Raw genomic sequence first — 56952 nt, 5'->3', positions numbered from 1 at the left:
TGCCTGGTGTTAGGCGACAACATCTTCTTCGGCCAGAGCTTCAGCCCCAAGCTGCGCAACGTGGCTGCCCGCACGGAAGGGGCGACGATTTTTGGCTATCAGGTGATGGATCCTGAACGCTTTGGCGTGGTGGAGTTTGATGACAACTTCCGCGCGCTGTCGCTGGAAGAGAAGCCGAAGCAGCCGAAGTCGAACTGGGCGGTCACCGGTCTCTATTTCTACGATGGCAAGGTGGCGGAGTACGCCAAACGGGTCAAGCCATCCGAGCGCGGCGAACTGGAAATCACCTCCATCAACCAGATGTACCTTGAAGATGGCGCATTAACCGTCGAACTGCTTGGACGCGGCTTTGCGTGGCTGGATACCGGCACCCACGATAGCTTGATCGAGGCCAGCATGTTTGTGCAGACCGTCGAGAAGCGTCAGGGCTTTAAAATCGCCTGTCTGGAAGAGATCGGCTGGCGCAACGGCTGGCTGGACGACGACGGCGTCAAACGCGCGGCGAAGCGGCTGGAAAAAACCGGCTACGGCCAATATCTGCTGGATCTGCTCCGTGCCCGTCCGCGCCAGTATTGATCCCCTGGAGTGGGAGAACCGCTTCTTTGCCGTTAACAGCGCCGTCGTTCACTTTGACGAGCGTGCGCCGCTGCTGACGCCTGAGGCGCTGGCGGGGTGGTCGCGGGTGCAGGCGAAGGTAGCCGCCAGCGACACCGTCCGGCTCGACGCGCTGCAGCAGCTGGGTTTTCAGCTGGTGGAAGGCGAGGTCGATCTGGCGCTACCGGTGGGCAACCCTGCGGATGCGGGCGCCGACGTCGCCGTGGAGGCGGATATTGCGCCACTGCGCGAGCTGGCGGCGCAGGCCTTTGCCCTGAGCCGCTTTCGTGCGCCCTGGTACGCTGCCGATGCCAGCGGCCGCTTCTATGCCCAGTGGATTGAAAATGCGGTGCGCGGCACCTTCGACCATCAGTGCCTGATTTACCGCCATCCTGAGGGCGATATTCGCGCCTTTGTCTCCCTGCGCCAGCTCAATGCCACCGAGGCGCGTATCGGCCTGCTGGCCGGACGCGGCGCCGGGGCGCAGCTGATGCAGGCGGCGCGGTACTGGGCCGCTTCGCGCGGACTTTCTACACTGCGGGTGGCGACCCAGATGGGCAACACCGCCGCGCTTAAACGTTATATTCTCAGCGGTGCTAATGTGGAAAGCACCGCCTACTGGCTATACAGGTGACCTCATGATCCCATTTAACGCGCCGCCGGTGGTTGGAACCGAGCTTGATTACATGCAGTCTGCGATGAACAGCGGCAAGCTGTGCGGCGACGGCGGCTTTACGCGCCGCTGCCAGCAGTGGATGGAGCAGCGTTTTGGCACGGCAAAAGCCCTGCTAACCCCTTCCTGCACGGCTTCGCTGGAGATGGCCGCGCTGCTGCTGGATATCCAGCCGGGCGACGAAGTGATTATGCCCAGCTATACCTTTGTCTCCACCGCCAATGCTTTTGTGCTGCGCGGGGCGAAAATCGTCTTCGTCGATATCCGTCGCGATACGATGAATATCGATGAAACGTTAATCGAAGCCGCTATCACCGATAAAACCCGGGCGATCGTCCCGGTGCATTATGCCGGCGTAGCTTGCGAGATGGATATCATCATGGCCATCGCCGACAAGTACAACCTGTTCGTGGTGGAAGATGCCGCGCAGGGGGTGATGTCCACCTACAAGGGGCGTGCGCTGGGCACCATCGGCCATATCGGCTGCTTCAGCTTCCATGAAACCAAAAACTACACCGCTGGCGGTGAGGGCGGGGCGACGCTCATCAACGATCGCACGCTGGTGGAGCGCGCGGAGATCATTCGCGAAAAAGGCACCAACCGCAGCCAGTTCTTTCGTGGCCTGGTGGATAAATATACCTGGCGGGACATTGGCTCCAGCTATCTGATGTCCGACCTGCAGGCCGCCTACCTGTGGGCGCAGCTGGAAGCGGCAGAACGCATCAACCAACAGCGCCTGGCGCTGTGGCAGAACTACTATGACGCCCTGCTGCCGCTGGCACGCGCGGGACGTATCGAACTGCCGACGATCCCGGCCGACTGCGGGCAAAACGCGCACATGTTCTACATTAAGCTGCGCGATATCGAGGATCGCAGCAGGCTGATCGCCTGGCTGAAAGAGGCGGAGATCCTCGCGGTATTCCATTACATTCCTCTGCACAGCTGTCCGGCAGGCGAACACTTCGGCGAATTCCACGGTGAAGACCGCTATACCACCCAGGAGAGCGAGCGCTTGGTACGCCTGCCGCTGTTTTACAATCTGTCTGTGGTGAACCAGCGGACGGTGATTAACTCGCTGCTGAGCTACTTCTCCTGATATGTCGTTAGCAAAAGCTTCATTGTGGACGGCGGCATCGACGCTGGTCAAAATCGGCGCCGGGCTGTTGGTCGTCAAGCTGCTGGCCGTCTCGTTTGGGCCCGCGGGCGTTGGCCAGGCCGGTAACTTCCGGCAACTGGTCACCGTACTCGGCGTGCTGGCCGGGGCCGGGATATTTAATGGCGTCACGAAGCTGGTGGCGCAGCATCACGACGATCCCCCGCGCCTGAAGCAGGTGGTGGGCACCTCGTCGGCGATGGTGCTTGGCTTTTCCACACTGCTGGCGCTGGTGTTTTTACTGGCCGCGGTGCCGATAAGCCAGGGGCTGTTCGGCCATACTCATTATCAGAATCTGGTACGGCTGGTGGCGCTGGTACAGATGGGGATCGCCTGGGCGAACTTCCTGCTGGCGCTGATGAAAGGCTTTCGCGATGCGGCGGGTAACGCCTTCTCGCTGATTGCCGGGAGCCTGATCGGCGTGGCGGCTTACTATGCTTGCTACGTGTTGGGAGGCTATCAGGGCGCGCTGCTGGGGCTGGCGTTAGTTCCGGCGCTGGTGGTGGTTCCGGCGGGTATTATGCTCTGGCGGCGGGGTAATATCCCGCTGAGCGCCCTGCGTCCGCGCTGGGATAACGGTCTGGCGGGACAGCTATCGAAATTTACCCTGATGGCGCTGATAACCTCAGTGACCCTGCCGGTGGCTTATGTGATGATGCGTAATCTGCTGGCGGCGCATTATGGCTGGGAGGCGGTCGGTATCTGGCAGGGGGTGAGCAGCATCTCTGATGCCTATCTGCAGTTTATTACCGCCTCGTTCAGCGTCTATCTCCTGCCGACGCTGTCGCGGCTGAGCGCCAAAACGGATATCACCCGCGAGATAGTCAAGTCGCTGAAATTCGTCCTGCCGGCAGTGGCGGCGGCGAGCCTGACGGTCTGGCTGCTGCGCGATTTTGCCATCTGGCTGCTGTTTTCCGATCGCTTTACCGCGATGCGTGACCTGTTCGCCTGGCAGCTGGTGGGCGACGTTTTAAAAGTAGGCGCCTACGTCTATGGCTATCTGGTGATCGCCAAAGCGTCGCTGCGTTTTTATATTCTGACGGAAATCAGTCAGTTCACACTGCTGACCGCATTCTCACACTGGCTTATACCGGCGCACGGCGCGGTTGGCGCGGCGCAGGCGTATATGGCCACTTATATTGTTTATTTCGCCCTTTGTAGTGGCGTGTTTTTACTCTGGCGTAAACGGGCATGACAGCACTGATACATGTACTGGGATCAGATATCCCGCATCATAACCAGACCGTACTGCGGTTCTTTAACGACGAACTGGCCGCCGATCCGCAGGCCAGGAGATTTATGATCGTCGGTGATGAGGCCAGCGTGCGTGATGGGTATCCGGCGCTGGACATCACCTGCTATCCGGGGAAGAAGTCGCTGGCGCAGGCGGTGATTGCGCAAGCCAAAGCCAACCGCCAGCAGCGCTTTTTCTTCCACGGCCAGTTCAATACCGGCCTGTGGCTGGCGCTGTTGGGCGGTGGTATCCGCCCGTCGCAGTTTAACTGGCATATCTGGGGGGCGGATCTGTACGAAAACGCCACCAGCCTGAAGTTCCGCCTGTTCTATCCGCTGCGCCGCCTGGCGCAGGGGCGGGTAGGGCGCGTTTTCGCCACCCGCGGCGATCTGAGCTGGTTCGCAAACCGTCATCCGCGCGTCCCGGGCGAACTGCTCTATTTCCCGACCCGTATGGATCCGGCGCTGAATACCCTGGCCGAAAACGCGCCGCGCGGCGACACGCTGACCATTCTGGTGGGTAACTCAGGGGATCGCAGCAATGAACATATTGCCGCGCTGAAGGCTATTTATCAGCAGTTTGGCGATACGGTAAACGTCATCGTGCCGATGGGCTATCCGGCGAATAACGAGGCCTATATCAATGAGGTTCGTGAGGCGGGGGCGGCGCTGTTTAGCGGTGAGCATCTGCAGATCCTCAGCGAGAAACTGGAGTTTCATGATTATCTGGCGCTGCTGCGCCGCTGCGATCTGGGCTATTTCCTGTTCGCGCGTCAGCAGGGGATCGGCACCCTGTGCCTGCTGATTCAGGCGGGCATTCCCTGCGTGCTCAACCGCGAAAACCCGTTCTGGCAGGATATGACCGAGCAGCATGTGCCGGTGCTGTTCACCAGCGATGCGCTGGACGTCAGCGTGGTGCGCGAAGCGCAGCGCCAACTGGCGAGCGTGGATAAGTCGGGTATCGCTTTCTTCCGGCCGAACTATCTGACGGGCTGGCAGCGGGCGCTACGGTTAGCGGCGGAGGGGCAGGCATGACGTTAATGCAATTTAGCGGGCTGCTGGTAGTCTGGCTGCTGTCGACGCTGTTTATCGCTACCGCCACCTGGTTTGAGTTCCGCCGGGTACGCTTCAACTTCAACGTCTTTTTCTCGTTGCTGTTTCTGCTGACTTTCTTCTTCGGTTTCCCGCTGACCAGTATTCTGGTGTTCCGCTTTGACGTCAGCGTGGCGCCGCCGGAGATTTTGCTGCAGACGCTGCTGATCGCGGTGTGCTTCTACGCGATTTACTACGTGACCTATAAAACGCGGCTGCGTCCGGCATCGCGTGAGGTTGCGCATCGGCCGCTGTTCACCATGAACCGGGTAGAAACCCATCTGGCGTGGGGCATTTTGATGGGGCTGGCGCTGCTGTGCGTTGGCATCTTCTTCGCCCACAACGGTTTCCTGCTGTTTAAGCTCAACTCCTACAGCCAGATTTTCTCTGCTGAAGTCTCCGGCGTGGCGTTGAAGCGCTTCTTCTACTTCTTTATTCCGGCGATGCTGGTGGTCTATTTCCTGCGCCAGGATTATAAGGCGTGGATCTTCTTCCTCGTCAGCACGGTGGCCTTTGGTTTGCTGACCTACGCCATCGTCGGCGGGACGCGCGCCAATATCATCATCGCCTTCGCCATCTTCCTGTTTATCGGCATTATTCGCGGTTGGATCAGCCTGTGGATGCTGGCGGCGGCGGGCGTGCTGGGCATCGTCGGCATGTTCTGGCTGGCGCTGAAGCGCTACGGGATGAACGTCAGCGGCGACGAAGCGTTTTATACCTTCCTCTATCTCACACGCGATACCTTCTCGCCGTGGGAGAACCTGGCGCTGCTGCTGCAAAACTACGATAAGATCGATTTCCAGGGTCTGGCGCCGATGATCCGCGATTTCTACGTCTTTATCCCCAGCTGGATGTGGCACGGTCGCCCGACGATGGTGCTCAATACCGCCAACTACTTTACCTGGGAAGTATTAAACAACCATTCGGGGCTGGCGATTTCGCCGACGCTGATTGGCTCGCTGGTGGTGATGGGCGGCGTCTGGTTTGTGCCGCTGGGCGCCGTGGCGGTCGGGTTGATTATTAAATGGTTCGACTGGCTGTATGAGCTGGGCAACCGGGAGAGCAATCGCTATAAAGCGGCTATCCTGCACAGTTTCTGTTTCGGCGCTATCTTCAACATGATAGTGCTGGCGCGCGAGGGCCTGGATTCGTTCGGCTCCCGCGTGGTGTTTTTCCTCGTGATCTTTGGTATCTGCTTGCTGGCGGCGAAACTGCTGTACTGGTTCCTGGATAGCGTGGGACTGATTCATAAGCGCGTAAAACCGCTTTCGCAACCGCAAGTCTGAGAAGGATGGACATGACTGGGACCATTTCCGCGCCGTTGTACCTGTTAAGAGGGCTGCAGCTCATAGGCTGGCGCGATATGCAGCACGCTCTGGATTATTTGTATGCCGACGGCGTTCTCCGCGAGGGGACGCTGGTGGCGATTAATGCCGAGAAAATGCTGGCCGTAGAGGATAACCCGGAGGTGCGGGCGCTGATTGAGGCGGCGGAGTTTAAATATGCGGATGGCATCAGCGTGGTGCGTTCGCTGCGTAAAAAATATCCGCAAGCCCAGGTGTCCCGCGTGGCAGGGGCCGATCTCTGGGAAGCGTTAATGCAGCGCGCCGGCGCTGAAGGCACACCGGTGTTTTTGGTCGGCGGTAAACCTGAAGTCCTGGCGCAGACGGCGTCCAGCCTGCGCCAGCGCTGGCAGGTGAATATCGTCGGCACCCAGGACGGCTATTTTGCTCCTGAACAGCGCCAGGCATTATTCGAACGCATTCGCGACAGCGGGGCGAAAATCGTCACCGTCGCCATGGGGTCCCCGCGTCAGGAGATCTTTATGCGCGACTGTCGGCGTCTGTACCCGCACGCGCTGTATATGGGCGTCGGCGGCACTTACGATGTTTTCACCGGGCACGTGCATCGGGCGCCGAAGTTCTGGCAGGATCTGGGGCTGGAATGGTTCTATCGTCTGCTTTTACAGCCGAGCCGCATCAAGAGACAGTTCCGCCTACTGCGCTATTTACGTTGGCATTATTCCGGTAAGCTCTGATATTCCACTGCAACCAGGCGAGTTTGCATACATATTCTGTGTAATCTCTTCACTCGCCTGATACTTTATTTGCCATTTCCGCAAAATTAATTAACCATTCGCAGGCTTTATACGCGCGGGGGAGACCTGCGCGTCGGCAAGGCTATGAGTTCAGTTAATAACAATAACCGGGAGTACCCGGAATACGGCAAACACAAGAGGATATATGACTGAGAAAAAAGCGGAGCTCCAGCGTGGACTGGAGGCCCGGCATATTGAACTGATCGCCCTTGGTGGGACGATTGGCGTGGGGTTGTTTATGGGGGCGGCCAGTACGCTGAAGTGGGCTGGACCTTCCGTGCTGCTGGCGTACATTATCGCTGGCCTGTTCGTCTTTTTCATTATGCGCTCAATGGGCGAAATGCTGTTCCTTGAGCCCGTCACCGGCTCTTTCGCGGTGTATGCGCATCGCTATATGAGCCCCTTCTTCGGCTACCTGACCGCGTGGTCGTACTGGTTTATGTGGATGGCGGTGGGCATCTCGGAGATTACCGCCATCGGCGTCTATGTGCAGTTCTGGTTCCCGGAGATGGCGCAGTGGATACCGGCATTAATTGCCGTGGGGCTGGTGGCGCTGGCAAACCTCGCGGCGGTCCGGCTGTACGGTGAAATCGAGTTCTGGTTCGCCATGATTAAAGTGACCACCATTATTGTGATGATCGTCGTGGGCCTGGGCGTCATTTTCTTCGGCTTTGGCAACGGCGGCCACTCCATCGGTTTTGGCAACCTGACCGAACATGGCGGTTTCTTTGCCGGCGGCTGGAAGGGCTTCCTGACGGCGCTGTGTATCGTGGTCGCGTCATATCAGGGCGTGGAGCTCATCGGCATTACCGCAGGTGAAGCGAAAAATCCGCAGGTCACGTTACGCAGCGCGGTGGGCAAAGTGCTGTGGCGGATCCTGATTTTCTACGTCGGCGCGATTTTCGTTATCGTCACCATCTTCCCATGGGATCAAATCGGCTCCAACGGCAGCCCGTTCGTACTGACGTTTGCCAAAATCGGTATTACCGCCGCGGCGGGGATTATCAACTTCGTGGTGCTGACGGCGGCGCTTTCCGGCTGCAACAGCGGGATGTACAGCTGCGGACGTATGCTGTACGCCCTGGCGAAGAACCGTCAGCTGCCGGCGGCGATCGGTAAGGTATCGCGCAACGGCGTTCCTGCCGTCGGCGTGGCGCTGTCGATTCTGATCCTGCTGGTAGGCTCCTGCCTGAATTACATCATTCCTAATCCCCAGCGGGTATTTGTCTATGTCTATAGCGCCAGCGTCCTGCCGGGGATGGTGCCGTGGTTTGTGATCCTGATTAGTCAGCTGCGTTTCCGTCGCGTACATCAGGCAGCGATAGCCAGCCATCCGTTCCGTTCGCTGCTGTTTCCGTGGGCCAACTATTTCACCATGGCTTTCCTGATCTGCGTGCTTGTCGGGATGGGGCTGAATGATGAAACCCGGATGTCGCTCTTTGTCGGTATTATTTTCCTTGCTGCCGTTACCCTGATTTATAAGGTGTTTGGCCTCGGAAGACAGGGACAAATCAATAATCCGGCTGAATAAGCGTCAAAACGAACAAAGCATGAGCAAACGATAATTTTCTTTAAAAAGGCACTAGACAGCGGGGGAGGAAGTCCGTATTATCCGACCCCGCAACGGCGCTAAGCGCCCGTAGCTCAGCTGGATAGAGCGCTGCCCTCCGGAGGCAGAGGTCTCAGGTTCGAATCCTGTCGGGCGCACCATTAACCCGGTGCTGGAGCTGCGGTGGTTTTAATACCGCGTAAAAGGTTTGCAGTGGTGGCTATAGCTCAGTTGGTAGAGCCCTGGATTGTGATTCCAGTTGTCGTGGGTTCGAATCCCATTAGCCACCCCATTATTTGATAGAGTTGTGAATTTGCGAAGGTGGCGGAATTGGTAGACGCGCTAGCTTCAGGTGTTAGTGTTCTTACGGACGTGGGGGTTCAAGTCCCCCCCCTCGCACCACGACTTTAACGAATTGAACTAAAAATTCAAAAAGCAGTATTTCGGCGAGTAGCGCAGCTTGGTAGCGCAACTGGTTTGGGACCAGTGGGTCGGAGGTTCGAATCCTCTCTCGCCGACCAATTTTGAACCCCGCTTCGGCGGGGTTTTTTGTTTTCTGTTACTTCCTGCCATGACTTATTCCCCTGATCTTGCTGATAAAAAATCTTCTCTTTGCTTAAGAATACGCGTCAGGAAAACTCTCAATTCATCACTGTGGTAGATGCAATTTCCCCGGATCCTGTGCGATAATAACCGGGTAGATGCTCATTCCATCTCTTATGTTCGCCTTCGTGCCTCATAAACTCCGGAATGATGCAGAGCCGTTCTTACGGTGCTTATCGTCCACTGACAGATGTCGCATTTATGCCTCATCAAACACCATGGACATTACGTTGAGTGAAGCACCCAATTTGTTGTCAAACAGACCTGTTTTAACGCCTGCCCTGATTTCAGCGCAGGCGTTTTTTTCTTTCAGGGGATCGTCAACGCGAAGGCGGGGGAGAAGCGCTATCGCCCCGCAGGAGGCGATAGCCAGACCAGGTTATTGCTGAGGGTTATTCTGCAGCGTCAGCAGCAGGCCATCGCGGCGCATGGTGGCCGCTTCCTCCGGCTGATGCAGGCGATCCAGGGCATCGGCCAGCCAGGCGTAATCAAAGGCATCCGGACGCTGCTTAAGCGCGGCGCGGAAGGCGATGCTGGCCTCCTGCCATTCACCGTGCCGCATCAGCGACTGGCCCAGGGTGCTCCACAGCAGCGGACGGTCGCCAACGGCTTTGATCTGTTGGCGCAGTACTTTCTCCAGCTGTTCCGGGTTATTGGTCTTCAGGCGCGGGATCGGCATCACCAGACGATCGTCATACTGTTTCTTCAGACCATCAATGATAATTTGCTGCGCGGTATCGTGATCGTCGCTCTCGATGAGGCGCTCGGCCATCGCCACCTGCAGCGGCACCAGCGCCCGCGTTTTACGGCTCTGGTTGCGCCACCATTCACGCAGCCCCTCGCTGCCGCCATCGGCCAGCGCTTTGTCCATCAGGCCAACCCACGCCAGCTGTTCCAGCGCGGCGCGGTGCTCTTCATCGCCGACGTTAGCTTTCGCCATCGACGGAATGATATCCAGCAGCGACTGCCAGGCGCCGGTGCGGGTATAAGCCTGTTCGGCGAGGCGCAGCACTTCCGGATGACGCGGGGTGATCTCCAGCAGCTTATCGATGCCATGGCGCGCGGCGTGATTTTCATTGCGCGCCAGCTGCAGGCGAACGCGGGTGATTTCCACCGGGATCAGATCATCGCCCGCCAGTTCTGTGGCGCGCTCCAGATGCTGGTTAGCCCGCGCTTCATCGCCGCGCTGCTGGGCCGCTTCCGCCGCCAGCAGATAGTTCACCACCGGCTGTTCGGCGTGATCGGCGTTTTTCGCCATCAGCTTCTCAACCTGCTGGTAATCACCTTCCGCCAGCTTAAGCAGCGCCTGCTCGGTTTGCTTACGCGCGCGACGGCGTTTACGGCCGACAAACCAGCCGCGCGTATGCGCCCCGGTGCGGAAAATGCGGCGCAGCAGCCATTCAATGGCGAACAGCACCACCATGGCGAGGATCAGGATAATCACCAGCCCGGTCACGCTGGTCTCGATATTGTAGTTATCAGTCTGGATCAGGACGTAGCCCTGATGGCCGGCGATCATCGGGCCAAGCACGATCCCGGCGATCAACAGTGCGAAGAGTAAAAGAATTTTCAGCATGCGTTACTCTCCTTGCGGCGCAGCGGGGGCGGCCGGTGCAGCAGGTGCAGACGGTGCAGGTGCGGGCGCGCCGCCCGCGGAAACGGCAGGCTGCGCCATCAGATTACGCACCCGGGTCTGCATCAGTTTTTCCAGCAACGCCTGGCTCTGCAGCGTCTCCGGCACCGTCATGGTAATGCTTTGCTGACTGAGTTTATCCACCTCTTCAAGAAAGGCTTTAGTGGTGGCGTCATCGGTATCGTAATAGGCGCGTACCCAGGTCGAGACGTTATCCAGCGATTGTTTCCAGGTCTCTTCCTGATGGCGCGGCACCGCCTGCGCGGCGACCAGCAGGCGAGAGCGAATATTTTCCCGCAGATAGATATCCTGATTCGGCGCCAGCAGCGGGACCGCCGTTTCATCGCGGCGGCGCACGGTGATAAAGCTGTCCATAAAATTCTGCCAGCTTTTCTGCAGATTGATGCGCCATTCGCTGATGGAGCTGGAGAGCTCATCGCTATCAGAATCCATCGGCGAATCGTCATCGTTATTATCCGCCAGCCGCAGGTTATCGATTTGGTTCGCCAGCTGATTAACCTTGAGGATCATGCCGTCGTAGTCCACCTGGTTCACCGCGGAGAGAGTGGCGATGTCGTCGGTAATCGCCCGGCGGGCGCCGATCAGGCTCGGGTCATTCATGTCGGCGAGACTGGCGTCGGCGCTTTTCAGCAGCGCGGCGGCGGTGGTGACATCCTGATCGCTCCACAGCTTACGTCCCGCCAGCTTGACGAGGAAGTCGGCCTGGGCCAGCAGCCAGGTTTTGGCGTCGCTACCGGAAATGACCGCCACTTTTTGCTGGACTTCGTCCAGCTGTTTGGCCAGCGTCTCCTGCTGGCGTTTGGCTTCGTTTAGCTGGTCGGCCTGCTGTTTGATAATGCCTTCCAGTTCGCTTTTTTGGCTCTCCTGCGCTTTTTGCAGCGCCGCGACCTGGCTTGATAATTCAGAGGTGGTTTCGTTTTGACGCGAGGCCTGCTGTTTGTTCAGGCCATACAGACCGATACCGGCGGCTATCGCAATGGCGATAGCGATCGCGCTGAGCGCCAGGCTGGTTTTGTTGCCAGCCTTCTTCTTATCAGTGTTCTCTGGCTGTGGTGTGGTCTCCACGGCCTCCCTGGTCTCTTCAACCACGGCGGATTGATTTTGTTGTTCCGTCATTATGGCTTCCAATGTTGAGAGTTATTGTAATGCGCGTAGCAGCGCATCGTTGTCGGCGCTATCGGCAACCTGAATCTTCTGCCAGCCCAGCTCCCGGGCCTGAAGGGCCAGACGTTCGCTGACAACGACAACGCGGCAGTGCAGGAGCCACCGTTCGCGATACCATTGCGGTATTAACGACCATAGCTGCTGCAGCATCTCGCCGCTGGTGACCACCAGCGTGGTGACCCCGCGAGATTGCCAGCGCATCGCTTCTTCTGCGCCATCGTAATGCTTTGCACTACGTTGATAACATTCACAAAATGTGACCCTGGCGCCGCGCTCGGTCAGCGTCGCGCCTAAGAGTTCCCGCCCGCCATTGCCGCGTAAGATCAGCGCATTTTTCCCGGCAATGTTTTGTATTTCAGGTAATTGTAGCAAGACTTCGCTAATTTCCCGATCTAACGGGTAATGGATATGCTGCCCGCTGACCGTATGCAGGGCCAGCGCCGTCGTGCGGCCAATGGCAAAATAGCGTGGGGAAGTGGGCCAGGGCAGCCCCTGTTGCTGCAGGCGGGCATGGGCGAACTCCACCGCATGCTGGGACAGCGCAAACAGCAGATCGTCAGGCCCGAGGCGGGCAAGCGCGTCGCCCAGCGCGGGAAGCTCCCGGCCAGGCGTAAATTCTATCAGCGGAAAGCCCCAGGCCACGCGTCCCATGGCCCGCAGACGGCTGACCAGCGCTTCTCCTTGCGGTAATGGACGAGTGACCAGGATGCTCATCGTGGGGCTTCTCCATCATAAACTGCCGCGAGAATGTCGCGCGCGCCGTTATCCAGGAGCTCTTCCGCCAGCGAGATGCCGAGCGCTTCGGCCTGCTCTGCTGGCCCGCGCCGTTCGCCGCGTACCATCTGCGAACCATCCGGGGCGCCAACCAGCGCCCGCAGCCACAGTTCGCCGTTGACGAGTTCCGCATAGCTGCCAATCGGCACCTGGCAGCCGCCTTCGAGACGAGTGTTCATCGCCCGCTCGGCGCGCACGCGCACTGCCGTTTCCGTATGGTTGAGAGGCGCTAGCAGCCCCTGGGTCCATGCATCGTCGAGACGGCATTCGATGCCGACCGCACCCTGGCCGACCGCCGGCAGGGATTGCTCCGGCGACAGCGGCTGGCGAATTCTCGCCTCGAGCTGCAGGCGCTTCAGGCCGGCGGCGGCGAGGATGATGGCGTCATACTCGCCGTTATCCAGCTTACTCAGCCGGGTACCGACGTTACCGCGCAGAGAGCGGATCACCAGGTCCGGACGAGTGGCGGCCAGCTGGCACTGACGGCGTAAACTTGATGTGCCAACGACGCTGCCGGCCGGGAGTTCATCAATCGAGGCATAGTGATTGGAGACAAACGCGTCGCGCGGATCGTCGCGCTCGCAGATAGTCACCAGCCCCAGACCCTCCGGGAATTCCACCGGCACATCTTTCATCGAATGAACGGCGATATCGGCGCGCCCTTCGAGCATGGCAAGCTCTAACTCTTTCACAAATAAGCCCTTGCCACCCACCTTTGCCAGCGGAGTATCAAGGATGACATCCCCGCGAGTGACCATCGGCACCAGCTCGACCTTCAGTCCGGGATGCGCGTGTTCGAGGCGCGCTTTAACATATTGCGCCTGCCATAGCGCAAGCGGGCTTTGCCGTGTGGCAATTTTCAAAACTTTGTCTAACATGCTTGTTACCGTCATTGTCGACCACTAACCATCCTAACATTGTTGTCTTACGGATGTTAGTTTTCACGGTTTATGTGGGAGATAGCTCCGGCCCACTCTTTTTTAACCTTTCATGCGCGTGGCGGTTGCCGGAGGCGTAGTGAGGAATTTACAGGTAATAAACGGTGCTACACTTGTATGTAGCGCATCTTTCTTTACGGTCAATGAGCAAGGTGTTAAATTGATCACGTTTTAAACCATTTGTCCGTCCGCTGCTCATCACAACCACACCGACGACGAATGGTGACGGTTTTTGTTGAAATACTGAAATCCTCCGTACTATTGTACCTCGGGTTTTTGAACATCAGGCGATATGTCTTGTACCTCTATATTGAGACACTGAAACAGAGACTGGATGCCATCAACCAATTGCGCGTGGATCGCGCGCTTGCTGCCATGGGACCCGCTTTCCAGCAGGTTTACAGTCTACTGCCAACGTTATTACATTATCATCACCCGCTGATGCCGGGTTACCTTGACGGTAACGTTCCCCGTGGCATTTGCCTCTACACGCCTGATGAAACCCAACGCCACTATCTTGAAGAACTGGAACTGCATCGCGGCATGCAGACCCAGGAGCCGCCAAAAGGCGAGCTGCCGATCACCGGCGTCTACTCGATGGGTAGTACCTCCTCCGTCGGCCAGAGCTGTTCTTCCGATCTTGATATCTGGGTATGTCACCAGGCCTGGCTGGATAGCGAAGAGCGCCAGCTGCTGCAGCGAAAATGCAGCCTGCTTGAGAGCTGGGCGGCCTCGCTCGGCGTGGAAGTCAGCTTCTTCCTGATCGACGAAAACCGCTTCCGCCATAACGAAAGCGGCAGCCTCGGCGGCGAAGACTGCGGTTCGACCCAGCATATTTTACTGCTCGATGAGTTCTACCGCACCGCGGTGCGTCTCGCCGGCAAGCGTATTCTGTGGAATATGGTGCCGTGCGATGAAGAAGAGCATTACGACGATTACGTCATGGGGCTGTATGCCCAGGGCGTGCTGACGCCAAACGAGTGGCTCGATCTCGGCGGCCTTAGTTCACTGTCGGCGGAAGAGTACTTCGGCGCCAGCCTGTGGCAGCTGTATAAGAGTATCGACTCGCCCTATAAAGCGGTGCTGAAAACGCTGCTGCTGGAAGCCTACTCCTGGGAATACCCCAACAACCGCCTGCTGGCGAAAGATATCAAACAGCGCCTGCACGACGGCGAGATCGTCTCCTTCGGACTCGACCCCTACTGCATGATGCTGGAGCGCGTGACCACCTACCTCCAGGCCATTGAAGATGAAACTCGTCTCGATCTGGTGCGCCGCTGCTTCTACCTGAAAGTGTGCGAAAAACTCAGCCGCGAGCGCGCCTGCGTCGGCTGGCGTCGCGAAGTCGTCAGCCAGCTGGTCAACGCGTGGGGCTGGGATGAAAAGCGTCTGATGATGCTCGACAACCGGGCGAACTGGAAAATTGATGAAGTGCGCAAGGCGCACAACGAACTGCTCGATGCGATGATGCAGAGCTATCGTAATCTGATCCGCTTCGCACGGCGCAATAACCTCAGCGTCTCCGCCAGTCCGCAGGATATCGGCGTGCTGACGCGTAAGCTGTATGCGGCCTTTGAAGCGCTGCCGGGCAAAGTGACGCTGGTGAACCCGCAAATTTCGCCGGATCTGTCGGAGCCGAATCTGACCTTTATCCACGTGCCGCCGGGTCGTGCCAACCGTACCGGTTGGTATCTGTACAACCGCGCGCCGGATATGGAATCGATCATCAGCCATCAGCCGCTGGAATATAACCGTTATCTTAATAAGCTGGTGGCCTGGGCCTGGTTTAACGGCCTGCTGACCTCACGCACCCGCCTGTTTATTAAGGGCAACGGCATCGTCGATCTGGCGAAGCTGCAGGAGATGGTGGCCGATGTGTCGCACCACTTCCCGCTGCGCCTGCCGGCGCCCACGCCAAAAGCGCTATACAGCCCGTGCGAAATTCGCCACCTGGCGATTATCGTCAACCTCGAATATGACCCGACGGCGGCCTTCCGCAATCAGGTGGTGCACTTCGATTTCCGTAAGCTCGATGTCTTCAGCTTCGGCGAAGAGCAAAAATGCCTGATCGGCAGCGTCGACCTGCTGTATCGCAACTCGTGGAATGAAGTGCGTACGCTGCATTTCAACGGCGAGCAGGCGATGATTGAAGCGCTGAAAACGATCCTTGGTAAAATGCATCAGGATGCCGCGCCGCCGGACAGCGTGGAGGTCTTCTGCTATAGCCAGCATCTGCGCGGCCTGATCCGCACCCGCGTACAGCAGATGATCTCCGAGTGCATCGAACTGCGTCTCTCCAGTACCCGTCAGGATACCGGGCGCTTTAAAGCGCTGCGCGTCTCCGGCCAGACCTGGGGACTGTTCTTCGAGCGTCTCAATGTTTCGGTGCAGAAGCTGGAAAACGCCATTGAGTTCTACGGCGCTATCTCGCACAACAAGCTCCATGGCCTGTCGGTGCAGGTGGAAACCAATCACGTTAAGCTGCCGGCGGTAGTGGACGGATTCGCCAGCGAAGGGATTATCCAGTTCTTCTTTGAAGACGCGGATAACAACGACAGCGGCTTTAACATCTATATTCTCGATGAGAGCAACCGCGCTGAGGTCTATCACCACTGCGAGGGCAGCAAAGAGGAGCTGGTGCGCGACGTCAGCCGCTTCTATTCGTCATCGCACGATCGTTTTACCTACGGCTCCAGTTTTATCAACTTCAACCTGCCGCAGTTCTATCAGATTGTCGAGGTGGACGGGCGCACCCAGGTGATCCCTTTCCGCACCCAGGCGATTGCCGCCGCGATACCCACCAGCCAGGACGTTACCGCCTCGCCGGTGCTGCAGCAGCGCTACTCGTAGATTTGGCCCGGAAAAGGCGCAATGCGCCGTCATCCGGGAAACATGTCATTAACGGAATCTCACCGTCTCACCGGCCTGCTGGCTCGCCGCCTGCTCCAGCAGATCCCAGAAGGTTTCACCGCTGCGATCGCAGATCCACTCGTCGCCTTTGAGATCGAAATGGTAGCCGCCCTGTTTGGTGGCCAGCCACACCTGGTGCAGCGGCTCCTGACGGTTAATAATGATTTTGCTGCCGTTTTCAAAGCTTATGGTCAGCACGCCGCCGTTGATTTCGCAGTCGATGTCGCTATCGCCGTCCCAGTCATCCAGGCGTTCTTCGATGGTCATCCACAGGCTATCGGCCAGGCGATGGAATTCACTGTCGTTCATAATTTTATTCTGCTTTTTTGATTTTTGAAGATGGGTCGCAGTATAGCGCGAAACAAAAGCGCGCGCAGTCGGATGCTAAAGGCTTGCTTTTACGTCTTCTCCTGCGATGATAGAAAGCAGAAAGAATGAATCACGGGCAACTATCAATGAAAAACGTTTTTCCTACGCTTGCCGTTTTGTTTGCGATCTTCAGCCTGACCGGCTGCGGTCTGAAAGGGCCTCTCTATTTCCCGCCGGCTGATAAAACTGCGCCGCCGCCGACCAAACCGGTTAACCCGGGCATTCAGAGCTCAACGCCGGATCGTAACGATCGTGGCGATACCGGTGGTCCGAGCCAGGTCAATTACTAACGATAACGTTCTGTTCCGCGCAACTGGAGTAGATGATGCAGTTCTCTAAAATGCATGGCCTTGGCAACGATTTTATGGTCGTTGACGCGGTAACGCAGAATGTTTTTTTCTCGCCGGAGCTGATTCGCCGCCTGGCGGATCGCCACCTTGGCGTCGGGTTCGATCAGCTGTTGGTGGTGGAGCCGCCCTACGATCCGGATCTGGATTTCCATTACCGGATCTTTAATGCCGACGGTAGCGAAGTGTCGCAGTGCGGCAACGGCGCGCGCTGTTTCGCGCGCTTCGTCCGGCTGAAAGGCCTGACCAATAAACGTGATATCCGCGTGAGTACGGCCAACGGCCGTATGGTATTAAGCGTAACGGAAGACGATCTGGTGCGGGTGAATATGGGCGAGCCCAACTTCGAGCCCTCCCAGGTGCCGTTCCGCGCCAACAAAGCGGAAAAGACCTATATCATGCGTGCCGCCGAGCAGACAGTATTGTGCGGCGTGGTGTCCATGGGGAACCCGCACTGCGTTATCCAGGTGGATGATGTGGATACGGCGGCGGTGGAAACCCTCGGCCCGGTGATGGAAAGCCATGAGCGTTTTCCGGAGCGCGCGAATATCGGTTTTATGCAGGTGGTCGGCCGGTCCCATATTCGTCTGCGCGTCTACGAACGCGGCGCGGGGGAAACCCAGGCCTGTGGCAGCGGCGCTTGCGCCGCGGTGGCGGTGGGGATCCAGCAGGGGTTGCTCGCTGAAACGGTACGTGTGGAATTACCCGGCGGTCGTCTTGATATCGCCTGGAAAGGCCCGGGCCAGCCGCTGTTTATGACCGGCCCGGCGGCCCATGTCTATGATGGATTTATTCATTTATGAAACCAATCGGGGAAGAACAGCAGGAGGTCGCCAGCGCATTGAACGATCGTGCAGTGGTGGACTATCTGTTGCAAAATCCTGAATTTTTTATTCGTAATGCCGCCCAGGTCGAACATCTCCGCGTCCCGCATCCGGTGCGCGGTACGATTTCGCTGGTGGAGTGGCACATGATGCGGGCGCGTAACCATATCCATGTGCTGGAAGAGAATATGTCGCTGCTGATGGAGCAGGCGGTAGCCAATGAAAGCCTGTTCCAGCGCCTGCTGCAGCTGCAAACGCGGCTGGCGGCGGCGGAGAGCCTCGACGATATGCTTAACCGCCTTCACCGCTGGGCGCGCGAGCTGGGGCTGGCGGGCGCCACGGTGCGCCTGTTCCCTGACAGCTGGCGCCTGGGCGCGCCTTCGAAGTTTACCCACCTGGCGTTAAGCCGGCAGGCGTTTGAGCCGATCCGTATTCAGCGTCTGGGCCAGGCGCGCCACTACCTTGGGCCGCTGAACGGTCCGGAGCTGCTGGTGGTATTGCCGGAGGCGAAAGCCATTGGGTCAGTGGCGATGTCGCTGCTGGGCGGCGATAATGCCCCTGGCGTGATGCTCTTTAGCAGCCGCGATGCGCAGCATTATCAGCCAGGACAGGGGACGCAACTGCTGCAGGAGATCGCCCAGATGCTGCCCGGCCTGCTGGAGCGCTGGATTGAACGCGCATGACCGATTCTCCTCTCTTCTCCGCCGTCGCCCGCTTTCTGCGCCACCTTGGCGTTGAACGCCAGCTCAGCCCGATCACGTTACTGAATTACCAGCGACAGCTGGACGCGCTGATTGCCCTGGCGGATGAGGCGGGTCTGAAAAGCTGGTCGCAGTGCGATGCCGCTCAGGTGCGAAGTTTTGCGGTGCGCAGTCGCCGCGCGGGATTAGGCCCGGCAAGCCTGGCGCTTCGCCTGTCGGCGCTGCGCAGTTTCTTTGACTGGCTGGTCGGCCAGGGCGAGCTCAGCGCCAATCCGGCGAAAGGGATTGCCGCGCCGAAAATTCCCCGTCACCTGCCAAAAAATATCGATGTCGATGACGTCAATCGGCTGCTGGATATTGATCTCAACGATCCGCTGGCGGTGCGCGACCGGGCGATGCTGGAGGTGATGTACGGCGCGGGGCTGCGTTTGTCCGAGCTGGTCAACCTTGATATCAAACATCTCGATCTCGAAAGCGGCGAGGTCTGGGTGATGGGCAAAGGCAGCAAAGAGCGCCGCTTGCCGATCGGTCGCAACGCCGTGATGTGGATTGAGCACTGGCTGGATTTACGCGGCCTGTTCGGTACTGACGACGACGCGCTGTTTTTGTCGAAACTGGGCAAGCGCATTTCGGCGCGCAACGTACAGAAGCGGTTCGCCGAGTGGGGCATTAAGCAGGGGCTGAACAGCCATGTGCATCCGCACAAGCTTCGCCACTCCTTTGCCACCCATATGCTGGAGTCCAGCGGCGATCTGCGCGGTGTGCAGGAGCTGTTGGGTCATGCTAACCTCTCCACCACCCAAATCTATACCCATCTCGACTTTCAACACCTTGCCTCGGTGTACGATGCCGCGCATCCGCGCGCAAAACGGGGGAAATAATGCGTTTTTACCGACCTCTGGGCCAGATTTCCGCGCTGACGTTTGACCTGGACGATACCCTTTATGATAACCGCCCGGTCATTGACCGGACGATGCACGAGTCGCTGGCCTTTGTACGCAGCTACCATCCGTCGCTCAGCCAGTTCGACGCCCATGAGCTTAATCAGCTGCGCCAGACGCTGTTGGCATCCGAGCCTGAGATCTATCACGACGTGACCGTCTGGCGCCACCGTGCGCTGGAGTTAGGCATGCGTAACGCCGGACTCTCCGCCGACGAGGCGAAAGCGGGGGCCGATGCGGCGATGGAACACTTCGCCCAGTGGCGCAGCCGCGTCGATGTCCCGCAGGAGACCCACGATACGCTGGCGAAGCTGGCGGAGAAGTGGCCGCTGGTGGCGATTACCAACGGCAACGCCCGACCAGAGTTGTTCGGCCTGAGCGACTATTTCCGCTTTGTGCTGCGCGCCGGGCCGGATGGCCGCTCCAAGCCGTTTGCCGACATGTACCATCTGGCGGCGGAGCGCCTGAACTTACCGCTCGGGCATATTCTGCACGTCGGCGATGACCTGACCACTGACGTCGCCGGATCGCTGCGCTGTGGCATGCAGGCCTGCTGGATCAAACCGCAAGGCGCGGACCTGATGCACACCGCGGACAGCCGCCTGCTGCCGCATATTGAAATTTCACGGTTGGCATCTCTGACCTCGCTGATATAATCACCAGTTACTCTGTATATATTAACAGGGGTTCGTGGAACCCCTTCTCTTCCGGCGGTGCCAATGGACGTTTCTTACCTGCTCGACAGCCTTAATGACAAACAGCGTGAAGCCGTAGCGGCCTCGCGCACCAACATGCTGGTTCTGGCAGGGGCGGGCAGTGGTAAGACGCGCGTTCTGGTGCACCGTATCGCCTGGCTGCTGAGCGTGGAGAACTGCTCGCCGTATTCTATTATGGCGGTGACCTTTACCAACAAAGCGGCGGCAGAGATGCGCCACCGTATCGGCCAGCTGATGGGCACCACCCAGGGCGGCATGTGGGTGGGCACCTTCCACGGCCTGGCCCACCGCCTGCTGCGCGCGCACCATCTGGACGCCAACCTGCCGCAGGATTTCCAAATCCTTGATAGCGAAGACCAGCTGCGCCTGCTGAAGCGTCTGATTAAGGCGATGAACCTCGATGAGAAGCAGTGGCCGCCGCGTCAGGCGATGTGGTACATCAACAGCCAGAAAGATGAAGGGCTGCGCCCGCATCATATTCAGAGCTACGGCAACCCGGTCGAGCAGACCTGGCAGAAGGTCTATCAGGCCTATCAGGAAGCCTGCGATCGCGCCGGGCTGGTGGACTTCGCCGAACTGCTGCTGCGCGCCCACGAGCTGTGGCTGAATAAGCCGCATATCCTCCAGCACTACCGTGAGCGGTTCACCAATATCCTCGTCGACGAATTCCAGGATACCAACAACATTCAGTACGCGTGGATCCGCCTGTTGGCGGGCGATACCGGCAAGGTGATGATCGTCGGCGATGACGATCAGTCGATTTACGGCTGGCGCGGCGCGCAGGTCGAGAACATTCAGCGTTTCCTTAACGATTTTCCCGGTGCGGAAACCATCCGCCTTGAGCAGAACTATCGCTCGACCAGCAACATCCTCAGCGCCGCCAACGCCCTGATTGAAAACAACAACGGTCGCCTGGGCAAGAAGCTATGGACCGACGGCGCCGACGGCGAGCCGATCTCGCTGTACTGCGCTTTCAACGATCTCGACGAAGCACGCTTCGTAGTGAACCGGATAAAAACCTGGCAGGAGAACGGCGGGGCGCTGGAGCAGTGCGCCATCCTCTATCGCAGCAACGCCCAGTCGCGCGTGCTGGAAGAGGCGCTTCTGCAGGCCAGTATGCCGTACCGCATCTATGGCGGCATGCGCTTCTTCGAACGCCAGGAAATCAAAGACGCGCTCTCGTACCTGCGTCTGATCGCCAACCGTAACGACGATGCGGCGTTTGAGCGCGTAGTCAATACGCCGACCCGCGGCATCGGCGACCGCACGCTGGACGTGGTGCGCCAGACGTCACGCGATCGTCAGCTGACGCTGTGGCAGGCCAGCCGTGAGCTGCTGAAAGATAAAGCGCTGGCCGGTCGCGCCGCCAGCGCCCTGCAGCGCTTTATGGAGCTGATTGACGCGCTGGCGCAGGAGACCACCGATATGCCGCTGCACGTCCAGACCGATCGGGTGATTAAAGACTCCGGGCTGCGCGCGATGTACGAGCAGGAGAAAGGCGAGAAGGGTCAGACCCGTATTGAAAACTTAGAGGAGCTGGTGACGGCGACGCGCCAGTTTAGCTACAACGAAGAAGATGAAGATCTGATGCCGCTGCAGGCGTTCCTCTCCCACGCCGCGCTGGAAGCGGGCGAGGGACAGGCGGATACCTGGCAGGACGCGGTTCAGCTGATGACCCTGCACTCGGCGAAAGGGCTGGAGTTCCCGCAGGTGTTCATCGTCGGCGTCGAGGAGGGGATGTTCCCGAGCCAGATGGCCCTTGATGAAGGTGGCCGCCTGGAAGAAGAGCGTCGTCTGGCCTACGTTGGCGTGACGCGCGCCATGCAGAAGCTGACGCTGACCTACGCGGAAACCCGCCGTCTGTACGGCAAAGAGGTTTACCATCGCCCGTCGCGCTTTATTGGAGAGCTGCCGCAGGAGTGTGTAGAAGAAGTGCGTCTGCGGGCTACGGTGAGCCGCCCGGTAAACCATCAGCGACTGGGCGCGCCGATTGCCGAGAGCGATACCGGCTACAAATTAGGCCAGCGCGTACGGCATCCGAAGTTTGGCGAAGGCACCATCGTCAACCTCGAAGGCAGCGGCGAGCACAGCCGGCTGCAGGTGGCTTTTCAGGGTCAGGGGATCAAATGGCTGGTCGCGGCTTACGCCCGGCTCGAGGAAGTGTAACTTTAAGAAAAATATCATTATTTTGTAATATTCTGCTACCTTTATACGTTAAGGCGCCTGATTTGCGCTTTCGCGTTCCGTTGCGTGTTGACGCCGATTTTGCGCTGGCGTAACATGCGCGCACGATTACGCTAAGAGGACATTCGCCTTGGACACACCCAGTAGATGCTGGCTCAACTTCCTGTCATTCAGGAACAACTCCTAAGGCTATCCTCTTATGCTGATAGCCTTAGCGGTTGTCAGCGACCTGCCCCATTCCCGTCGCGCTGAGTCAGGCTTAATGGTCTGAAACCCAATTTGTTTCTGTGTGCCCACCGAACTGTCCGATAATTTTTTTGCATTGGGAGTCCCGGTCATGCTGAGCGCATTTCAACTGGAAAACAATCGTTTAACGCGCCTGGAAGCCGATGAGATCAAGCACCTCGCCAGCTCGGTGTGGGTCGATCTGGTCGAGCCTGACGACGATGAGCGAAGCCGCGTGCAGACGGAACTGGGTCAGAACCTGGCGACGCGCCCGGAGCTGGAAGATATCGAAGCCTCCGCGCGTTTCTTTGAAGATGAAGACGGGTTACATATCCACTCCTTCTTCTTTTTCGAAGATGCCGACGATCACGCGGGTAACTCTACCGTGGCGTTTACCATCCGCGAAGGGCGCCTGTTTACGCTGCGTGAGCGTGAACTGCCCGCTTTTCGCCTCTACCGCATGCGCGTGCGTAACCAGACCCTGGTGGACGGCAACGCCTACGAGCTGCTGTTAGATCTGTTCGAGACCAAAATCGAACAGCTGGCGGATGAGATAGAAAACATCTACAGCGACCTGGAAAAGCTGAGCCGCGTGATTATGGAAGGGCACCAGGGTGATGAGTACGACGAAGCGCTGTCGACGTTGGCGGAGCTGGAAGATATCGGCTGGAAGGTCCGCCTGTGTTTGATGGATACCCAGCGCGCGCTGAACTTTCTCGTGCGCAAAGCGCGCCTGCCGGCGGGCCAGCTGGAGCAGGCGCGGGAGATCCTGCGCGATATCGAATCCCTGCTGCCGCACAACGAATCGCTGTTCCAGAAGGTGAACTTCCTGATGCAGGCGGCGATGGGCTTTATCAACATCGAGCAGAACCGCATCATCAAGATCTTCTCGGTGGTGTCGGTGGTGTTCCTGCCGCCAACTCTGGTGGCCTCCAGCTACGGGATGAACTTTGAATTTATGCCTGAGCTGCACTGGAGCTTCGGCTACCCGGGGGCGATCGTCTTTATGATGCTGGCTGGCCTGGCGCCGTATCTCTACTTCAAGCGTAAAAACTGGCTGTAGTTGTTGTGCCGGATGCGCTGCGCCTATCCGGCCTGAGTGCTGTACTTTTGTAAGCCGGATAGGGCGGAGCCGCCATCCGGCAATGTCCTAGCTCCGACGCCCCCGCCTTTGCGTATACACCGCATCCATCACGAATATCGCCAGCGCCACCCAGATAAAGCCAAAGGTGACCATCTTATCCTTGCCCGGCACTTCGCCGTAGAACGTCACCGCCAGCAGGAACATCAGCGTCGGGCCGATGTACTGGAAAAAGCCCAGCGTGGAGAGCCGCAGACGCGTTGCCGCCCCGGTGAAGCACAGCAGAGGGATGGTGGTCACCACGCCCGCCGCCATCAGCAGCAGATTGAGCGACCAGGGGTTCTGCCCCATATGGCTGGTGGGGCTGTCGGTGATGCCGAACAGCCAAATCGCCGCCACCGGCAACAGCCACAGCGTTTCCACCAGCATGCCGGTCTGCGCATCGACAGCGATTTTCTTCCGCACCAGACCATAAAAGGCAAAGCTGAAGGCCAAACCAAGGCCGATTATCGGTAGCGAACCAAAGGTCCAGAGCTGCACCAGCACGCCGCAAAAGGCGAGGATCATCGCCAGCCACTGCAGGCGACGGAAACGTTCGCCAAGGAAAATCATCCCTAACAGAATATTCACCAGCGGGTTGATAAAGTAGCCGAGGCTGGCTTCCAGCATATGGTGGTTATTCACCGCCCAGATGAACAGCAGCCAGTTGCCACCGACCAGCACCGCAGAGAGTGCCAGCAGGAAGATCTTGCGCGGCGTCTTCAGCAGCTTTTTCACCTGCGGCCACTGACGGCTAACGCTGATGAGCGCCACCATGAAGAAGAAAGACCAGATCACGCGATGGGTCAGAATTTCATCGGCGGGAACATAGTAGATAAGTTTGAAGTACGCCGGCGCGATACCCCAGATAAAGTAGGCGGCGAGGGCCAGAATAATCCCCAACCGCGTCTGTTTCGCATCCATCGGTAAAATCCATTGCCAAAGAGAGTGATGTTACTCGATTTTGGGCAATCAACCCACCATATAGGTCGCTGTTGCGCTGGCAATATATACCTGAGCTTCGTTATGCAGTTCCACACGGGCTACCGCCACTTTATTGCCGGCGCGCAGCAGGGTGCTGGTCGCGGTAAAACGTTCGCCGCGGCCCGGACGCAGGTAGTCCACGCGCAGGTCGATGGTTCCCATGCGGGAAAGCCGCTGGCGCAGCTCTTCTTCATTGATGGTGTCATGGCGGGTAAGGGTGCTGCCAACGCAGACCAGACCTGCGGCGACGTCCAGCGCGGAGGCGATTACACCGCCATGCAGAATGCTTTGCGCCCAGTTGCCGACCATCATCGGCTGATTATTAAAGCTGAGCTGGGCAAACGCTTTTTCATAGCGCTCCAGTTCGAGGCCGAGGGCGCGGTTAAACGGCATGTGATAGACGAAAATCTCCCCCACCAGTTTCAGAGCTGCTTCGGCAGTAAGTTCAGACATAACACCGGTTCCATTCGTTAATAAAATGTTGATTTTATGCTTCTAAAATATTGATTTCCACTTTCGGAGTGGATTAGGGGGCAGGGGATTAATAAACAGGTAGAATGTCTTCAGGTTAAACAAAAATAAAAACTATTTATCAGGAGACCAGCATGCGTATCTCTTTGGCCTGCCTGGCGGCGCTGTGCGCGCTACCGGCTGGTGTTATGGCGCAGGATGCGTCGGTACACGACAAACCAGCAGTGCGCGGCAGTATTATCGCCAACCTGCTACAGGATCATGATAATCCTTTTCTGCTCTACCCTTATGAAAGCAACTATCTGCTCTACACGTGGACCAGCGATCTCAATAAAGAGGCGATTCGCAGCTATGACTGGGCCGAAAATGCCCGTAAAGATGAAGTCAAATTTCAGCTGAGCCTCGCCTTCCCGCTGTGGCGCGGCATCCTGGGGGATAATTCGCTGCTCGGCGCGTCCTATACCCAGAAGTCCTGGTGGCAGCTCTCCAACAGCAAAGAGTCGGCGCCGTTTCGCGAAACCAACTACGAACCCCAGCTGTTTCTTGGCTTTGCCACCGACTATCAGTTTGCCGGCTGGACGTTGCGCGATATCGAAATGGGATATAACCACGACTCGAATGGCCGCTCCGATCCCACCTCGCGCAGCTGGAACCGGCTCTATGCCCGCCTGATGGCGCAAAATGGCAACTGGCTGGTGGAAGTGAAACCCTGGTATGTGGTGGGCAGCACCGATGATAACCCGGACATCACCAAATATATGGGCTATTACCGCCTGAAGGTGGGTTACCAGCTGGGCGAGGCGATCCTCAGCGCGCAGGGGCAATATAACTGGAACACTGGCTACGGCGGGGCGGAGTTGGGGGTGAGCTATCCCATCACCAAACATGTTCGCGCTTACACCCAGATCTACAGCGGCTACGGCGAATCGCTTATCGACTACAACTTTAATCAAACGCGCGTCGGCGTCGGGCTAATGCTCAACGATCTGTTTTAATCGTTGCACTCTGGCTCGCAGGCGCTGAAAATAGCGCCTGTTTTCTTTTCAGGCAAATGGGGTCAACGTGGCACAGGCGGAAGTATTAAATCAGGAATCGCTGGCTAAGCAGGTTTTACAAGAGACCTTCGGCTACCAGCAGTTCCGCCCTGGCCAGGAGACGATTATCGAGACGGTGCTCGAGGGCCGTGACTGCCTGGTGGTCATGCCGACCGGTGGCGGCAAGTCACTGTGTTATCAGGTACCGGCGCTGGTCATGGGCGGCCTGACGGTAGTGGTCTCGCCGCTGATCTCGCTGATGAAAGATCAGGTCGATCAGCTGCTGGCCAACGGCGTGGCGGCGGCCTGTCTGAACTCGACCCAGAGCCGCGAACAGCAGCAGGACGTGATGGCCGGCTGCCGCAGCGGGCAGGTTCGTCTGCTGTATATCGCTCCGGAACGGTTGATGCTCGACAACTTCCTTGAGCATCTGGCGAACTGGAATCTGGCGATGCTGGCGGTGGACGAAGCGCACTGCATCTCCCAGTGGGGCCATGACTTCCGCCCGGAATATGCCGCGCTGGGCCAGCTTCGTCAGCGGATGCCGCAGATCCCGTTTATGGCGTTGACCGCCACCGCCGATGACACCACCCGCCGCGATATCGTCCGTCTGCTGGGACTTAACGATCCGCTCATACAGGTCAGCAGCTTCGACCGGCCGAACATCCGCTATATGCTGATGGAGAAATTCAAGCCGCTCGACCAGCTGATGCGCTACGTCCAGGATCAGCGCGGCAAATCGGGCATTATCTACTGCAACAGCCGTTCGAAAGTGGAAGATACCGCCGCGCGTCTGCAGAGCCGCGGCATCAGCGCGGCGGCTTACCATGCCGGCCTGGAAAACGACGTGCGCGCCGACGTGCAGGAGAAATTCCAGCGCGACGATCTGCAGATTGTGGTGGCGACAGTGGCCTTTGGGATGGGCATCAACAAGCCGAACGTCCGCTTTGTGGTGCATTTTGATATCCCGCGCAATATTGAATCCTACTATCAGGAGACCGGCCGCGCCGGGCGTGACGGCCTGCCGGCGGAAGCGATGCTGTTTTACGATCCGGCGGACATGGCGTGGCTGCGCCGCTGTCTGGAAGAGAAGCCCGCCGGGCCGCTGCAGGATATCGAACGGCATAAGCTGAACGCGATGGGGGCGTTTGCTGAAGCCCAGACCTGTCGTCGTCTGGTGCTGCTGAACTACTTTGGCGAAGGACGCCAGGAGCCGTGCGGCAACTGCGATATCTGTCTTGATCCGCCGAAGCAGTACGATGGCTTAATGGACGCCCGTAAGGCGCTCTCCACTATTTATCGGGTCAACCAGCGCTTCGGGATGGGTTACGTGGTGGAAGTCCTGCGTGGCGCTAACAATCAGCGCATCCGTGAGATGGGCCACGATAAGCTCCCGGTATACGGCATCGGCCGGGAACAGAGTCACGAGCACTGGGTGAGCGTGATCCGCCAACTGATTCACCTTGGGCTGGTGACGCAGAATATCGCCCAGCACTCCGCGCTGCAGCTGACCGAAGCCGCACGCCCGGTGCTGCGTGGCGACGTCCCGCTGCAGCTTGCCGTACCGCGTATCGTGGCGCTGAAGCCGAAGGCGATGCAGAAATCCTTCGGCGGTAATTACGATCGTAAGCTGTTTGCCAAGCTGCGCAAATTACGTAAAGCGATTGCCGATGAAGAAAACATTCCCCCGTACGTGGTCTTCAACGACGCGACGCTTATTGAGATGGCGGAGCAGTCGCCGCTAACCGCCGGCGAAATGCTCAGCGTCAACGGCGTGGGGACACGTAAACTCGAGCGTTTCGGCAAGCCGTTTATGGCGCTGATCCGGTCGCATGTCGATGGCGACGACGAGTAGTCAGCTGGCTATAAAAGTGCCAGAATAGTTATCCTCTTCATTATTTTCCTGCGAGTTAACTATGCTGATGCTTTTCCTTACCGTGGCGCTGGTGCATATCATTGCGCTGATGAGTCCGGGGCCGGATTTTTTCTTTGTCTCACAAACGGCCATCAGCCGCTCGCGCAGAGAGGCGTTGATGGGAGTGCTGGGGATCACCTGCGGCGTAATGATCTGGGCGGGGGTAGCGCTGCTCGGCCTGAACCTGATCCTCGCCAGAATGGCGTGGCTGCACAACATCATTATGGTCGGCGGGGGCTTGTACCTGTGCTGGATGGGCTACCAGATGCTGCGCGGCGCGTTGAAAAAAGAGGCGGTGTCCCCGCCAGAGCCGCAGGTTGAGCTGGCCCGCAGCGGACGCAGCTTCCTGAAGGGATTGCTGACCAATCTGGCGAACCCGAAAGCGATTATCTATTTCGGCTCGGTGTTCTCGCTGTTCGTCGGTGACAGCGTTGGCGCCGGCGCGCGCTGGGGTATTTTTCTGCTGATTATCATGGAGACGCTGGCCTGGTTTATGGTGGTTGCCAGCCTGTTCGCCCTGCCGGGGATGCGCCGCGGCTATCAGCGGATGGCGAAGTGGATCGACGGTATCGCCGGCACGCTGTTTGCGGGCTTCGGCATCCACCTGATTATCTCGCGTTAACCTGGCGTGATGCTCCACCCGGCTATATCCGGGTGGAGAAAGTGTCAGTGGCGAAGCCGCTGCAGCTCGTCTTCAGACAGACCGGTCATTTCCATAATCGCTTCGTCATCAATACCGCGTTTGCGCATCGCTTCGGCAACCTGCAGCAGGGCCTGATGTTTGCCTTCCTTTATACCTTCCTTTATACCTTGCTGTACGCCTTTCCTGATGCCTTTTTCCATACCTTCTGCGAGCCATGTTTCCGCCAGCGTCATCAGTAATCCTCCATGCTGCGGCACGCGCTGTGCCAGCCCGTATAAGAGTGTCCGAGTATCCTCGGCATCCCCTGCCTGAGCCATATAGTTTACCAATACGGTGATTTGTTGTCCGCTCATCTGCTCCAGCATTAAGAGTTGGGTCAACTTATCCAGCAATTGCGCCATATCGCGCTGACGGATGTGTTTTTGCACCAGCGTCAGGGCCGCCATGCTGCGGTGCTGCATAATGTCGTCGTCGGGGATCACCGTGATATCGACCAGCGGAAACGCTCCGCTATAGAGCTGGCGGGCGGTCTCGGGATCGGCGAAATTATCCAGCCAGCTCATAGACCAGGGATAGGGGCTGCGTCGTCCCTGATAGAAGAGGACCGGGATAACCAGAGGCAGCGTTTTATGGCCGTTCTCCAGATGGCGCTGCATGGCGGCGACGGCATAGCGCATTAAGCGAAAGGCCATCAGTTTATCGGGGGCGCTCTGGTGCTCGATCAGAACATGGACATACCCCTTACCGCGGGTGGTTTCCAGCGAATAGAGAATATCGCTGTAGTAGGGCCTGAGGTCGTCTTCAAGAAAGCTGCCGGATTCCAGACGTAGGGTATCCAGTTTGCAGATCGCTGTTAACGCCGGAGGCAGGTGGATCTCGATGAAATCGCGCGCCGTCTCTATCCGTGAGAGAAAAGTTTTAAATACCGCATCATGAGGGGTCGCCGTTTCTGCCATCGCCGTTCATCCGTGAATCACCTATCTGGCGGCATCCTGACACGGTGGGCTCTGCGTCGACAGCGGGCAAAAAAATTAATTTCCCACTTTGCGCGCCGGCTCGCGCAGAGAGATAGCTTCGCCCGCCAGGCGAACCTCTCTTTGCGAGCGAGATTTCATCATTCAGGCGTGACGGACGGAGGCGAGGAGCGCCCCAACCAGCATAAACAGTGAACCAAAGACTTTGTTCAGCGCCTTCATCTGCTTTGGCCCTTTAATCCAGGCTGAAATGCGCTGCGCCAGGGTCGCATAGCCAATCATCACAATGATATCGACGACGATAGTGGTCACGCCCAGAACGAGATACTGCATCACCTGGGGCTGGTGGGGCAGGATAAACTGCGGAAACAGGGCGGCCAGAAAAACAATGCTTTTGGGATTGGTGAGATTCACGAACACCGCACGCTGGAACAGTTTGCCGCGCGTCTGCGCCTTCGCCAGCGTATTCAGGTCGATGGCCCCTGCCGCGCGCCATTGCTGGATACCCAGCCAGATAAGATAGGCTGCGCCGGCCCATTTCAGCACCTCAAAGGCCAGCACCGAGCGGGAGAACAGGGTGCCGAGACCGACGCCGACCAGCACGATATGAATGGCCAGCCCGGTCTGCAAACCGGCAATTGACGCCGCCGCGCCGCGGTATCCGTGGTTAATGGAGGTGGTCATGGTATTAATCGCTCCGGAACCCGGGGACAGGCTGAGAATGATTGATGTCAGCAGGTAGGCGAACCACCACTCAATGGTCATGAGAAACTCCCTGATTGTCTGTTTTTATGCCACAATACGCTATTGTGTCAGCATTGTGTGATACACGGCAAAAAAACGATTTTCAGCGGTTAACAGGGGTGTAAACCCGATGTTTGGGCAGAAAAAGGACTGGGAAACACGAGAAAACGCGTTTGCGGCCTTTAGCATGGGGCCGCTGACGGATTTCTGGCGACAGCGCGAAGAGGCTGAATTTAAAGGCGTCGACGATGTACCGGTACGCTTTGTTCGCTTTTGCGCGCAAAATCACGATCGACTGGTGCTGATTTGCCCTGGGCGCATTGAAAGCTACGTGAAGTATGCTGAAGTGGCCTACGATCTCTTTCACAGCGGCTTTGACGTGATGATCATCGACCATCGCGGTCAGGGTCGCTCGGGTCGTCTGCTCTCTGATACTCACCGCGGGCACGTGGTGAACTTCAGCGATTATGTTGATGACCTGGCTGCGCTCTGGCAGCAGCAGGTGGTCCCCGGCCACTGGCGAAAACGGTTTATCCTCGCTCACTCTATGGGCGGGGCGATTGCCACGCTCTTTCTGCAACGCTACCAGGCGCATTGCGATGCGATTGCGCTCTGCGCGCCGATGTTCGGGATTATCATTCGGCTGCCGGACTGGATGGTGCGCCATATTCTCGACTGGGCTGAGGGCCATCAGCGCATTCGCGAAGAGTATGCCATCGGCACCGGACGCTGGCGGGCGCTGCCTTTTGCCGTTAACGTGCTGACGCACAGTCGACAACGCTATCGTCGTAACCTGCGCTTCTATGCCGACGAGCCGCGACTGCAGGTCGGCGGCCCGACCTGGCACTGGGTGCGCGAAGGCATGCTGGCCGGTGACGAAGTGCTGGCGAATGTGGAAAAAGATACCGCCCCGACGCTGCTGCTGCAGGCGGAGGAGGAGCGGGTGGTCGATAATCTGATGCACGACCGCTATTGTGAATTACGGGCCGCCGCCGGCCATCCCTGTGAGGGCGGAAAGCCGCTCGTCATTGAAGGGGCATACCATGAGATCCTTTTTGAAAAGGACGCTATGCGCTCAGTCGCGCTCAATGCCATCGTCGAGTTTTTCAATCGACATACTTAATCCGACGATAACGCTCGTCGCCCTGCTTAGAGGTTAACTTTTTTATGTACCAGGTTGTTGCGTCTGATTTAGACGGCACGCTGCTTTCCCCCGATCATTTCCTGACCCCCTATGCCAAAGAGACGCTGAAGCTGCTTACCGCCCGTGGGATCAATTTCGTCTTCGCCACCGGCCGACACTACATCGACGTCGGGCAGATCCGCGATAACCTCGGCATCCGGTCGTACATGATCACCTCTAACGGCGCCCGCGTTCACGATAGCGATGGTCAGCAAATCTTCGCCCATAACCTCGACCGTGATATTGCCGCCGACCTGTTTGAGATCGTGCGTAACGACCCGAAAATCGTCACTAACGTCTATCGGGAAGATGAGTGGTATATGAACCGCCATCGCCCGGAAGAGATGCGCTTTTTCAAAGAGGCGGTGTTTAACTACAAGCTGTATGAGCCGGGCGAACTGGATCCGCAGGGGATCAGCAAGGTGTTCTTTACCTGTGAGGATCACGAACATTTGCTACCGCTTGAGCAGGCGATGAACGCCCGCTGGGGCGATCGCGTGAACGTCAGCTTCTCCACCTTAACCTGCCTGGAGGTGATGGCGGGCGGGGTATCGAAGGGGCATGCGCTGGAGGCAGTGGCGAAAATGCTCAGCTACAGTCTGTCAGATTGCATCGCTTTCGGCGACGGCATGAACGACGCCGAGATGCTGTCGATGGCCGGCAAAGGCTGCATTATGGCCAACGCCCACCAGCGGCTGAAGGATCTGCATCCGGAACTGGAAGTGATCGGTAGCAACGCCGACGATGCGGTCCCACACTACCTGCGTAAGCTGTACCTCGACTGACAAAGATTGACGACTGGCGAATAATTGCCCAGTCGTCAACCTGACTCTTCGCTACAATGCCTGTTCTTTATCCAACGAGACGACCATTGTGGCGCTGTTAATTATCACCACTATCCTGTGGGCCTTTTCTTTTAGCCTGATTGGCGAGTACCTGGCCGGTAGCGTCGACAGCTATTTTTCGGTACTGATGCGCGTGGGCCTGGCGGCGCTGGTGTTCCTGCCTTTCCTGCGCACGCGAGGCCAGTCTCCGCGCACGATCGTGCTCTATATGCTGGTGGGCGCGATGCAGCTTGGCATCATGTATCTGCTGGCCTTCCGCGCTTATCTCTATCTGACGGTCTCGGAATTCCTGCTGTTTACCGTGTTTACCCCGTTGTATATCACGCTGATCTACGATCTGCTCAGCGGACGGAAACTGCGCTGGGGCTATCTGCTGAGCGCCGCGCTGGCGGTGCTGGGGGCGGCGATTATCCGTTACGACAAAGTCAGCGATCATTTCTGGACCGGGCTGTTACTGGTGCAGTTGTCAAACCTCTGCTTCGCCATCGGGATGGTGGGTTACAAGCGCCTGATGGAGGTGCGTCCGATGCCGCAGCACAATGCCTTTGCCTGGTTCTATGTCGGGGCCTTTATCGTGGCGGTGGCGGCGTGGTTTATGCTCGGCAACGCCCAGAAGCTGCCGACCACCACGCTGCAGTGGAGCGTGCTGGTGTGGCTCGGCGTGGTGGCTTCCGGGCTGGGCTACTTTATGTGGAACTATGGCGCCACCCAGGTGGATGCCGGCACGCTGGGGATCATGAATAACGTCCATGTCCCCGCCGGGCTGCTGGTTAACCTTGCCATCTGGCAGGAGCAGCCGCACTGGCCGAGCTTTATTAGCGGAGCGTTGGTGATCCTGGCCTCGCTGTGGGTCCATCGACGCTGGGTCGCTCCGCACTCCGGACAAACGGCAGATGATCGCAGGCGTGGTTCCGCGCAGAGCGAATAAACGCTTCGGTGACCGGTTGACGCTGCTCGCCATCGCGAACGGCCGCGTACAGCCGGCTCCATAATCCCTCTCCCAGGGTTTTGGTCACCACCAGACCCTGGCGTTCAAAACTTTCCACCACCCAGTGCGGCAGCGCGGCGATGCCCATCCGGGCTGCCACCATCTGGATCAGCAACAGCGTGTTATCGACGCTTTTCAGCTGCGGGCTGATACCGGCCGGCTGCAGGAAATGGCGCCAGATGTCGAGGCGTCCGCGCTGTACGGGATAAATCAGCAGCGTTTCCGCGGCCAGATCCTCCGGCGTAATCAGGGTCTTCATGGCTAACGGGTGCTCAGGCGCCAGCACCAGGCGCACCTCATAATCAAACATTGGCGAGTAATGCAGACCGCTGCGCGGCAGGATATCGGAGGTCATCACCAGATCCAGTTCGCCCTGCTGCAGCGCAGGCTGCGGGTCGAAGGTGACGCCGGAATGGAAGTCGACTTCCACGTGCGGCCAGCGGGCGCGGAAATTCTCCAGCGCCGGCGTCAGCCACTGAATACAGCTATGGCATTCGATAGCCAGCCGCAGCCGGGTCTGCTGCGGTTCGTTACAGTCCTGCAGGGCGCGGGCGATCTGCGGCAGCACCTGGTTGGCCAGCTGTAAGAGGATCTCCCCCTGAGGGGTAAAACGCAGCGGCTGGCTCTTACGCACAAAGAGACGAAAGCCAAGACGCTGTTCCAGATCGCTGAACTGGTGAGACAAGGCGGACTGGGTCTGGTGCAGGGCAGCCGCTGCGCCCGCCAGTGAACCGCTGTTCCGCAACGCTTGCAGCGTTTTCAGATGTTTAATTTCGATCATGAAAGTCCTTCACTTCGCCATGAGCAATTTGCGCTTGAGGAATATACAGTAACTGCCAATTATGGATGTGTAAACATCTGGACGTCTAAAACTCGTCATATTTCGACTTGCAGATGCGTTGGCTGCCTCGCTTACCCCAGTCACTTACTTCAGTAAGCTCCTGGGGATGCGCATCGTTGCCGCCTTCCTGCAAGCCGAACTATTTAGAGTTTTTCTTCAGATTCAATGAAATAAGAGAGGAACAAAAATGACAATTATTAACCACACCCTCGGTTTTCCTCGCGTTGGCCTGCGTCGCGAGCTGAAAAAAGCGCAAGAGAGCTACTGGGCGGGCAATGCCACTCGCGAGGAGCTGCTGGCGGTAGGCCGGGAACTGCGCGCCCGTCACTGGGAGCAGCAGAAGCAGGCCGGTATTGACCTGCTGCCGGTGGGCGATTTCGCCTGGTACGACCATGTTCTGACCACCAGCCTGCTGCTTGGCAACGTGCCGGCTCGTCATCAGAACAAAGACGGCTCTGTCGATATCGATACCCTGTTCCGCATTGGCCGCGGCCGCGCGCCCACCGGCGAGCCAGCGGCCGCCGCGGAAATGACCAAGTGGTTCAACACCAACTATCACTACATGGTGCCGGAGTTCGTGCAGGGCCAGCAGTTCAAACTGACCTGGACCCAACTGCTGGATGAAGTGGACGAAGCGCTGGCGCTGGGCCACAAGATCAAGCCCGTGCTGCTGGGGCCGGTGACTTATCTGTGGCTGGGCAAAGTGAAAGGCGAACCGTTTGACCGTCTGAGCCTGCTGAATGCCATCCTGCCGGTTTATCAGCAGGTGCTGGCCGAACTGGCGAAGCGCGGCATTGCGTGGGTGCAGATTGATGAACCGGCGCTGGTGCTGGAGCTGCCGCCAGCGTGGCTGGAGGCCTTTAAACCGGCCTATGACGCCCTGCAGGGCCAGGTCAAACTGCTGCTGACCACCTATTTTGAAGGCGTTAGCGACAATCTCGAGACCATTGCTGCGCTACCGGTCCAGGGGCTGCACGTCGATCTGGTCCACGGTAAAGATGATGTCGCCGAACTGCATAAACGTCTGCCGGCCGACTGGCTGCTGTCCGCAGGCCTGATCAACGGGCGTAACGTCTGGCGCGCCGATCTCGCCGAAAAGTATGCGCAAATTAAAGACCTCGTCGGTAAGCGCGAGCTGTGGGTCGCTTCATCCTGCTCTCTGCTGCACAGCCCGATCGACCTGAGCGTGGAGACGCGCCTTGATGCGGAAGTGAAGAGCTGGTTTGCCTTCGCTCTGCAAAAATGCGGTGAGCTGGCGCTGCTGCGCGATGCGCTGAACAGCGGCGATACGGCGGCGATTACCGAGTGGAGCGCGCCAGTCCATGCTCGTCGCCATTCGTCTCGCGTGCACAACCCGGCGGTGGAAAAACGGCTGGCGGCGATCACTCCTCAGGACAGCCAGCGCGCCAGCCCCTATGAGGTTCGCGCTCAGGCACAGCGTCAACGCTTTAACCTGCCGGCCTGGCCGACCACCACCATCGGGTCATTCCCGCAGACGACCGAGATCCGCGGCCTGCGCCTGGACTTCAAAAAGGGAAATCTTGACGCCAGTCATTATCGTACCGGCATTGCGGAACATATTAAGCAGGCGATCGTCGAGCAGGAGCGGTTAGGATTAGACGTACTGGTGCACGGGGAAGCCGAGCGGAACGATATGGTGGAATACTTCGGTGAACATCTGGACGGTTTCATCTTCACGCAAAACGGCTGGGTGCAGAGCTATGGCTCCCGCTGCGTGAAGCCGCCGGTGGTGATCGGCGACGTCAGCCGTCCGCAGGCGATCACCGTCGAATGGGCGAAGTACGCGCAGTCGCTGACCGACAAGCCGGTGAAAGGAATGCTCACTGGACCGGTGACGATTCTGTGCTGGTCCTTCCCGCGGGAAGACGTCAGCCGTGAAACCATCGCGAAACAGATTGCGCTGGCCCTGCGTGATGAAGTGGCGGATCTGGAGGCGGCCGGTATCGGCATCATCCAGATTGATGAGCCAGCCTTGCGCGAAGGTTTACCGCTGAAGCGCAGCGACTGGGATGCCTATCTGCAGTGGGGTGTGGAAGCCTTCCGTCTTAACGCTGCGGTGGCCAAAGACGATACTCAGATCCATACCCACATGTGCTATTGCGAGTTCAACGACATCATGGACTCCATCGCCGCGCTGGATGCTGACGTGATCACCATTGAAACCTCGCGTTCCGACATGGAACTGCTGGAGTCGTTCGAAGTGTTCGAGTATCCCAATGAGATCGGGCCGGGAGTATATGATATTCACTCGCCAAACGTACCGAGCGTGGAGTGGATCGAAGCGCTGCTGGAAAAAGCCGCGCAGCGTATCCCGGCGGAGCGGCTGTGGGTCAACCCGGACTGCGGCCTGAAAACCCGCGGCTGGCCGGAGACGCGCGCCGCGCTGGCGAATATGGTGCAAGCGGCGCGGAATCTGCGCCAGTCCGCTTGATCGTCACCGGAAAAATCAAAAAGGAGGCATTTGCCTCCTTTTTTCATGCTTTGGGCGATTACCCTTTTTTTCCGCCATACTGCGCAAACCAGGCCAGCATTCGCTGCCAGCCGTCTTTGGCTGACTCTTCGTGATAGCTGGCGCGATAGTCGGCGTTAAAGGCGTGATCGGCTTCGGGATAGACCACGATTTCCGCTGTGGCGTTAGCCGCCCGCAGCGCCTGACGCATCGTCTCGACGGTGTCCTGCGGAATGCTGGCGTCTTTCGCACCGTACAGGCCGAGCACCGGGGCGTTGAGATCGACGGCGATATCCACCGGATGTTTTGGCGAATTCAGCGATTTTTCTCCCACCAGCTTGCCGTACCAGGCCACTGCCGCTTTAAGCTGCGGGTTATGTGCGGCATACAGCCAGGTGATGCGTCCGCCCCAGCAGAAGCCGGTGATCAGCAGACGATGGGCATCGCCGCCATGACGCGCCGCCCAGCTGGCGACGTGGTCGAGATCCGCCAACACCTGCGCGTCCGGCACCTTGGTAACCAGCTCTTTAAACAGGGTTGGGATATCGTGATACTCATTCGGATCGCCCTGACGGAAGTACAACTCAGGCGCGATAGCCAGATAGCCCTCCTGCGCCAGGCGGCGACAAAGATCGCGAATATGCTCATGCACGCCGAAAATTTCCTGTACCACGATGACGATCGGCAATGGGCCATCGACGTTTTTCGGACGGGCATGGTAAGCCGGCATGTTTTCACCCTGAGAGGGAATAGAGGTCTCTCCGGCGACAATATGCTCTTCCGGCGTATGAACGGCGGTTGCGGCGTGCGGCGAGGCTGCAGGTGCGAATCCAGGTTGCTTGGTGGTGGTCATGGTATTCTCCGTACCCTTATTTATTAGCGCATCAGTAACTATAGACCCTTTACCTTTAGTTCGGGCGGTAATAAAGCACAGTGCCTGAAAGCGGCTATCTTTTGTTCTGTGACGATGAATATAACTTGTTAATGTGATGTGTATCACTATTTACTGAAAAACAACTGCAATCTTTATTGTTCTTGGTGACTATCATCACAAAATGTTGCCTGGGGCTTCTGTACAGTACCGTTTTGCTTCTGCTGATAATTCGACCCACAGAGGAGTTTTTTATGTCCAAGTCTGATGTTTTTCATCTCGGCCTCACCAAGAACGATTTACAAGGGGCTACGCTGGCTATCGTCCCTGGCGATCCGGAGCGTGTGGAAAAGATCGCCGCGCTGATGGATAAGCCGGTTAAGCTGGCATCCCACCGCGAATTTACCTCCTGGCGCGCGGAGCTGGACGGCAAACCGGTGATCGTCTGCTCCACTGGCATCGGCGGCCCGTCTACGTCTATCGCTGTGGAAGAGCTGGCGCAGCTTGGCGTACGTACCTTCCTGCGCATTGGCACCACCGGCGCCATTCAGCCGCACATCAACGTTGGCGATGTGCTGGTCACCACCGCCTCCGTGCGTCTGGACGGCGCCAGCCTGCACTTCGCGCCGATGGAATTCCCGGCCGTCGCAGATTTCGCCTGCACCACCGCGCTGGTGGAAGCGGCGAAATCCATTGGCGCCACCACCCATATCGGCGTGACCGCCTCCTCGGATACTTTCTACCCGGGCCAGGAGCGTTACGACACGTTCTCCGGTCGCGTGGTGAGCCGCTTCAAAGGCTCTATGGAAGAGTGGCAGGCGATGGGCGTGATGAACTATGAAATGGAATCCGCTACGCTGCTGACCATGTGCGCCAGCCAGGGCCTGCGCGCCGGGATGGTGGCTGGGGTTATCGTTAACCGTACCCAGCAAGAGATCCCTAACGCCGAAACCATGAAGCAAACCGAAAGCCACGCGGTGAAAATCGTCGTCGAAGCGGCGCGCCGTCTGCTGTAATTAAACCGCTTTCCCTTCAGGCCGGATCCTCCGGCCTTTTTTTTGCGTCGCCTCTCGCAGGAAATTCCTTTTAAACTGGACGTTTGTACAGCACAATTCTATTTTGTGTCATCAGGTTATCGCAGGGGGCGTCGTGGATCTCTCCATTATTATCAGCGCGGTTATCGCACTGGCTGCCGGGTTAATCGTCGGCTGGCTGGCGACCAAAGCGCGCGCCGATCAAATTCGGGCCGATCTTATCGAGGAGCGGCGAGAGCTGGATATTGAGCTGAGCGCTGCCCGTCAGCAACTGGTACAGGAAGCCCACTGGCGTGAAGAGTGCGAGCTGCTGAACAACGAGCTGCGCAGCCTGCGGGATATCAATACCTCGCTGGAGGCCGATCTGCGTGAGGTTACCACCCGGCTCGAATCCACCCAGCTGCATGCGGAAGATAAGATCCGCCAGATGGTGAACAGCGAGCAGCGCCTGAGCGAGCAGTTTGAAAACCTCGCCAACCGCATTTTCGAACACAGCAACCGACGCGTCGATGAGCAAAATCGCCAGAGCCTGCATGGCCTGCTGACACCGCTGCGGGAACAACTGGACGGGTTCCGCCGGCAGGTGCAGGAGAGCTTCGGTCAGGAGGCGCGAGAAAGGCACACCCTGGCGCATGAGATCCGCAACCTGCAGCAGCTGAACGCGCAGATGGCGCAGGAGGCGCTGAACCTGACCAAAGCGCTGAAGGGCGATAACAAAACCCAGGGCAATTGGGGGGAAGTGGTTCTCACCCGCGTGCTGGAGGCCTCCGGCCTGCGGGAAGGCTATGAGTACCAAACCCAGGTCAGCATCGAGACCGACAACCGCTCGCGGATGCAGCCGGACGTCATCGTGCGCCTGCCGCAGGGTAAAGACGTGGTTATCGACGCCAAAATGACCCTGGTCGCCTATGAGCGTTATTTCAACGCCGAGGACGACTACACCCGCGAAGTCGCGCTGCAGGAGCACCTTGCTTCGGTGCGAAATCATATTCGCCTGCTGGGGCGCAAGGATTATCAGCAACTGCCAGGCCTGCGCTCCCTAGACTATGTGCTGATGTTTATTCCCGTCGAGCCGGCATTCCTGCTGGCCATCGACCGTCAGCCCGAGCTCATCAGCGAGGCGCTGCAAAATAATATTATGCTGGTTAGCCCGACGACGCTGCTGGTGGCCCTGCGCACCATCGCCAATCTGTGGCGTTATGAGCACCAAAGCCGCAACGCGCAGAAGATCGCCGAGCGGGCGGGGCGCCTTTACGACAAAATGCGCCTGTTTGTGGACGATATGTCCGCTATCGGCCAGAGTCTGGATAAAGCGCAAGAGAACTATCGCCAGGCGATGAAAAAGCTCGCTTCCGGGCGCGGTAATCTTCTGGCCCAGGCGGAGGCTTTTCGCGGGTTGGGCGTGGAGGTCAAGCGCGGGATTAATCCTGATTTAGTCGAACAAGCCATTGCTCAGGACGATCCATATCGTCTCGAAGCGGAGGATAACCTGCCGGAAAATGAGGCATTTTCACCCGACTCTGCCGAGCCGGTGCGTAGCCGGGAGGCGGCTCCGCCACGCTGAAACGTATGGGAAATGCGCTGAGTCTGATACACTCAGTGAACATTTTCTTGAAAAGCAAGCAGGCATAAAGATGGTTGAGGATTCACAAGAAACGACGCACTTTGGCTTTCAGACGGTCGCTAAAGAGCAGAAAGCAGACATGGTGGCGCATGTATTCCATTCTGTCGCCGCAAAGTATGATGTGATGAATGACTTGATGTCGTTTGGTATCCATCGTTTGTGGAAGCGTTTCACCATCGACTGCAGCGGCGTACGTCGCGGGCAGACCGTGCTGGATCTGGCGGGGGGGACCGGTGATTTGACGGCTAAGTTTTCCCGTCTGGTAGGGGAAACCGGCCGCGTTATGCTTGCTGATATCAATGATTCAATGCTCAAAATGGGCCGCGAAAAGCTGCGCAATATCGGCATCGTGGGTAACGTTGAGTATGTTCAGGCCAACGCGGAAGCCCTACCGTTTGCTGATAATACCTTTGACTGCATCACCATCTCTTTCGGTCTGCGTAACGTGACCGACAAAGAGAAAGCGCTGCGCTCGATGTACCGCGTGCTGAAGCCGGGTGGACGTCTGCTGGTGCTGGAGTTTTCTAAACCCATTATCGAACCGCTGAGCAAAGCCTACGACGCTTACTCCTTCCATATCCTGCCGAAAGTGGGCGAGCTGGTGGCAAAAGATGGCGACAGCTATCGCTACCTGGCGGAATCTATTCGTATGCATCCGGACCAGGAAACCCTGAAAGGGATGATGCAGGATGCAGGCTTCGAAAGCGTGGACTACTACAACCTGACGGCGGGTATCGTTGCTTTGCATCGCGGTTACAAGTTCTGACAGGAGGGACGCTATGCCTTTCACACCCCTGGTGACCGCTGGCATTGAAACGGCGCTAAATACTTTCCTCTGGCGCGACAAAGCGCTAAAACCCGCCCGCCAGCGCCTGCTGGGCAAGGTATTGCGGGTACAGCTGCAGGATTTCGCTACGCCCGTGGTGCTGGTGTTCAGTGAACGCCAGGTTGATGTTCTGAGCGCCTGGGACGGAGAGGCTGACTGCACCGTGATTACCCGGCTCAGCGTGCTGCCAAAACTACGCAACCGTCAACAACTGACGGCGCTTATCCGTAGCGGCGAGCTGGAAGTGCAGGGCGATCTGCAGGTGGTGCAGAACATGGTCACCCTGTGCGATCTGGCAGAGTTCGATCCCGCTGAGTTGCTGGCGCCTTATACCGGTGACATCGTGGCCGAAGGCGTCGGTAAAGTCCTCCGCGGCGGCGCTCAGTTTTTACTGAAGGGCGCGCAGCGCCAGCAGCGTTATGTCGCTGAAGCGATCACTGAAGAGTGGCGCCTGGCACCGGGGCCGCTGGAGCTGGCCTGGTTTGCTGAAGAGACGACGGCTATTGAACGCGCGCTGGCCGCACTGGAAAAACGGCTGGAAACGCTGGAGGGCAAATGACGCCAGGAGAATTACGGCGCCTGTATTTCATCATCCACACCTTTTTGAGCTACGGGCTCGATGAGCTTATCCCCAAAATGCGGATCACGCTGCCGCTGCGTATCTGGCGGCGGATGCTCTTCTGGATGCCAAACCGCCATCAGGATCAACCTCTTGGCGCCCGTCTGCGGCTGGCGCTCCAGGAGCTGGGGCCGGTGTGGATTAAATTCGGCCAGATGCTTTCCACGCGGCGGGATCTCTTTCCTCCGCATATTGCCGATCAGCTGGCGCTGTTGCAGGACCGCGTGGCGCCCTTTGAAGGGAAGCTTGCGCAGCAGCAGATAGAAAAAGCGATGGGTGGCCTGCCGGTGGAGGCCTGGTTTGATGATTTCTCCGTTGAGCCGTTAGCCTCGGCGTCTATCGCCCAGGTGCATACCGCGCGTCTGAAAGAGAACGGCAAAGAGGTGGTGATCAAGGTTATCCGCCCGGATATCTTGCCGATCATTAAAGCGGACATGAAGCTCATCTACCGCCTGGCGCGCTGGGTGCCGCGACTGCTGCCTGACGGCCGCCGTCTGCGCCCGCAGGAGGTGGTTCGTGAGTATGAAAAAACGCTGCTGGATGAGCTGAATCTGCTGCGGGAATCCGCCAACGCCATTCAGTTGCGGCGTAATTTCGAAGACAGCCCGATGCTGTATGTGCCGGAAGTGTACCCCGATTACTGCAGCGAAAGCATGATGGTGATGGAGCGCATCTACGGTATTCCGGTGTCCGACGTGGAGGCGCTGGAGGCTCAGGGAACCAACATGCAACTGCTGGCGGAGCGGGGTGTGCAGGTCTTCTTCACCCAGGTGTTCCGCGACAGCTTTTTCCATGCCGATATGCACCCTGGCAACATCTTCGTCAGCTACGAGCACCCGGAAGATCCGCAGTATATTGGCATCGACTGCGGCATTGTCGGCTCGCTGAACAAAGAAGATAAGCGCTATCTGGCGGAAAACTTTATCGCCTTTTTCAACCGTGATTATCGTAAGGTTGCCGAGCTGCACGTCGACTCCGGTTGGGTTCCGCCGGACACCAATGTTGAAGAGTTTGAGTTCGCGATCCGCACGGTCTGCGAGCCCATCTTTGAGAAGCCGCTGGCGGAGATCTCCTTCGGCCACGTGCTGCTAAATCTGTTCAACACCGCGCGGCGCTTCAATATGGAAGTCCAGCCGCAGCTTGTTTTGCTACAGAAGACATTACTTTACGTAGAAGGGGTAGGCCGGCAGCTCTATCCTCAGTTAGACTTGTGGAAAACGGCGAAGCCTTTCCTTGAGTCGTGGATTAAAGATCAGGTCGGTATTCCGGCGCTGGTGCGTGCGTTTAAAGACAAAGCGCCGTTCTGGATCGAAAGAATGCCTGAAATACCTGAGCTGGTGTATCAGAGCCTGCAGCAGAGCAAACAGCTGCAGACCAGCGTCGATACTATCGTGCGGGATATGCATGTGCGTCATGTGCGCCAGGGCCAATCCCGCTATCTGTTTGGTATAGGCGCGGTTTTATTGCTCAGTGGTACGCTGCTCTTTATCCATCGCCCTGAGTGGGGAATGATGCCCGGCTGGCTGATGGCCGGCGGTATCGTGACCTGGCTGATTGGCTGGCGAAAAACCCGCTGATCGGTTCGCCTCTTCATGACGCAGGCTTATTTGCGCAAAATCATGCCGGTGGCCTGACGGCGAGGCGGCTGGCAGGATGGCGTGTATAATGCGTCCACATAATTCATCATCTGTCATAGGGGAACGTGTATGGGTGGTATCAGTATTTGGCAGTTATTAATTGTTGTCGTCATCGTAGTTCTGCTTTTCGGGACGAAGAAGCTGAGCTCACTGGGGTCAGACTTAGGGGCATCCATCAAAGGCTTTAAAAAAGCCATGAGTGATGATGATAAACCTGAAAAGTCGGCGCCAGACGCAGATTTCACGGCGAAAACTATCGCCGATAAACAGGATGATGCAAAAAAAGACGAGACAAAACGCCACGACAAAGAGCAGGTGTAACTCGTGTTCGATATTGGTTTTAGTGAACTACTGCTGGTGTTTGTGATTGGCCTCATCGTTCTGGGGCCACAGCGGCTTCCCGTCGCGGTTAAAACGGTGGTTGGCTGGATCCGTACGCTACGGTCGCTGGCGACCACGGTACAGAATGAGCTGGCTCAGGAGCTAAAACTGCAGGAGTTCCAGGAGAGCCTCAAGAAGGTGGAAAAGGCCAGCCTGAATAACCTGACGCCGGAGCTGAAAGCCTCCATGGATGAGCTGCGTGAGGCCGCGGAGTCGATGAAGCGCTCCTATAGCGCCCACGACCCGGAAAAGGCCAGTGACGAAGCGAATACCATCCATAATCCGGTGGTGAAAGGCAGCGAAGCGCAGCGGCAGGACGTCACGCCGGCGACGGCAGAACATCAGGCCAGCGCTCCGGTTCATGCGCCGGATCCCGTGGCCGACGAGCAATCCGCTTCACCGGCAGAGAAAACATCCGCTACGGCGGCTGCCCCCCATTCTTCCCCCGCATCGAGTGATAAACCGTAAACATGGGCGTAGACGATACACAACCGCTAATTTCGCATCTGATTGAGCTGCGCAAGCGTCTGCTCAACAGCATCATTGCTATCCTGGTGATCTTCCTGGCGCTGGTCTATTTCGCCAATGATATCTATCAGCTGGTCTCGGCCCCGCTTATCAGCAAGATGCCGGTAGGCGCGACGATGATCGCCACCGATGTCGCTTCACCTTTCTTTACGCCGATAAAGCTGACCTTCATGGTGTCGGTGATCCTGTCGGTGCCGATTATTCTGTATCAGGTATGGGCCTTCGTCGCGCCGGCGCTGTATAAGCATGAGCGCCGGCTGGTGGTGCCCTTACTGGTCTCCAGCACGCTGCTGTTCTATATCGGCATGGCTTTCGCGTATTTTGTCGTGTTTCCGCTGGCGTTCGGCTTCCTGACCCATGCTGCCCCGGAGGGGGTGCTGGTCTCGACCGATATCCGCAGCTATCTCGACTTCGTGATGGCGCTGTTTATGGCGTTCGGGGTCTCTTTTGAGGTGCCGGTCGCCATTGTGCTGCTCTGCTGGATGGGCGTCACCACGCCGGAAGAGCTGCGCAAAAAGCGGCCGTATGTACTGGTGGGCGCCTTCGTGGTGGGGATGCTGCTGACGCCGCCGGACGTGTTCTCGCAGACGCTGCTGGCTATTCCGATGTACTGCCTGTTTGAAGTCGGGGTGTTCTTCGCCCGCTTCTACACCGGGAAGCGCCTGACGCGTGATGACGATGCCGCGGCCGAAGCTGAAGCCGCTGAGCACAGAGAAGAGTAATACCGCCAACCGCCCGTCAGGGCGGTTGTCATATGGAGCGATCATGTTTGATATCGGCGTTAATCTGACCAGTTCACAGTTTGCCCGCGACCATGATGAGGTGGTGGCGCGCGCCCGGGCGGCAGGGGTTCACGGCATGCTGCTGACCGGCACAAATTTACCGGAGAGCCAGCAGGCGCAGAGAATGGCGAGTCATTACGCCGGCTGCTGGTCCACGGCGGGGGTTCATCCCCATGACGGCAGCAGCTGGACGCCAGCGGTCGCCGAGGCGATTTATGCCCTCGCCCGCGAGCCGCAGGTGGTGGCGATAGGGGAGTGCGGTCTGGATTTTAATCGTAATTTTTCCACGCCCCAGGAGCAGGAGGAGGCGTTTAGTGCCCAGCTGGCGCTGGCCGCCGAGCTGTCGATGCCGGTGTTTTTACACTGCCGCGACGCCCACGACCGGTTTCTGGCGCTGCTTAAACCCTGGCTCGGGAAGATCCCGGGCGCGGTGCTGCACTGCTTTACCGGCAGCCGCAGCGAGGTGCAGGAATGTCTGGATCTGGGGCTGTTTATCGGTATTACCGGTTGGGTATGCGATGAGCGGCGAGGGCTCGAGCTGCGAGCGCTATTGCCGGCGATCCCGGCGGAACGTCTGCTGCTGGAGACCGATGCGCCCTATCTGCTGCCGCGCGACCTCAAGCCGAAACCCGCCTCGCGTCGTAACGAGCCCGCGTATTTGCCGCATATCCTGGCCAGCGTCGCGGCCTGGCGCGGCGAGGAAGCGCAGTGGCTGGAGGCGCAAACGGACGCCAACGTCAGGGCGCTGTTTGGCGTCGACGTTAACGGCGCTTAGATTTTCTGGAAATCGGTGTTTTTAACGCTCTGCAGGACTTGCTTATTCAGCAGGTTTAACAGCAACATAGAGCGTGCTTCACCGTCCGGCTCGGTAAAGATAGCCTGTAAGCCTTCGAACGCGCCGTCGGTGATCAGTACGCTATCGCCCTCATGCGGCGTTTCCGGGTCGGTAATGCCTTCCGGTTTGTAGATAGAGAGCTGGTGGATGACCGCCGAGGGGACGATAGCGGGTAGGGCGCCAAAGCGCACGAAGTTGTTAACCCCGCGGGTGGCGCTGATGGTGGTGGTATGAATCACCTCTGGATCGAACTCAATAAACAGGTAGTTCGGGAACAGCGGTTCGCTGACCATGGTGCGTTTACCGCGAATGATTTTTTCCAGCGCAATCGTCGGCATCAGGCAGTTAACTGACTGACGTTCCAGATGTTCCTGGGCTCGTTGTAGCTGCCCACGTTTGCAATACAGTAAGTACCAGGCTTGCATAATGACTCATTCCACTTCTAATAACGGCAAGCATAACAAATGGCTGGTGTAATCGCGAAAGCCATTATAATTGAAATCCAAATTTCAGCGTTCTTTCACGCTAATTTAACAAAATTACAGCATCTCGCCGTTGAACACCGTATAATTAGCCGCCTGTAGAGAGGTCAATAACACTTTCATGAAATATCACGATCTTCGCGACTTTCTGACACTCCTGGAACAACAGGGCGAACTAAAACGTATCACTCTGCCGGTCGATCCTCACCTGGAAATCACCGAAATTGCCGACCGCACCCTGCGCGCTGGCGGTCCTGCGCTGCTGTTTGAGAATCCGAAAGGCTATACCATGCCGGTGCTGTGCAACCTGTTCGGCACGCCGCGGCGCGTGGCGCTGGGGATGGGCCAGGAGGACGTCAGTTCGCTGCGCGAGGTGGGTAAGCTGTTAGCCTTTCTGAAAGAGCCTGAGCCGCCCAAAGGTTTCCGCGATCTGTTTGATAAGCTGCCGCAGTTTAAGCAAGTGCTGAATATGCCCACCAAACGTCTGCGCGGCGCCCCCTGTCAGCAAAAAATCATCCAGGGCGATGACGTCGACCTGAGGAAAATCCCGATTATGACCTGCTGGCCGGAAGATGCCGCGCCGCTGATCACCTGGGGGCTGACGGTGACCCGTGGGCCGCACAAAGATCGGCAAAACCTGGGGATTTATCGCCAGCAGCTGATTGGCAAAAACAAACTGATTATGCGCTGGCTGTCTCATCGCGGCGGCGCGCTGGATTTCCAGGAGTGGTGCGCGGCGCGTCCGGGGGAACGCTTCCCGGTTTCTGTGGCACTCGGCGCCGACCCGGCGACCATTCTTGGTGCAGTGACCCCGGTGCCGGATACGCTGTCGGAATATGCCTTTGCCGGGCTGCTGCGCGGCACCAAAACCGAAGTGGTGAAATGCGTCTCGAACGATCTTGAGGTGCCTGCCAGCGCAGAGATTGTGCTGGAAGGTTATATCGAGGCCGGGGAGATGGCGCCGGAAGGTCCGTATGGCGACCATACCGGCTACTACAATGAAGTAGACCAGTTCCCGGTGTTTACGGTCACCCATATTACCCAGCGTGAAGACGCGATTTATCATTCGACCTATACCGGCCGTCCGCCGGATGAGCCTGCGGTGCTGGGCGTGGCGCTGAATGAAGTCTTCGTCCCGATCCTGCAGAAACAGTTTCCTGAAATTGTCGATTTCTATCTGCCGCCGGAAGGGTGCTCCTACCGCCTGGCGGTGGTGACGATGAAAAAACAGTACGCAGGCCATGCAAAGCGCGTGATGATGGGCGTCTGGTCGTTCCTGCGCCAGTTTATGTACACCAAATTCGTGATTGTCTGCGATGACGATGTTAACGCCCGCGACTGGAACGATGTGATTTGGGCGATCACTACCCGTATGGACCCGGCTCGTGATACGGTACTGGTAGAGAATACGCCAATTGATTATCTGGATTTTGCCTCGCCGGTTTCCGGCCTGGGTTCAAAAATGGGGCTGGATGCCACCAATAAATGGCCTGGCGAAACCCAGCGTGAATGGGGTCGCCCAATCAAAAAAGATCCTGCCGTCACGGCGCGCATTGACGCCATCTGGGATGATCTGGCCATCTTTAAACAACAGTAAGCGGGGCTAACGCCGCTGTTTTGCTCTTTAGACCCGACAGAGGGGACGCATGACAACCTTAAGCTGTAAAGTGACCTCGGTGGAGGCGATTACCGATACCGTGTATCGTGTTCGATTAGTACCGGAAGCGGCATTCTCTTTCCGCGCTGGCCAGTATCTGATGGTGGTAATGGATGAGCGCGACAAACGCCCATTCTCCATGGCCTCCACGCCGGCGGAACAGGAGTTTATCGAACTGCATATCGGCGCCTCGGAGCTCAATCTGTACGCGATGGCGGTCATGGATCGCATCCTGAAAGAGCGTGAAATTGAGGTTGATATTCCGCATGGCGAAGCCTGGCTGCGTGAAGATGAAGACCGCCCGCTGATTTTGATTGCCGGCGGTACCGGCTTCTCTTATGTGCGTTCTATTCTGCTCACCGCGCTGTCACGCAATCCTCAGCGCGATATCGCGATTTACTGGGGCGGTCGCGAGACCAAACATCTGTACGATCTGGCCGAGCTGGAAGCCTTGAGCGTCAAGCATCCAAATCTGCGCATCGAGCCGGTGGTTGAGCAGCCGGAAGAGGGCTGGCGTGGGCGTTCCGGCACCGTGCTGACCGCGGTGCTGCAGGATTACGGTACCCTGGCCGATCACGATATCTATATTGCCGGGCGTTTCGAGATGGCTAAGATTGCTCGCGACCTGTTCTGCAACGAACGCGGCGCGCGCGAAGATCGCCTGTTTGGCGACGCGTTTGCCTTTATCTGATATCTGCAAATAAAAAACCCGCCCCTGACAGGCGGGAAGAACGGCAACTAAACTGTCTCTCTTCGCCAATGACGTCATCACTGCGTTGGCTGCGCTTGCTCACCCGAATCACTTACTTCAGTAAGCTCATCGGGATTCGCTCGCTTGCCGCCTTGTTCTGACGCCATTGGCTGTGAGATATCCTTTTGTAAATTTACACCCGCTCAAACACGGTGGCGATCCCTTGTCCCAGGCCGATGCACATGGTGGCGAGGCCGAACTGGGCATCTTTACGCTCCATCTGATTAATCAGCGTGGTGCTAATACGCGCCCCGGAACAACCCAGCGGATGACCGAGCGCGATCGCCCCGCCGTTGAGGTTGATCTTCTCATCGATCTGCTCCATCAGGCCCAGATCTTTAATGCACGGCAGGATCTGCGCGGCAAAGGCCTCATTCATTTCAAAGACGTCGATATCGCTGGTGGATAAGCCCGCTTTTTTCAGCGCCAGCTTCGAAGCGGGAACCGGGCCATAGCCCATAATAGACGGGTCGCAGCCGACCACCGCCATCGAACGGACGCGGGCGCGTGGCTTCAGACCCAGTTCGCGGGCGCGGCTTTCGCTCATCAGCAGCATCGCCGCCGCGCCATCGGAAAGGGCGGAAGAGGTGCCCGCCGTTACCGTACCGGTCACCGGGTCAAACGCCGGCCTTAGGGTAGACAGCGTCTCGACGGTGGTTTCCGGGCGGATCACTTCGTCATAGTTAAAGGACTTCAGTACGCCATCGGCATCGTGGCCGCCGGTGGGGATAATCTCGGCTTTGAATGCGCCGGACTGGGTCGCAGCCCAGGCGCGGGCGTGGGAGCGCGCGGCGAACTGATCCTGCATTTCCCGGCTAATGCCGTGCAGACGCGCCAGCATTTCAGCGGTCAGCCCCATCATCCCTGCCGCCTTTGCCACGTTACGGCTCAGGCCCGGGTGGAAATCGACGCCGTGGCTCATCGGCACATGGCCCATGTGCTCCACGCCGCCAATCAGGCAGACGCTGGCATCGCCGGTCATGATCATGCGTGCGGCATCGTGCAGCGCCTGCATGGAAGAACCGCACAGACGGTTAACCGTGTTTGCCGGTACCGAATGCGGGATCTCCGCCAGCAGCGCCGCGTTACGGGCGATGTTAAAACCCTGCTCGAGGGTTTGCTGTACGCAGCCCCAGTAGATATCGTCTATCGCGCTTGCCTCAAGCGACGGGTTGCGCGACAGCAGGCTGCGCATCAGGTGCGCGGAGAGGTCCTCCGCGCGCACGTGGCGAAATGCGCCGCCCTTTGAACGGCCCATCGGGGTGCGAATAGCATCGACAATGACAACCTGTTCCATTGTGACTCCTTAAGCCGTTTTCAGAGCGCCAACCGGACGGGCTGGCTCTACCTGGGGATAATACGCTTCGTTATGGCGCGCTTTGTCTCGCAGACCGGCAGGGACTTCATACAGCGGCCCAAGGTGCTGGTACTGCTGCGCCATATCGAGATACTTCGCGCTGCCGATGGTATCCAGCCAGCGGAAGGCGCCGCCGTGGAACGGAGGGAAGCCGAGGCCGTATACCAGCGCCATATCCGCTTCCGCCGGGCTGGCGATAATGCCTTCTTCCAGGCAGCGGACGACTTCGTTAACCATCGGGATCATCATGCGGGCGATAATCTCTTCATCGCTGAAATCGCGCTTCGGCTGGCTGACGTCGGCCAGCAGGCTGTCGACGGCAGCATCTTCTTCTTTCTTCGGCTTACCTTTGCTGTCTTCTTTATAGCGCCAGAAGCCGAGGCCGTTCTTCTGCCCGAAACGGTTGGCGTCAAACAGGGCGTCGATAGCGTCGCGATAATCTTTCTGCATCCGCTGCGGGAAGCCCGCCGCCATGACCGCCTGAGCATGGTGCGCGGTATCGATGCCGACCACGTCCAGCAGATAAGCTGGGCCCATCGGCCAGCCAAACTGTTTCTCCATCACTTTGTCGACTTTGCGGAAATCCGCCCCGTCGCGCAGCAGCTGGCTAAATCCGGCGAAGTAGGGGAACAGCACGCGGTTGACGAAGAAACCGGGACAATCATTGACCACGATTGGCGTCTTGCCCATTTTGCTGGCCCAGGCCACCACTTTGGCAATGGTCTTATCCGAGGTTTTTTCGCCGCGAATCACTTCAACCAGCGGCATGCGATGCACCGGGTTAAAGAAGTGCATGCCGCAGAAGTTCTCCGGGCGCTGCAGAACGCTGGCCAGCTCGCTGATGGGGATCGTTGAGGTGTTGGATGCCAGTACGGTATCCGGGCGCACTTTTGCCTCGGTTTCCGCCAGTACCGCTTTCTTCACTTTCGGGTTTTCCACCACCGCTTCAACGACCACGTCCACGCGATCAAAACCGCTATACTCCAGCGTCGGCTGAATGGTGCTTATGACTCCGGCCAGCTTCAGACCGTCAATTTTGCCGCGTTCCAGCTGTTTATTCAGCAGCTTCGCCGCTTCGGTCATCCCAAGGGTCAGCGATTTGTCGCTAATGTCTTTCATCACCACCGGCACGCCCTTCCAGGCCGACTGGTATGCGATACCGCCGCCCATAATGCCAGCGCCCAGTACGGCAGCATGCTTCGGTGTTTCGACATCTTTGGTCAGTTTTTTCGCTTTCGCTTTGACGTACTGGTCGTTCAGGAAGATACCGACCAGTGCGCGGGCCTCGTTGGTATGAGCCAGCGGGACAAAGCTTTTATTTTCCAGCACCAGAGCTTCTTCACGACCAAGACGCGCAGCGGCTTCGATGGTTTTCACCGCGGTGATAGGCGCCGGATAATGCTTCCCGGCGGTTTGCGCGACCATGCCTTTGGCGATGGTGAAACTCATCGTCGCTTCAATTTTGCTGAGTTTCAGCGGCTCCAGCTTCGGTTGACGTTTCGCTTTCCAGTCCAGGTCGCCCTGAATCGCCTGGCGCAGGATCGCCAGCGCGCCGTCGCGCAGTTTTTCCGCAGCGACCACGCCATCCACCAGGCCGATTTTCAGCGCTTGCTCGGCGCCGACATCTTTCCCGGCAGCAATGATCTCCAGCGCGCTGTCGGCGCCGAGCAGACGCGGCAAACGAACTGAGCCGCCGAAGCCTGGCATAATGCCGAGTTTGGTTTCCGGCAGACCAATGCGCAGATCCGGCGTCGCCAGGCGGTAATCGGTCGCCAGGACACATTCACAACCGCCGCCCAGCGCGTAACCATTGACGGCAGAGATAGTGGGGACGGGAAGATCTTCCAGACGGTTGAAGACGCTGTTAGCAAAATGCAGCCATTGGCTTAACTGCTCCTCAGGGACCAGGAACAGTGAGAGGAATTCAGTGATATCCGCGCCGACGATAAACGCCGCTTTTTCAGAGCGCAGCAGCAGGCCTTTGAGATCGTTTTGTTTTTCCAGTACATCCAGCGCGTGACCGAGGCTGGCTACGGTTGCGGTATCAAGCTTGTTGACCGAACCTGGGGCATCGAACACCAGTTCGGCGATGCCATCTTCCAGCCAGTCGAGGTACAGGGTGTCGCCTTTGTAGAGCATGTCAGTCTCCTGAATCCAGCAATATGATCTGGTCATACCAGATGAAACGGAGTGTGGAATTTATGTTAAAGAATTGCAAATTACTCTTTAAATAATTGCTGGTCGGATCACATCCGGCGGAAATCACCCGCACGCAGGTCGATGTGCTAAGATGCGGAGTATCACGATCCCATAAAAGCAAAGGACAAAAGATGGAATCCCTGGCCGCGCTCTATAAAAATCATATTGTTACCCTACAAGAACGTACCCGCGACGTCCTGGCCCGTTTTCAGATGGATGCTCTGCTGATTCACTCCGGCGAGCTGGTTAACGTCTTCCTTGATGACCATCCATACCCGTTCAAGGTCAATCCGCAGTTCAAAGCCTGGGTGCCGGTGACTCAGGTGCCTAACTGCTGGTTGCTGGTGGACGGTGTGAATAAACCGAAGCTGTGGTTTTATCTGCCGGTTGATTACTGGCATAACGTTGAGCCGCTGCCGACCTCGTTCTGGACCGAAGAGGTCGATGTGGTCGCGCTGCCGAAGGCCGATGGCATCGGCAGCCAACTGCCTGCCGCTCGCGGTAATATTGGCTATATCGGGCCGGTGCCGGAGCGCGCGCTGGGCCTGGGAATCGCCGCGGATAAGATCAACCCGAAAGGGGTTATCGATTATCTGCATTACTACCGGGCTTACAAAACCGATTACGAGCTGGCCTGTATGCGTGAAGCGCAGAAGTCGGCGGTGAATGGTCATCGTGCGGCCTATGAGGCTTTCCAGTCCGGGATGAGCGAATTCGATATCAACCAGGCCTATCTTACCGCCACCGGTCACCGCGATACCGACGTGCCTTACAGCAACATCGTGGCGCTGAACGAGCATGCTTCCGTCCTGCACTACACCAAACTGGACCATCGCGCTCCGGCGGAGATGCGCAGCTTCCTGCTCGACGCCGGCGCGGAATATAACGGCTATGCCGCGGATCTGACGCGGACCTGGGCGGCACACGGCGATAACGATTTCGCCCATCTGATTAAAGACGTTAACGACGAGCAGCTGGCGCTGATTAGCACCATGAAAGCCGGGACGCGCTACGTTGATTACCATATCCAGTTCCATCAGCGTATTGCGAAGCTGCTGCGTAAACACCAGTTAGTCACTGACATGAGCGAAGAGGCGATGGTGGAGAACGATCTGACCGGGCCATTTATGCCGCACGGGATTGGTCATCCGCTGGGTCTGCAGGTGCATGATGTTGCTGGCTTTATGCAAGACGACTCCGGTACGCATCTGGCGGCGCCAGCGAAATACCCGTATCTGCGCTGCACCCGTATTATCGAGCCGCGGATGGTGTTGACCATTGAACCCGGCATCTACTTTATCGAGTCGTTACTGGCGCCGTGGCGTGAAGGCCCGTTCAGCAAGCACTTCAACTGGCAAAAAATTGACGCCATGAAGCCATTCGGCGGGATCCGTATCGAAGATAACGTGGTGGTTCACGAAAACAGTATCGAAAACATGACGCGCGATCTGAAGCTGGCCTGATGGAGAGCTGGTTAATCCCGGCGGCGCCAGTTTCCGTCGTTGAGGAGATCAAAAAGAGCCGTTTTATCACGCTGTTGGCGCATACCGACGGCGTGGCGGCGGCGAAAGCCTTTGTCGAGTCGGTCAGAGCGGATCACCCCGATGCTCGCCACCACTGCGTGGCGTGGGTCGCCGGACCGCCTGATGATTCGCAACAGCTTGGGTTCTCAGACGATGGCGAACCGGCGGGAACGGCGGGTAAACCGATGCTGGCGCAGTTGATGGGTAGCGGCGTCGGTGAGATAACCGCTGTCGTCGTACGTTATTACGGTGGTATCCTGCTGGGCACCGGCGGCCTGGTGAAAGCCTATGGCGGCGGTGTCCATCAGGCGCTGGCGCAGTTGACGACGCTGCGCAAGACGCCGTTAACGGCATATACTTTGCAATGTGAATATGGGCAACTGGCCGGCGTTGAAGCGCTGCTCGCCCAATTTTCCGGGAATGTCGTTGAAAGCGAATATCTGGCGTCGGTTCGGCTGCGCGTGGCGCTTCCCCAGGCCGAAGTGGCGGCTTTTTCAGCAAAACTGGCTGATTTTAGTCGCGGTTCATTGCAATTACTGAAGATTAACGAATAATCCCCTCTGTTTTTTTGCCTATCAAAGGAAGCGCCAGAGATGCATTTTCGCGCCATAACCCGAATCGTTGGACTGCTGGTCATCTTATTCTCGGGGACAATGATCGTCCCGGGATTAGTGGCCCTGATATATCGCGATGGTGCGGGACGGGCCTTCACTCAAACTTTTTTTGTCGCTCTGGCGATCGGCTCCATGCTGTGGTGGCCGAACCGTAAGCAAAAGGGCGAACTGAAATCTCGTGAAGGGTTTCTGATCGTGGTGCTGTTCTGGACCGTGCTGGGTAGCGTAGGGGCCTTGCCCTTTATATTCGCCGAACAGCCGAACCTGACGGTGACGGATGCCTTCTTCGAATCATTTTCCGGCCTGACGACGACCGGGGCGACCACCCTGGTGGGGCTGGACTCGCTTCCGCACGCTATCCTTTTTTACCGGCAGATGCTGCAGTGGTTCGGCGGCATGGGGATCATTGTGCTGGCGGTGGCCATTCTGCCTATCCTCGGCGTCGGGGGAATGCAGCTCTACCGCGCGGAAATGCCCGGCCCGCTGAAAGATAACAAGATGCGCCCGCGCATCGCCGAGACGGCAAAGACATTGTGGCTTATCTATGTGTTACTAACGGTCGCCTGCGCATTGGCGCTCTGGTTTGCCGGTATGCCGGCCTTCGATGCGATAGGGCACAGCTTCGCCACCATCGCTATCGGCGGTTTCTCGACTCACGATGCCAGCGTCGGCTATTTCAACAGCCCGATGATCAACTCCATCATTGCCATCTTCCTGCTGATCTCCGGCTGTAACTACGGTCTGCATTTTTCGTTGTTGAGCGGACGCAGCCTGAAGGTGTACTGGCGTGACCCTGAGTTTCGAATGTTCATTGGCGTCCAGTTGACGCTGGTCATCGTCTGTACGCTGGTGCTATGGCTTCATAACGTGTACGGCTCGGTGCTGACGACGCTGAATCAGGCGTTTTTCCAGGTGGTGTCGATGGCGACCACCGCAGGATTCACCACCGATAGCATTGCGCGCTGGCCGCTGTTCCTGCCGGTGCTGCTGCTGTGCTCCGCATTTATCGGCGGCTGCGCTGGCTCCACGGGCGGTGGCTTAAAGGTGATCCGTATCCTGTTGCTGTTCAAGCAGGGCAACCGTGAGCTTAAGCGTCTGGTTCACCCGAATGCGGTGTATAGCATTAAATTAGGTAACCGCGCGCTGCCGGAACGTATTCTGGAAGCGGTGTGGGGATTCTTCTCCGCCTATGCGCTGGTCTTTATCATTAGTATGCTGGCTATTATCGCCACCGGGGTGGATGACTTCTCTGCTTTCGCCTCCGTGGTGGCGACATTGAACAACCTCGGGCCTGGGCTCGGCGTCGTCGCGGACAACTTTGCCACCATGAACCCGGTCGCGAAATGGATCCTGATTGCTAATATGCTGTTTGGTCGTCTGGAAGTGTTCACCTTACTGGTGCTCTTTACTCCCACTTTCTGGCGCGAATAACAGGAGTGCTCGTGAAAACTTTAATTCTCTTTTCCACCCGCGACGGGCAGACCCGTGAAATCGCTTCGTTTCTCGCCTCGGAGCTGAAAGAGCTGGGTATCGATGCGGATACCCTGAATCTGAACCGTACCGATAACGTGGAATGGCATCATTATGATCGCGTGGTGATTGGCGCATCGATTCGCTACGGACACTTTCATCCGGCGGTGGACCGCTTTGTGAAAAAGCACCTGGCAGCATTGCAGGCGCTGCCGGGGGCATTCTTTTCGGTGAACCTGGTTGCGCGCAAACCCGAAAAGCGCACGCCGCAGACCAATAGCTATACGCGCAAGTTTCTGCTCAACTCGCCTTGGCAGCCGCAGAGCTGCGCGGTGTTTGCCGGGGCGCTACGTTACCCGCGTTACCGCTGGTACGATCGGTTTATGATCCGCCTGATTATGAAAATGACCGGGGGCGAAACGGATACCCGTAAAGAAGTGGTCTATACCGACTGGCAACAGGTCTCCCGATTTGCCCGAGAAATCGCGCAAATGATCAGCAAACAGGGCGTTTAAACAGCGTCTTGATGGAAAAGCGAGCGAACGAAAAGTTTTTTTGCATTTCCCCTTGTCACCTCGGAATTACTCCCTATAATGCGCCTCCACTGACACGGAACAACGGCAAGCAAGCCGCCGGGTCAGCGGGGTTCCGGTGAGAACCTCGCAGAGAAAAGCAAAAATAAATGCTTGACTCTGCGGCGGGAAAGCGTAATATGCACACCCCGCGCCGCAGCGAAAAACGAAGCGGCACTGCTCTTTAACAATTTATCAGACAATCTGTGTGGGCACTCAAAGTGACATGGATTCTT

Annotated in this window: 53 protein-coding genes and 4 tRNA genes (1 of these 57 only partly in view); 43 read left to right on the top strand and 14 right to left on the bottom strand. The window is 57.8% G+C overall.

Annotated features, from left to right (window positions below; translation table 11 throughout):
* The 12 genes from rfbA to ACQUTP_RS24020 all read left to right on the top strand — a co-directional run.
* Positions 1-576 carry the 3' portion of a glucose-1-phosphate thymidylyltransferase RfbA gene (gene rfbA / locus ACQUTP_RS24075; protein WP_065878519.1) on the top strand. 306 nt of this gene lie to the left of the window's left edge, so the window shows 576 of its 882 coding nt (coding positions 307-882); its start codon lies beyond the left edge, outside the window; its stop codon occupies positions 574-576.
* Positions 554-1228, top strand: coding sequence for a dTDP-4-amino-4,6-dideoxy-D-galactose acyltransferase (rffC, locus tag ACQUTP_RS24070; protein ID WP_004886833.1), 675 nt, complete (start codon positions 554-556; stop codon positions 1226-1228). Before rfbA ends, rffC begins: the two co-directional genes overlap by 23 nt.
* Positions 1229-1232: 4 nt before the next feature.
* Positions 1233-2363: a dTDP-4-amino-4,6-dideoxygalactose transaminase gene (gene rffA, locus ACQUTP_RS24065; protein ID WP_004886831.1), complete on the top strand. Its 1131-nt coding sequence runs from the start codon at positions 1233-1235 to the stop codon at positions 2361-2363.
* 1 nt (position 2364) lies between these two features.
* The gene (gene wzxE / locus ACQUTP_RS24060; protein WP_100098561.1) at positions 2365-3615 is read left to right on the top strand and encodes a lipid III flippase WzxE; all 1251 of its coding nucleotides are present in this window, start codon (positions 2365-2367) and stop codon (positions 3613-3615) included.
* On the top strand, positions 3612-4688 hold the full coding sequence (locus tag ACQUTP_RS24055) for a TDP-N-acetylfucosamine:lipid II N-acetylfucosaminyltransferase (RefSeq protein WP_004886826.1): 1077 nt from the start codon (positions 3612-3614) through the stop codon (positions 4686-4688). Before wzxE ends, ACQUTP_RS24055 begins: the two co-directional genes overlap by 4 nt.
* Positions 4685-6031: an ECA oligosaccharide polymerase gene (gene wzyE, locus ACQUTP_RS24050; RefSeq protein WP_004886822.1), complete on the top strand. Its 1347-nt coding sequence runs from the start codon at positions 4685-4687 to the stop codon at positions 6029-6031. Before ACQUTP_RS24055 ends, wzyE begins: the two co-directional genes overlap by 4 nt.
* Positions 6032-6042: 11 nt before the next feature.
* Positions 6043-6783: a lipopolysaccharide N-acetylmannosaminouronosyltransferase gene (wecG, locus tag ACQUTP_RS24045; RefSeq protein ID WP_004886818.1), complete on the top strand. Its 741-nt coding sequence runs from the start codon at positions 6043-6045 to the stop codon at positions 6781-6783.
* 205 nt (positions 6784-6988) lie between these two features.
* Complete coding sequence (thrP, locus tag ACQUTP_RS24040) at positions 6989-8374, top strand: bifunctional threonine/serine APC transporter ThrP (RefSeq protein ID WP_004886813.1); 1386 nt, start codon at positions 6989-6991, stop codon at positions 8372-8374.
* A 102-nt stretch (positions 8375-8476) separates the two neighbouring features.
* Positions 8477-8553, top strand: a tRNA-Arg gene (locus tag ACQUTP_RS24035).
* Between the two features lie 55 nt (positions 8554-8608).
* Positions 8609-8684 (top strand) — tRNA-His (locus ACQUTP_RS24030).
* A gap of 23 nt (positions 8685-8707) precedes the next feature.
* A tRNA-Leu gene (locus ACQUTP_RS24025) sits at positions 8708-8794 on the top strand.
* A gap of 42 nt (positions 8795-8836) precedes the next feature.
* Positions 8837-8913 (top strand) — tRNA-Pro (locus tag ACQUTP_RS24020).
* A gap of 461 nt (positions 8914-9374) precedes the next feature.
* Here ACQUTP_RS24020 and hemY read toward each other — a convergent pair.
* The 4 genes from hemY to hemC are packed head-to-tail and all read right to left on the bottom strand — an operon-like array spanning position 9375 to position 13465.
* Positions 9375-10571: a protoheme IX biogenesis protein HemY gene (gene hemY, locus ACQUTP_RS24015; protein ID WP_004886811.1), complete on the bottom strand. Its 1197-nt coding sequence runs from the start codon at positions 10569-10571 to the stop codon at positions 9375-9377.
* 3 nt (positions 10572-10574) lie between these two features.
* Positions 10575-11765, bottom strand: coding sequence for a uroporphyrinogen-III C-methyltransferase (hemX, locus tag ACQUTP_RS24010; RefSeq protein ID WP_004886808.1), 1191 nt, complete (start codon positions 11763-11765; stop codon positions 10575-10577).
* A gap of 21 nt (positions 11766-11786) precedes the next feature.
* Complete coding sequence (gene hemD / locus ACQUTP_RS24005) at positions 11787-12527, bottom strand: uroporphyrinogen-III synthase (RefSeq protein ID WP_428902461.1); 741 nt, start codon at positions 12525-12527, stop codon at positions 11787-11789.
* Positions 12524-13465: a hydroxymethylbilane synthase gene (gene hemC / locus ACQUTP_RS24000; protein ID WP_004886804.1), complete on the bottom strand. Its 942-nt coding sequence runs from the start codon at positions 13463-13465 to the stop codon at positions 12524-12526. The genes hemD and hemC overlap by 4 nt, the downstream gene beginning before the upstream one ends.
* A 357-nt stretch (positions 13466-13822) precedes the next feature.
* Between hemC and cyaA the strand changes: the two genes are divergently transcribed.
* Positions 13823-16375, top strand: coding sequence for a class I adenylate cyclase (gene cyaA / locus ACQUTP_RS23995; protein WP_002883383.1), 2553 nt, complete (start codon positions 13823-13825; stop codon positions 16373-16375).
* Between the two features lie 48 nt (positions 16376-16423).
* Here cyaA and cyaY read toward each other — a convergent pair whose 3' ends face one another.
* The gene (gene cyaY / locus ACQUTP_RS23990; RefSeq protein WP_004886799.1) at positions 16424-16744 is read right to left on the bottom strand and encodes an iron donor protein CyaY; all 321 of its coding nucleotides are present in this window, start codon (positions 16742-16744) and stop codon (positions 16424-16426) included.
* Between the two features lie 146 nt (positions 16745-16890).
* On the opposite strand from cyaY, the gene lptM reads away from it, so the two are divergent.
* The 8 genes from lptM to corA all read left to right on the top strand — a co-directional run bounded on the left by lptM (position 16891) and on the right by corA (position 23805).
* The gene (gene lptM, locus ACQUTP_RS23985; protein ID WP_004886794.1) at positions 16891-17094 is read left to right on the top strand and encodes an LPS translocon maturation chaperone LptM; all 204 of its coding nucleotides are present in this window, start codon (positions 16891-16893) and stop codon (positions 17092-17094) included.
* Positions 17095-17129: 35 nt separating this feature from the next.
* Positions 17130-17954 carry a diaminopimelate epimerase gene (gene dapF / locus ACQUTP_RS23980; protein WP_002883394.1) on the top strand — a complete coding sequence of 275 codons (825 nt, stop codon included), beginning with the start codon at positions 17130-17132 and terminating at the stop codon, positions 17952-17954.
* A complete protein-coding gene (locus ACQUTP_RS23975; protein WP_004886790.1) occupies positions 17951-18658 on the top strand; it encodes a DUF484 domain-containing protein in 708 nt (235 codons plus the stop codon). Before dapF ends, ACQUTP_RS23975 begins: the two co-directional genes overlap by 4 nt.
* Positions 18655-19557, top strand: coding sequence for a tyrosine recombinase XerC (gene xerC, locus ACQUTP_RS23970; protein ID WP_004886788.1), 903 nt, complete (start codon positions 18655-18657; stop codon positions 19555-19557). Before ACQUTP_RS23975 ends, xerC begins: the two co-directional genes overlap by 4 nt.
* Entirely contained in the window at positions 19557-20273 is a 717-nt protein-coding gene (gene yigB, locus ACQUTP_RS23965) for a 5-amino-6-(5-phospho-D-ribitylamino)uracil phosphatase YigB (RefSeq protein WP_004886786.1), read from the top strand. The genes xerC and yigB overlap by 1 nt, the downstream gene beginning before the upstream one ends.
* Positions 20274-20336: 63 nt before the next feature.
* Positions 20337-22499, top strand: coding sequence for a DNA helicase II (gene uvrD, locus ACQUTP_RS23960; protein WP_004886784.1), 2163 nt, complete (start codon positions 20337-20339; stop codon positions 22497-22499).
* A 148-nt stretch (positions 22500-22647) separates the two neighbouring features.
* Complete coding sequence (ysgD, locus tag ACQUTP_RS23955) at positions 22648-22704, top strand: YsgD/CorL family protein (RefSeq protein ID WP_349815745.1); 57 nt, start codon at positions 22648-22650, stop codon at positions 22702-22704.
* Between the two features lie 150 nt (positions 22705-22854).
* On the top strand, positions 22855-23805 hold the full coding sequence (corA, locus tag ACQUTP_RS23950) for a magnesium/cobalt transporter CorA (protein WP_002883400.1): 951 nt from the start codon (positions 22855-22857) through the stop codon (positions 23803-23805).
* Between the two features lie 87 nt (positions 23806-23892).
* Here the strand turns inward: corA and rarD are convergent, their stop codons facing one another.
* A complete protein-coding gene (rarD, locus tag ACQUTP_RS23945) occupies positions 23893-24786 on the bottom strand; it encodes an EamA family transporter RarD (protein WP_017899396.1) in 894 nt (297 codons plus the stop codon).
* Positions 24787-24834: 48 nt separating this feature from the next.
* Entirely contained in the window at positions 24835-25299 is a 465-nt protein-coding gene (gene yigI / locus ACQUTP_RS23940) for an acyl-CoA thioesterase YigI (protein WP_002883404.1), read from the bottom strand.
* A 152-nt stretch (positions 25300-25451) separates the two neighbouring features.
* Between yigI and pldA the strand changes: the two genes are divergently transcribed.
* From pldA to rhtC, 3 genes are all read left to right on the top strand, one after another.
* Positions 25452-26312 carry a phospholipase A gene (pldA, locus tag ACQUTP_RS23935; protein WP_004886777.1) on the top strand — a complete coding sequence of 287 codons (861 nt, stop codon included), beginning with the start codon at positions 25452-25454 and terminating at the stop codon, positions 26310-26312.
* Positions 26313-26379: 67 nt separating this feature from the next.
* On the top strand, positions 26380-28206 hold the full coding sequence (gene recQ / locus ACQUTP_RS23930) for an ATP-dependent DNA helicase RecQ (RefSeq protein WP_004886773.1): 1827 nt from the start codon (positions 26380-26382) through the stop codon (positions 28204-28206).
* A 61-nt stretch (positions 28207-28267) separates the two neighbouring features.
* Positions 28268-28888 (top strand): threonine export protein RhtC, encoded by a 621-nt coding sequence (rhtC, locus tag ACQUTP_RS23925; protein ID WP_023319447.1) that lies wholly within the window; start codon positions 28268-28270, stop codon positions 28886-28888.
* Positions 28889-28932: 44 nt separating this feature from the next.
* Here rhtC and ACQUTP_RS23920 read toward each other — a convergent pair whose 3' ends face one another.
* Entirely contained in the window at positions 28933-29865 is a 933-nt protein-coding gene (locus tag ACQUTP_RS23920) for an Rpn family recombination-promoting nuclease/putative transposase (RefSeq protein WP_004886770.1), read from the bottom strand.
* Between the two features lie 162 nt (positions 29866-30027).
* A complete protein-coding gene (rhtB, locus tag ACQUTP_RS23915) occupies positions 30028-30648 on the bottom strand; it encodes a homoserine/homoserine lactone efflux protein (RefSeq protein WP_428902460.1) in 621 nt (206 codons plus the stop codon).
* A 109-nt stretch (positions 30649-30757) separates the two neighbouring features.
* Here rhtB and pldB point away from each other — a divergent pair, with 109 nt between their 5' ends.
* From pldB to ACQUTP_RS23900, 3 genes are all read left to right on the top strand, one after another.
* Positions 30758-31750 (top strand): lysophospholipase L2, encoded by a 993-nt coding sequence (gene pldB / locus ACQUTP_RS23910; RefSeq protein ID WP_004886768.1) that lies wholly within the window; start codon positions 30758-30760, stop codon positions 31748-31750.
* A gap of 44 nt (positions 31751-31794) precedes the next feature.
* On the top strand, positions 31795-32595 hold the full coding sequence (yigL, locus tag ACQUTP_RS23905; protein WP_004886764.1) for a sugar/pyridoxal phosphate phosphatase YigL: 801 nt from the start codon (positions 31795-31797) through the stop codon (positions 32593-32595).
* An 88-nt stretch (positions 32596-32683) separates the two neighbouring features.
* The gene (locus tag ACQUTP_RS23900; RefSeq protein ID WP_002883414.1) at positions 32684-33583 is read left to right on the top strand and encodes a carboxylate/amino acid/amine transporter; all 900 of its coding nucleotides are present in this window, start codon (positions 32684-32686) and stop codon (positions 33581-33583) included.
* Here the strand turns inward: ACQUTP_RS23900 and metR are convergent.
* On the bottom strand, positions 33471-34424 hold the full coding sequence (gene metR / locus ACQUTP_RS23895; RefSeq protein ID WP_017899391.1) for an HTH-type transcriptional regulator MetR: 954 nt from the start codon (positions 34422-34424) through the stop codon (positions 33471-33473). The genes ACQUTP_RS23900 and metR overlap by 113 nt on opposite strands.
* A 247-nt stretch (positions 34425-34671) precedes the next feature.
* Between metR and metE the strand changes: the two genes are divergently transcribed.
* A complete protein-coding gene (gene metE, locus ACQUTP_RS23890; RefSeq protein WP_032455980.1) occupies positions 34672-36936 on the top strand; it encodes a 5-methyltetrahydropteroyltriglutamate--homocysteine S-methyltransferase in 2265 nt (754 codons plus the stop codon).
* Positions 36937-36994: 58 nt separating this feature from the next.
* On the opposite strand, the gene ACQUTP_RS23885 is transcribed toward metE, so the two are convergent.
* Entirely contained in the window at positions 36995-37807 is an 813-nt protein-coding gene (locus tag ACQUTP_RS23885) for a dienelactone hydrolase family protein (protein WP_004886756.1), read from the bottom strand.
* 272 nt (positions 37808-38079) lie between these two features.
* Here ACQUTP_RS23885 and udp point away from each other — a divergent pair, with 272 nt between their 5' ends.
* The 9 genes from udp to tatD all read left to right on the top strand — a co-directional run bounded on the left by udp (position 38080) and on the right by tatD (position 46031).
* Complete coding sequence (udp, locus tag ACQUTP_RS23880; protein ID WP_002883419.1) at positions 38080-38841, top strand: uridine phosphorylase; 762 nt, start codon at positions 38080-38082, stop codon at positions 38839-38841.
* Positions 38842-38974: 133 nt separating this feature from the next.
* Positions 38975-40423 (top strand): DNA recombination protein RmuC, encoded by a 1449-nt coding sequence (gene rmuC / locus ACQUTP_RS23875; RefSeq protein WP_017899388.1) that lies wholly within the window; start codon positions 38975-38977, stop codon positions 40421-40423.
* A gap of 70 nt (positions 40424-40493) precedes the next feature.
* Positions 40494-41249 carry a bifunctional demethylmenaquinone methyltransferase/2-methoxy-6-polyprenyl-1,4-benzoquinol methylase UbiE gene (gene ubiE, locus ACQUTP_RS23870; protein ID WP_004886751.1) on the top strand — a complete coding sequence of 252 codons (756 nt, stop codon included), beginning with the start codon at positions 40494-40496 and terminating at the stop codon, positions 41247-41249.
* Positions 41250-41262: 13 nt separating this feature from the next.
* Positions 41263-41868: a ubiquinone biosynthesis protein UbiJ gene (ubiJ, locus tag ACQUTP_RS23865; protein WP_004886750.1), complete on the top strand. Its 606-nt coding sequence runs from the start codon at positions 41263-41265 to the stop codon at positions 41866-41868.
* On the top strand, positions 41865-43505 hold the full coding sequence (gene ubiB / locus ACQUTP_RS23860; protein WP_004886748.1) for a ubiquinone biosynthesis regulatory protein kinase UbiB: 1641 nt from the start codon (positions 41865-41867) through the stop codon (positions 43503-43505). Before ubiJ ends, ubiB begins: the two co-directional genes overlap by 4 nt.
* A 129-nt stretch (positions 43506-43634) precedes the next feature.
* Positions 43635-43886: a Sec-independent protein translocase subunit TatA gene (tatA, locus tag ACQUTP_RS23855; protein ID WP_002883425.1), complete on the top strand. Its 252-nt coding sequence runs from the start codon at positions 43635-43637 to the stop codon at positions 43884-43886.
* A gap of 3 nt (positions 43887-43889) precedes the next feature.
* Positions 43890-44414 carry a Sec-independent protein translocase protein TatB gene (gene tatB, locus ACQUTP_RS23850; protein WP_023319454.1) on the top strand — a complete coding sequence of 175 codons (525 nt, stop codon included), beginning with the start codon at positions 43890-43892 and terminating at the stop codon, positions 44412-44414.
* Between the two features lie 2 nt (positions 44415-44416).
* Entirely contained in the window at positions 44417-45196 is a 780-nt protein-coding gene (tatC, locus tag ACQUTP_RS23845) for a Sec-independent protein translocase subunit TatC (protein WP_004886745.1), read from the top strand.
* Positions 45197-45239: 43 nt separating this feature from the next.
* Complete coding sequence (tatD, locus tag ACQUTP_RS23840) at positions 45240-46031, top strand: 3'-5' ssDNA/RNA exonuclease TatD (protein WP_017899385.1); 792 nt, start codon at positions 45240-45242, stop codon at positions 46029-46031.
* Here tatD and rfaH read toward each other — a convergent pair.
* Entirely contained in the window at positions 46028-46516 is a 489-nt protein-coding gene (gene rfaH / locus ACQUTP_RS23835; RefSeq protein WP_004886742.1) for a transcription/translation regulatory transformer protein RfaH, read from the bottom strand. The two genes, tatD and rfaH, sit on opposite strands and share 4 nt — an antisense overlap.
* A 178-nt stretch (positions 46517-46694) precedes the next feature.
* On the opposite strand from rfaH, the gene ubiD reads away from it, so the two are divergent.
* Positions 46695-48170 (top strand): 4-hydroxy-3-polyprenylbenzoate decarboxylase, encoded by a 1476-nt coding sequence (ubiD, locus tag ACQUTP_RS23830; RefSeq protein ID WP_017899384.1) that lies wholly within the window; start codon positions 46695-46697, stop codon positions 48168-48170.
* 49 nt (positions 48171-48219) lie between these two features.
* Positions 48220-48921, top strand: a complete 702-nt coding sequence (fre, locus tag ACQUTP_RS23825; RefSeq protein WP_004886735.1) for an NAD(P)H-flavin reductase — start codon at positions 48220-48222, stop codon at positions 48919-48921.
* Positions 48922-49114: 193 nt separating this feature from the next.
* Here the strand turns inward: fre and fadA are convergent, their stop codons facing one another.
* Both fadA and fadB read right to left on the bottom strand, forming a co-directional pair.
* The gene (fadA, locus tag ACQUTP_RS23820; RefSeq protein WP_004886733.1) at positions 49115-50278 is read right to left on the bottom strand and encodes an acetyl-CoA C-acyltransferase FadA; all 1164 of its coding nucleotides are present in this window, start codon (positions 50276-50278) and stop codon (positions 49115-49117) included.
* A gap of 9 nt (positions 50279-50287) precedes the next feature.
* The gene (fadB, locus tag ACQUTP_RS23815) at positions 50288-52477 is read right to left on the bottom strand and encodes a fatty acid oxidation complex subunit alpha FadB (protein WP_043521010.1); all 2190 of its coding nucleotides are present in this window, start codon (positions 52475-52477) and stop codon (positions 50288-50290) included.
* 191 nt (positions 52478-52668) lie between these two features.
* Between fadB and pepQ the strand changes: the two genes are divergently transcribed.
* Genes pepQ through hemG form a run of 4 tightly spaced genes read left to right on the top strand, consistent with a single transcriptional unit; the run spans position 52669 to position 56659 of the window.
* Complete coding sequence (gene pepQ / locus ACQUTP_RS23810) at positions 52669-54000, top strand: Xaa-Pro dipeptidase (protein WP_004886728.1); 1332 nt, start codon at positions 52669-52671, stop codon at positions 53998-54000.
* Positions 54000-54614: an IMPACT family protein gene (locus tag ACQUTP_RS23805; protein WP_004886726.1), complete on the top strand. Its 615-nt coding sequence runs from the start codon at positions 54000-54002 to the stop codon at positions 54612-54614. Before pepQ ends, ACQUTP_RS23805 begins: the two co-directional genes overlap by 1 nt.
* A 39-nt stretch (positions 54615-54653) precedes the next feature.
* Positions 54654-56105 (top strand): Trk system potassium transporter TrkH, encoded by a 1452-nt coding sequence (gene trkH, locus ACQUTP_RS23800; protein ID WP_004886724.1) that lies wholly within the window; start codon positions 54654-54656, stop codon positions 56103-56105.
* An 11-nt stretch (positions 56106-56116) separates the two neighbouring features.
* Positions 56117-56659 (top strand): menaquinone-dependent protoporphyrinogen IX dehydrogenase, encoded by a 543-nt coding sequence (gene hemG / locus ACQUTP_RS23795; protein WP_017899381.1) that lies wholly within the window; start codon positions 56117-56119, stop codon positions 56657-56659.
* Positions 56660-56952 lie beyond the last annotated feature (293 nt).

Source organism: Klebsiella sp. 2-CIP_Kleb. (assembly GCF_050378715.1).
GTDB lineage: Bacteria > Pseudomonadota > Gammaproteobacteria > Enterobacterales > Enterobacteriaceae > Klebsiella > Klebsiella quasipneumoniae.
The sequence above is the reverse complement of the archived record's forward strand: the minus strand, read 5'-3'. Positions and strand labels throughout refer to the sequence as shown.

Coding starts and splice junctions, on each gene's coding strand:
- ACQUTP_RS23975 (WP_004886790.1), top strand. CDS start 17,951: ATGAAACCAATCGGGGAAGAACAGCAGGAGGTCGCCAGCGCATTGAAC.
- thrP (WP_004886813.1), top strand. CDS start 6,989: ATGACTGAGAAAAAAGCGGAGCTCCAGCGTGGACTGGAGGCCCGGCAT.
- pepQ (WP_004886728.1), top strand. CDS start 52,669: ATGGAATCCCTGGCCGCGCTCTATAAAAATCATATTGTTACCCTACAA.
- corA (WP_002883400.1), top strand. CDS start 22,855: ATGCTGAGCGCATTTCAACTGGAAAACAATCGTTTAACGCGCCTGGAA.
- rhtC (WP_023319447.1), top strand. CDS start 28,268: ATGCTGATGCTTTTCCTTACCGTGGCGCTGGTGCATATCATTGCGCTG.
- hemC (WP_004886804.1), bottom strand. CDS start 13,465: ATGTTAGACAAAGTTTTGAAAATTGCCACACGGCAAAGCCCGCTTGCG.
- rfaH (WP_004886742.1), bottom strand. CDS start 46,516: ATGCAAGCCTGGTACTTACTGTATTGCAAACGTGGGCAGCTACAACGA.
- hemD (WP_428902461.1), bottom strand. CDS start 12,527: ATGAGCATCCTGGTCACTCGTCCATTACCGCAAGGAGAAGCGCTGGTC.
- fadA (WP_004886733.1), bottom strand. CDS start 50,278: ATGGAACAGGTTGTCATTGTCGATGCTATTCGCACCCCGATGGGCCGT.
- lptM (WP_004886794.1), top strand. CDS start 16,891: ATGAAAAACGTTTTTCCTACGCTTGCCGTTTTGTTTGCGATCTTCAGC.
- yigL (WP_004886764.1), top strand. CDS start 31,795: ATGTACCAGGTTGTTGCGTCTGATTTAGACGGCACGCTGCTTTCCCCC.
- cyaY (WP_004886799.1), bottom strand. CDS start 16,744: ATGAACGACAGTGAATTCCATCGCCTGGCCGATAGCCTGTGGATGACC.
- hemX (WP_004886808.1), bottom strand. CDS start 11,765: ATGACGGAACAACAAAATCAATCCGCCGTGGTTGAAGAGACCAGGGAG.
- dapF (WP_002883394.1), top strand. CDS start 17,130: ATGCAGTTCTCTAAAATGCATGGCCTTGGCAACGATTTTATGGTCGTT.
- ACQUTP_RS24055 (WP_004886826.1), top strand. CDS start 3,612: ATGACAGCACTGATACATGTACTGGGATCAGATATCCCGCATCATAAC.
- udp (WP_002883419.1), top strand. CDS start 38,080: ATGTCCAAGTCTGATGTTTTTCATCTCGGCCTCACCAAGAACGATTTA.
- yigI (WP_002883404.1), bottom strand. CDS start 25,299: ATGTCTGAACTTACTGCCGAAGCAGCTCTGAAACTGGTGGGGGAGATT.
- pldA (WP_004886777.1), top strand. CDS start 25,452: ATGCGTATCTCTTTGGCCTGCCTGGCGGCGCTGTGCGCGCTACCGGCT.
- xerC (WP_004886788.1), top strand. CDS start 18,655: ATGACCGATTCTCCTCTCTTCTCCGCCGTCGCCCGCTTTCTGCGCCAC.
- tatA (WP_002883425.1), top strand. CDS start 43,635: ATGGGTGGTATCAGTATTTGGCAGTTATTAATTGTTGTCGTCATCGTA.
- rarD (WP_017899396.1), bottom strand. CDS start 24,786: ATGGATGCGAAACAGACGCGGTTGGGGATTATTCTGGCCCTCGCCGCC.
- rhtB (WP_428902460.1), bottom strand. CDS start 30,648: ATGACCATTGAGTGGTGGTTCGCCTACCTGCTGACATCAATCATTCTC.
- ubiJ (WP_004886750.1), top strand. CDS start 41,263: ATGCCTTTCACACCCCTGGTGACCGCTGGCATTGAAACGGCGCTAAAT.
- metR (WP_017899391.1), bottom strand. CDS start 34,424: ATGATCGAAATTAAACATCTGAAAACGCTGCAAGCGTTGCGGAACAGC.
- wecG (WP_004886818.1), top strand. CDS start 6,043: ATGACTGGGACCATTTCCGCGCCGTTGTACCTGTTAAGAGGGCTGCAG.
- fre (WP_004886735.1), top strand. CDS start 48,220: ATGACAACCTTAAGCTGTAAAGTGACCTCGGTGGAGGCGATTACCGAT.
- rffA (WP_004886831.1), top strand. CDS start 1,233: ATGATCCCATTTAACGCGCCGCCGGTGGTTGGAACCGAGCTTGATTAC.
- ubiE (WP_004886751.1), top strand. CDS start 40,494: ATGGTTGAGGATTCACAAGAAACGACGCACTTTGGCTTTCAGACGGTC.
- wzxE (WP_100098561.1), top strand. CDS start 2,365: ATGTCGTTAGCAAAAGCTTCATTGTGGACGGCGGCATCGACGCTGGTC.
- tatC (WP_004886745.1), top strand. CDS start 44,417: ATGGGCGTAGACGATACACAACCGCTAATTTCGCATCTGATTGAGCTG.
- yigB (WP_004886786.1), top strand. CDS start 19,557: ATGCGTTTTTACCGACCTCTGGGCCAGATTTCCGCGCTGACGTTTGAC.
- ubiB (WP_004886748.1), top strand. CDS start 41,865: ATGACGCCAGGAGAATTACGGCGCCTGTATTTCATCATCCACACCTTT.
- ACQUTP_RS23805 (WP_004886726.1), top strand. CDS start 54,000: ATGGAGAGCTGGTTAATCCCGGCGGCGCCAGTTTCCGTCGTTGAGGAG.
- pldB (WP_004886768.1), top strand. CDS start 30,758: ATGTTTGGGCAGAAAAAGGACTGGGAAACACGAGAAAACGCGTTTGCG.
- tatD (WP_017899385.1), top strand. CDS start 45,240: ATGTTTGATATCGGCGTTAATCTGACCAGTTCACAGTTTGCCCGCGAC.
- hemY (WP_004886811.1), bottom strand. CDS start 10,571: ATGCTGAAAATTCTTTTACTCTTCGCACTGTTGATCGCCGGGATCGTG.
- ACQUTP_RS23920 (WP_004886770.1), bottom strand. CDS start 29,865: ATGGCAGAAACGGCGACCCCTCATGATGCGGTATTTAAAACTTTTCTC.
- uvrD (WP_004886784.1), top strand. CDS start 20,337: ATGGACGTTTCTTACCTGCTCGACAGCCTTAATGACAAACAGCGTGAA.
- metE (WP_032455980.1), top strand. CDS start 34,672: ATGACAATTATTAACCACACCCTCGGTTTTCCTCGCGTTGGCCTGCGT.
- fadB (WP_043521010.1), bottom strand. CDS start 52,477: ATGCTCTACAAAGGCGACACCCTGTACCTCGACTGGCTGGAAGATGGC.
- trkH (WP_004886724.1), top strand. CDS start 54,654: ATGCATTTTCGCGCCATAACCCGAATCGTTGGACTGCTGGTCATCTTA.
- wzyE (WP_004886822.1), top strand. CDS start 4,685: ATGACGTTAATGCAATTTAGCGGGCTGCTGGTAGTCTGGCTGCTGTCG.
- ubiD (WP_017899384.1), top strand. CDS start 46,695: ATGAAATATCACGATCTTCGCGACTTTCTGACACTCCTGGAACAACAG.
- ACQUTP_RS23885 (WP_004886756.1), bottom strand. CDS start 37,807: ATGACCACCACCAAGCAACCTGGATTCGCACCTGCAGCCTCGCCGCAC.